62 protein-coding genes, 1 tRNA gene, 1 other RNA gene and 3 pseudogenes (1 of these 67 cut by a window edge) are annotated in these 52696 nt (G+C 66.8%); 41 read left to right on the plus strand and 26 right to left on the minus strand.

Going from position 1 to position 52696, the window contains the following annotated elements:
• From ACQ86G_RS15780 to ACQ86G_RS15835, 12 genes are all read left to right on the plus strand, one after another.
• Positions 1-1893 carry the final stretch of a hemagglutinin repeat-containing protein gene (locus ACQ86G_RS15780; protein ID WP_431256233.1) on the plus strand. The gene continues 7371 nt to the left of window position 1, outside the view, so the window shows 1893 of its 9264 coding nt (coding positions 7372-9264); its start codon lies off the left edge, out of view; its stop codon occupies positions 1891-1893.
• The gene (locus ACQ86G_RS15785) at positions 1890-2720 is read left to right on the plus strand and encodes a hypothetical protein (RefSeq protein ID WP_431256234.1); all 831 of its coding nucleotides are present in this window, start codon (positions 1890-1892) and stop codon (positions 2718-2720) included. Before ACQ86G_RS15780 ends, ACQ86G_RS15785 begins: the two co-directional genes overlap by 4 nt.
• Positions 2721-2726: 6 nt before the next feature.
• Positions 2727-3014 (plus strand): hemagglutinin repeat-containing protein, encoded by a 288-nt coding sequence (locus ACQ86G_RS15790; RefSeq protein ID WP_431256235.1) that lies wholly within the window; start codon positions 2727-2729, stop codon positions 3012-3014.
• A 243-nt stretch (positions 3015-3257) separates the two neighbouring features.
• Positions 3258-3641: a hypothetical protein gene (locus ACQ86G_RS15795; protein WP_431256236.1), complete on the plus strand. Its 384-nt coding sequence runs from the start codon at positions 3258-3260 to the stop codon at positions 3639-3641.
• 17 nt (positions 3642-3658) lie between these two features.
• Entirely contained in the window at positions 3659-3910 is a 252-nt protein-coding gene (locus tag ACQ86G_RS15800) for a hypothetical protein (protein WP_431256237.1), read from the plus strand.
• Positions 3907-4395, plus strand: coding sequence for a hypothetical protein (locus tag ACQ86G_RS15805; RefSeq protein ID WP_431256238.1), 489 nt, complete (start codon positions 3907-3909; stop codon positions 4393-4395). The genes ACQ86G_RS15800 and ACQ86G_RS15805 overlap by 4 nt, the downstream gene beginning before the upstream one ends.
• Positions 4396-4495: 100 nt before the next feature.
• Positions 4496-4975, plus strand: coding sequence for a hypothetical protein (locus ACQ86G_RS15810; protein ID WP_431256239.1), 480 nt, complete (start codon positions 4496-4498; stop codon positions 4973-4975).
• 4 nt (positions 4976-4979) lie between these two features.
• Positions 4980-5408, plus strand: coding sequence for a hypothetical protein (locus ACQ86G_RS15815; protein ID WP_431256240.1), 429 nt, complete (start codon positions 4980-4982; stop codon positions 5406-5408).
• Positions 5408-5677 carry a hypothetical protein gene (locus tag ACQ86G_RS15820; RefSeq protein ID WP_431256241.1) on the plus strand — a complete coding sequence of 90 codons (270 nt, stop codon included), beginning with the start codon at positions 5408-5410 and terminating at the stop codon, positions 5675-5677. The genes ACQ86G_RS15815 and ACQ86G_RS15820 overlap by 1 nt, the downstream gene beginning before the upstream one ends.
• Position 5678: 1 nt before the next feature.
• Positions 5679-5834 (plus strand): hypothetical protein, encoded by a 156-nt coding sequence (locus tag ACQ86G_RS15825; protein ID WP_431256242.1) that lies wholly within the window; start codon positions 5679-5681, stop codon positions 5832-5834.
• A gap of 45 nt (positions 5835-5879) precedes the next feature.
• Positions 5880-6194, plus strand: a complete 315-nt coding sequence (locus ACQ86G_RS15830; RefSeq protein ID WP_431256243.1) for a hypothetical protein — start codon at positions 5880-5882, stop codon at positions 6192-6194.
• A gap of 9 nt (positions 6195-6203) precedes the next feature.
• On the plus strand, positions 6204-6881 hold the full coding sequence (locus ACQ86G_RS15835) for a glutathione S-transferase family protein (protein WP_431256244.1): 678 nt from the start codon (positions 6204-6206) through the stop codon (positions 6879-6881).
• Positions 6882-6914: 33 nt separating this feature from the next.
• Here ACQ86G_RS15835 and ACQ86G_RS15840 read toward each other — a convergent pair whose 3' ends face one another.
• Both ACQ86G_RS15840 and ACQ86G_RS15845 read right to left on the minus strand, forming a co-directional pair.
• Positions 6915-7127, minus strand: coding sequence for a DUF4287 domain-containing protein (locus ACQ86G_RS15840; protein WP_431256245.1), 213 nt, complete (start codon positions 7125-7127; stop codon positions 6915-6917).
• A 114-nt stretch (positions 7128-7241) separates the two neighbouring features.
• On the minus strand, positions 7242-8558 hold the full coding sequence (locus tag ACQ86G_RS15845; RefSeq protein ID WP_431256246.1) for an Nramp family divalent metal transporter: 1317 nt from the start codon (positions 8556-8558) through the stop codon (positions 7242-7244).
• A gap of 115 nt (positions 8559-8673) precedes the next feature.
• On the opposite strand from ACQ86G_RS15845, the gene ACQ86G_RS15850 reads away from it, so the two are divergent.
• The 3 genes from ACQ86G_RS15850 to ACQ86G_RS15860 all read left to right on the plus strand — a co-directional run bounded on the left by ACQ86G_RS15850 (position 8674) and on the right by ACQ86G_RS15860 (position 11690).
• A complete protein-coding gene (locus tag ACQ86G_RS15850; RefSeq protein ID WP_431256247.1) occupies positions 8674-9600 on the plus strand; it encodes an AAA domain-containing protein in 927 nt (308 codons plus the stop codon).
• A complete protein-coding gene (locus ACQ86G_RS15855; RefSeq protein WP_431256248.1) occupies positions 9597-10574 on the plus strand; it encodes an AAA domain-containing protein in 978 nt (325 codons plus the stop codon). Before ACQ86G_RS15850 ends, ACQ86G_RS15855 begins: the two co-directional genes overlap by 4 nt.
• A 90-nt stretch (positions 10575-10664) precedes the next feature.
• Positions 10665-11690 (plus strand): DUF4253 domain-containing protein, encoded by a 1026-nt coding sequence (locus ACQ86G_RS15860; protein WP_431256249.1) that lies wholly within the window; start codon positions 10665-10667, stop codon positions 11688-11690.
• 84 nt (positions 11691-11774) lie between these two features.
• Here ACQ86G_RS15860 and rpoZ read toward each other — a convergent pair whose 3' ends face one another.
• Complete coding sequence (gene rpoZ, locus ACQ86G_RS15865; RefSeq protein WP_058936171.1) at positions 11775-11978, minus strand: DNA-directed RNA polymerase subunit omega; 204 nt, start codon at positions 11976-11978, stop codon at positions 11775-11777.
• 22 nt (positions 11979-12000) lie between these two features.
• A complete protein-coding gene (gene gmk / locus ACQ86G_RS15870) occupies positions 12001-12636 on the minus strand; it encodes a guanylate kinase (protein WP_431256250.1) in 636 nt (211 codons plus the stop codon).
• 130 nt (positions 12637-12766) lie between these two features.
• Here gmk and ACQ86G_RS15875 point away from each other — a divergent pair, with 130 nt between their 5' ends.
• From ACQ86G_RS15875 to ACQ86G_RS15885, 3 genes are all read left to right on the plus strand, one after another.
• Positions 12767-13405, plus strand: coding sequence for a DUF7146 domain-containing protein (locus ACQ86G_RS15875; RefSeq protein ID WP_431256251.1), 639 nt, complete (start codon positions 12767-12769; stop codon positions 13403-13405).
• Positions 13402-13971: a 3'-5' exoribonuclease domain-containing protein gene (locus ACQ86G_RS15880; protein WP_431256252.1), complete on the plus strand. Its 570-nt coding sequence runs from the start codon at positions 13402-13404 to the stop codon at positions 13969-13971. The genes ACQ86G_RS15875 and ACQ86G_RS15880 overlap by 4 nt, the downstream gene beginning before the upstream one ends.
• Before the next feature lie 72 nt (positions 13972-14043).
• Positions 14044-14835, plus strand: coding sequence for a radical SAM protein (locus ACQ86G_RS15885; RefSeq protein WP_431256253.1), 792 nt, complete (start codon positions 14044-14046; stop codon positions 14833-14835).
• Between the two features lie 12 nt (positions 14836-14847).
• Here ACQ86G_RS15885 and ACQ86G_RS15890 read toward each other — a convergent pair whose 3' ends face one another.
• On the minus strand, positions 14848-15765 hold the full coding sequence (locus ACQ86G_RS15890) for a YicC/YloC family endoribonuclease (protein ID WP_431256254.1): 918 nt from the start codon (positions 15763-15765) through the stop codon (positions 14848-14850).
• A 31-nt stretch (positions 15766-15796) separates the two neighbouring features.
• Here ACQ86G_RS15890 and ACQ86G_RS15895 point away from each other — a divergent pair.
• The 5 genes and pseudogenes from ACQ86G_RS15895 to hemW all read left to right on the plus strand — a co-directional run bounded on the left by ACQ86G_RS15895 (position 15797) and on the right by hemW (position 20265).
• Positions 15797-16764, plus strand: a pseudogene (locus ACQ86G_RS15895) (serine/threonine protein kinase).
• Positions 16761-17660, plus strand: coding sequence for a PP2C family protein-serine/threonine phosphatase (locus ACQ86G_RS15900; RefSeq protein ID WP_067275106.1), 900 nt, complete (start codon positions 16761-16763; stop codon positions 17658-17660). Before ACQ86G_RS15895 ends, ACQ86G_RS15900 begins: the two are co-directional and overlap by 4 nt.
• A 20-nt stretch (positions 17661-17680) precedes the next feature.
• Complete coding sequence (gene rph / locus ACQ86G_RS15905; protein ID WP_088403679.1) at positions 17681-18415, plus strand: ribonuclease PH; 735 nt, start codon at positions 17681-17683, stop codon at positions 18413-18415.
• A gap of 49 nt (positions 18416-18464) precedes the next feature.
• Complete coding sequence (rdgB, locus tag ACQ86G_RS15910; protein WP_431256255.1) at positions 18465-19070, plus strand: RdgB/HAM1 family non-canonical purine NTP pyrophosphatase; 606 nt, start codon at positions 18465-18467, stop codon at positions 19068-19070.
• Between the two features lie 10 nt (positions 19071-19080).
• Complete coding sequence (gene hemW / locus ACQ86G_RS15915; protein ID WP_431261416.1) at positions 19081-20265, plus strand: radical SAM family heme chaperone HemW; 1185 nt, start codon at positions 19081-19083, stop codon at positions 20263-20265.
• 14 nt (positions 20266-20279) lie between these two features.
• Here the strand turns inward: hemW and ACQ86G_RS15920 are convergent, their stop codons facing one another.
• The gene (locus tag ACQ86G_RS15920) at positions 20280-21248 is read right to left on the minus strand and encodes a LysR substrate-binding domain-containing protein (protein ID WP_431256256.1); all 969 of its coding nucleotides are present in this window, start codon (positions 21246-21248) and stop codon (positions 20280-20282) included.
• A gap of 184 nt (positions 21249-21432) precedes the next feature.
• On the opposite strand from ACQ86G_RS15920, the gene ACQ86G_RS15925 reads away from it, so the two are divergent.
• Together ACQ86G_RS15925 and ACQ86G_RS15930 are read left to right on the plus strand one after the other, a co-directional pair.
• Positions 21433-21825: a hypothetical protein gene (locus ACQ86G_RS15925; protein ID WP_431256257.1), complete on the plus strand. Its 393-nt coding sequence runs from the start codon at positions 21433-21435 to the stop codon at positions 21823-21825.
• A complete protein-coding gene (locus tag ACQ86G_RS15930; RefSeq protein WP_431256258.1) occupies positions 21822-22238 on the plus strand; it encodes a nuclear transport factor 2 family protein in 417 nt (138 codons plus the stop codon). Before ACQ86G_RS15925 ends, ACQ86G_RS15930 begins: the two co-directional genes overlap by 4 nt.
• A 14-nt stretch (positions 22239-22252) precedes the next feature.
• Here the strand turns inward: ACQ86G_RS15930 and ACQ86G_RS15935 are convergent, their stop codons facing one another.
• The 3 genes from ACQ86G_RS15935 to ACQ86G_RS15945 all read right to left on the minus strand — a co-directional run bounded on the left by ACQ86G_RS15935 (position 22253) and on the right by ACQ86G_RS15945 (position 25053).
• Entirely contained in the window at positions 22253-23368 is a 1116-nt protein-coding gene (locus ACQ86G_RS15935) for a protein-glutamate methylesterase/protein-glutamine glutaminase (protein ID WP_431256259.1), read from the minus strand.
• A gap of 86 nt (positions 23369-23454) precedes the next feature.
• The gene (cheD, locus tag ACQ86G_RS15940) at positions 23455-24126 is read right to left on the minus strand and encodes a chemoreceptor glutamine deamidase CheD (RefSeq protein WP_088403685.1); all 672 of its coding nucleotides are present in this window, start codon (positions 24124-24126) and stop codon (positions 23455-23457) included.
• 57 nt (positions 24127-24183) lie between these two features.
• The gene (locus tag ACQ86G_RS15945; RefSeq protein WP_431256260.1) at positions 24184-25053 is read right to left on the minus strand and encodes a CheR family methyltransferase; all 870 of its coding nucleotides are present in this window, start codon (positions 25051-25053) and stop codon (positions 24184-24186) included.
• Positions 25054-25236: 183 nt separating this feature from the next.
• Between ACQ86G_RS15945 and ACQ86G_RS15950 the strand changes: the two genes are divergently transcribed.
• From ACQ86G_RS15950 to ACQ86G_RS15965, 4 genes are all read left to right on the plus strand, one after another.
• Positions 25237-25956 (plus strand): GGDEF domain-containing protein, encoded by a 720-nt coding sequence (locus ACQ86G_RS15950; protein ID WP_431256261.1) that lies wholly within the window; start codon positions 25237-25239, stop codon positions 25954-25956.
• Positions 25953-26765, plus strand: a complete 813-nt coding sequence (locus ACQ86G_RS15955) for a MinD/ParA family protein (protein WP_431256262.1) — start codon at positions 25953-25955, stop codon at positions 26763-26765. Before ACQ86G_RS15950 ends, ACQ86G_RS15955 begins: the two co-directional genes overlap by 4 nt.
• 14 nt (positions 26766-26779) lie before the next feature.
• Positions 26780-27271 carry a group II truncated hemoglobin gene (locus tag ACQ86G_RS15960; protein WP_431261417.1) on the plus strand — a complete coding sequence of 164 codons (492 nt, stop codon included), beginning with the start codon at positions 26780-26782 and terminating at the stop codon, positions 27269-27271.
• 152 nt (positions 27272-27423) lie between these two features.
• Positions 27424-27807, plus strand: a complete 384-nt coding sequence (locus ACQ86G_RS15965; protein WP_431256263.1) for a hypothetical protein — start codon at positions 27424-27426, stop codon at positions 27805-27807.
• Between the two features lie 112 nt (positions 27808-27919).
• Here the strand turns inward: ACQ86G_RS15965 and ACQ86G_RS15970 are convergent, their stop codons facing one another.
• Genes ACQ86G_RS15970 through radC form a run of 3 tightly spaced genes read right to left on the minus strand, consistent with a single transcriptional unit; the run spans position 27920 to position 30057 of the window.
• Positions 27920-28696 carry a hypothetical protein gene (locus ACQ86G_RS15970; protein WP_431256264.1) on the minus strand — a complete coding sequence of 259 codons (777 nt, stop codon included), beginning with the start codon at positions 28694-28696 and terminating at the stop codon, positions 27920-27922.
• A gap of 57 nt (positions 28697-28753) precedes the next feature.
• Positions 28754-29392: a Smr/MutS family protein gene (locus tag ACQ86G_RS15975; protein ID WP_431256265.1), complete on the minus strand. Its 639-nt coding sequence runs from the start codon at positions 29390-29392 to the stop codon at positions 28754-28756.
• On the minus strand, positions 29389-30057 hold the full coding sequence (gene radC, locus ACQ86G_RS15980) for a RadC family protein (RefSeq protein ID WP_431261418.1): 669 nt from the start codon (positions 30055-30057) through the stop codon (positions 29389-29391). Before radC ends, ACQ86G_RS15975 begins: the two co-directional genes overlap by 4 nt.
• A 127-nt stretch (positions 30058-30184) precedes the next feature.
• Between radC and ACQ86G_RS15985 the strand changes: the two genes are divergently transcribed.
• From ACQ86G_RS15985 to ACQ86G_RS16000, 4 genes are all read left to right on the plus strand, one after another.
• Positions 30185-30631 (plus strand): FKBP-type peptidyl-prolyl cis-trans isomerase, encoded by a 447-nt coding sequence (locus tag ACQ86G_RS15985; protein WP_067275053.1) that lies wholly within the window; start codon positions 30185-30187, stop codon positions 30629-30631.
• The gene (gene ispH / locus ACQ86G_RS15990; RefSeq protein WP_297524374.1) at positions 30631-31611 is read left to right on the plus strand and encodes a 4-hydroxy-3-methylbut-2-enyl diphosphate reductase; all 981 of its coding nucleotides are present in this window, start codon (positions 30631-30633) and stop codon (positions 31609-31611) included. Before ACQ86G_RS15985 ends, ispH begins: the two co-directional genes overlap by 1 nt.
• Before the next feature lie 120 nt (positions 31612-31731).
• Positions 31732-33027: a serine--tRNA ligase gene (gene serS, locus ACQ86G_RS15995; protein ID WP_431256266.1), complete on the plus strand. Its 1296-nt coding sequence runs from the start codon at positions 31732-31734 to the stop codon at positions 33025-33027.
• A 152-nt stretch (positions 33028-33179) separates the two neighbouring features.
• Positions 33180-33266: transfer RNA gene (locus tag ACQ86G_RS16000), tRNA-Ser, on the plus strand.
• Between the two features lie 154 nt (positions 33267-33420).
• Here the strand turns inward: ACQ86G_RS16000 and ACQ86G_RS16005 are convergent.
• Positions 33421-33834 (minus strand): response regulator, encoded by a 414-nt coding sequence (locus ACQ86G_RS16005; protein ID WP_431256267.1) that lies wholly within the window; start codon positions 33832-33834, stop codon positions 33421-33423.
• Between the two features lie 203 nt (positions 33835-34037).
• Between ACQ86G_RS16005 and ACQ86G_RS16010 the strand changes: the two genes are divergently transcribed.
• Positions 34038-34847 carry a substrate-binding periplasmic protein gene (locus tag ACQ86G_RS16010; RefSeq protein ID WP_431256268.1) on the plus strand — a complete coding sequence of 270 codons (810 nt, stop codon included), beginning with the start codon at positions 34038-34040 and terminating at the stop codon, positions 34845-34847.
• 49 nt (positions 34848-34896) lie between these two features.
• Here ACQ86G_RS16010 and ACQ86G_RS16015 read toward each other — a convergent pair.
• Positions 34897-35699: pseudogene (locus ACQ86G_RS16015) on the minus strand (AraC family transcriptional regulator).
• Between the two features lie 87 nt (positions 35700-35786).
• Between ACQ86G_RS16015 and ACQ86G_RS16020 the strand changes: the two are divergent.
• The 4 genes from ACQ86G_RS16020 to ACQ86G_RS16035 all read left to right on the plus strand — a co-directional run bounded on the left by ACQ86G_RS16020 (position 35787) and on the right by ACQ86G_RS16035 (position 39077).
• Positions 35787-36038, plus strand: a complete 252-nt coding sequence (locus tag ACQ86G_RS16020; RefSeq protein ID WP_431256269.1) for a hypothetical protein — start codon at positions 35787-35789, stop codon at positions 36036-36038.
• A gap of 113 nt (positions 36039-36151) precedes the next feature.
• Positions 36152-37540 (plus strand): FAD-containing oxidoreductase, encoded by a 1389-nt coding sequence (locus ACQ86G_RS16025; RefSeq protein WP_431261419.1) that lies wholly within the window; start codon positions 36152-36154, stop codon positions 37538-37540.
• Positions 37541-37726: 186 nt separating this feature from the next.
• A complete protein-coding gene (locus ACQ86G_RS16030; protein WP_431256270.1) occupies positions 37727-38491 on the plus strand; it encodes a glycosyltransferase in 765 nt (254 codons plus the stop codon).
• Between the two features lie 163 nt (positions 38492-38654).
• Complete coding sequence (locus ACQ86G_RS16035; RefSeq protein ID WP_431256271.1) at positions 38655-39077, plus strand: hypothetical protein; 423 nt, start codon at positions 38655-38657, stop codon at positions 39075-39077.
• 162 nt (positions 39078-39239) lie between these two features.
• On the opposite strand, the gene ACQ86G_RS16040 is transcribed toward ACQ86G_RS16035, so the two are convergent.
• The 4 genes and pseudogenes from ACQ86G_RS16040 to ACQ86G_RS16055 all read right to left on the minus strand — a co-directional run bounded on the left by ACQ86G_RS16040 (position 39240) and on the right by ACQ86G_RS16055 (position 44754).
• Positions 39240-40154 (minus strand): DMT family transporter, encoded by a 915-nt coding sequence (locus ACQ86G_RS16040; protein ID WP_431256272.1) that lies wholly within the window; start codon positions 40152-40154, stop codon positions 39240-39242.
• A gap of 226 nt (positions 40155-40380) precedes the next feature.
• Positions 40381-41889: pseudogene (locus ACQ86G_RS16045) on the minus strand (efflux transporter outer membrane subunit); the annotation flags it as partial.
• Complete coding sequence (locus ACQ86G_RS16050) at positions 41879-43522, minus strand: DHA2 family efflux MFS transporter permease subunit (RefSeq protein WP_431256273.1); 1644 nt, start codon at positions 43520-43522, stop codon at positions 41879-41881. The gene ACQ86G_RS16050 and the pseudogene ACQ86G_RS16045, both read right to left, overlap by 11 nt.
• Complete coding sequence (locus ACQ86G_RS16055; RefSeq protein ID WP_431256274.1) at positions 43519-44754, minus strand: HlyD family secretion protein; 1236 nt, start codon at positions 44752-44754, stop codon at positions 43519-43521. The genes ACQ86G_RS16050 and ACQ86G_RS16055 overlap by 4 nt, the downstream gene beginning before the upstream one ends.
• Before the next feature lie 206 nt (positions 44755-44960).
• Between ACQ86G_RS16055 and ACQ86G_RS16060 the strand changes: the two genes are divergently transcribed.
• Complete coding sequence (locus ACQ86G_RS16060) at positions 44961-45464, plus strand: winged helix-turn-helix transcriptional regulator (RefSeq protein WP_431256275.1); 504 nt, start codon at positions 44961-44963, stop codon at positions 45462-45464.
• A gap of 19 nt (positions 45465-45483) precedes the next feature.
• On the opposite strand, the gene ACQ86G_RS16065 is transcribed toward ACQ86G_RS16060, so the two are convergent.
• From ACQ86G_RS16065 to ACQ86G_RS16080, 4 genes are all read right to left on the minus strand, one after another.
• Complete coding sequence (locus tag ACQ86G_RS16065) at positions 45484-46113, minus strand: LysE family translocator (protein ID WP_431256276.1); 630 nt, start codon at positions 46111-46113, stop codon at positions 45484-45486.
• 140 nt (positions 46114-46253) lie between these two features.
• On the minus strand, positions 46254-47060 hold the full coding sequence (locus tag ACQ86G_RS16070) for an AraC family transcriptional regulator (protein ID WP_431256277.1): 807 nt from the start codon (positions 47058-47060) through the stop codon (positions 46254-46256).
• A gap of 281 nt (positions 47061-47341) precedes the next feature.
• Positions 47342-47782, minus strand: a complete 441-nt coding sequence (locus tag ACQ86G_RS16075; RefSeq protein ID WP_431256278.1) for a DUF1810 domain-containing protein — start codon at positions 47780-47782, stop codon at positions 47342-47344.
• Between the two features lie 12 nt (positions 47783-47794).
• Positions 47795-48988: an FAD-dependent oxidoreductase gene (locus ACQ86G_RS16080; protein WP_431256279.1), complete on the minus strand. Its 1194-nt coding sequence runs from the start codon at positions 48986-48988 to the stop codon at positions 47795-47797.
• Positions 48989-49505: 517 nt separating this feature from the next.
• On the opposite strand from ACQ86G_RS16080, the gene ACQ86G_RS16085 reads away from it, so the two are divergent.
• Together ACQ86G_RS16085 and ACQ86G_RS16090 are read left to right on the plus strand one after the other, a co-directional pair.
• Positions 49506-50147, plus strand: coding sequence for a GAF domain-containing protein (locus ACQ86G_RS16085; RefSeq protein WP_431256280.1), 642 nt, complete (start codon positions 49506-49508; stop codon positions 50145-50147).
• Between the two features lie 8 nt (positions 50148-50155).
• The gene (locus tag ACQ86G_RS16090; RefSeq protein WP_431256281.1) at positions 50156-50776 is read left to right on the plus strand and encodes a sensor histidine kinase; all 621 of its coding nucleotides are present in this window, start codon (positions 50156-50158) and stop codon (positions 50774-50776) included.
• Positions 50777-50818: 42 nt separating this feature from the next.
• Here the strand turns inward: ACQ86G_RS16090 and ACQ86G_RS16095 are convergent, their stop codons facing one another.
• The 4 genes from ACQ86G_RS16095 to ffs form a co-directional block, all read right to left on the minus strand.
• Positions 50819-51157: a response regulator gene (locus tag ACQ86G_RS16095; RefSeq protein ID WP_431256282.1), complete on the minus strand. Its 339-nt coding sequence runs from the start codon at positions 51155-51157 to the stop codon at positions 50819-50821.
• 128 nt (positions 51158-51285) lie between these two features.
• On the minus strand, positions 51286-51666 hold the full coding sequence (locus ACQ86G_RS16100; RefSeq protein ID WP_431256283.1) for a response regulator: 381 nt from the start codon (positions 51664-51666) through the stop codon (positions 51286-51288).
• Positions 51632-52306 (minus strand): DUF6538 domain-containing protein, encoded by a 675-nt coding sequence (locus ACQ86G_RS16105; protein WP_431256284.1) that lies wholly within the window; start codon positions 52304-52306, stop codon positions 51632-51634. The genes ACQ86G_RS16100 and ACQ86G_RS16105 overlap by 35 nt, the downstream gene beginning before the upstream one ends.
• A gap of 100 nt (positions 52307-52406) precedes the next feature.
• An RNA gene (ffs, locus tag ACQ86G_RS16110) (signal recognition particle sRNA small type) lies at positions 52407-52504 on the minus strand.
• Positions 52505-52696: the final 192 nt, after the last annotated feature.

Consider the following 52696-nt stretch of genomic DNA (forward strand, 5'->3'; position numbering starts at 1 on the left):
CAGAAGGAACTGACGGGGCAGGACGCCGCGACGACGGTGGCCGGCTTGAACCGGGACGTCACCAGCGAGAAGGACAACAGTGGCGCGCTGAAGAAGAGCTGGGACGGCCAGGCGCTGATGAGCGAAGTGCAGACGCAGATGCAGATCACGCAGCAGGCGTTGCCGCGGATCGCCAATGAGATCGGCACGCAGATGGACCGCAAGTTCAAGGAGCTTGAGAAGAGCGATCCGGTGGAGGCGGCCAAGTACGCGGAGGGCGGGGTGTACCGCGTGGCGGCGCATGCGGCGCTGGGCGCGCTCGGCGGCGGATTGGCTGGAGGTGTCGGCGCGGGCGCGTCGGCGAAGGCCGTGACAGCGATCGACGACGCGGTCAAGGGACTGGGCCTATCGGAGGAAGCGCACCAACTCGTCATCGCCGCGGCGGGCACGGCAGTCGGCGCGGTCGTCGGCGGCGGGGACGGCGCGGCGATGGCAGGGAATCAGGTGGTGAACAACTATCTGAATCACAAGCGCTCAAACCCGATGCGACTTTCAGAAAAGGAACAGTACGAAGTGGCGGCTGAGGCTTGCGGCAAGGGTGACCAGAGTGCTTGCAAGCGGCAATCCGATCTCGCATTACTCTCCCGACAGCGCGACTTGGCGCTTCAGCAGGCATGTGATTCGTCCGGAACTGCGCCGAAATGCGATTTTCTGAAAAAGGACGCTGCAACCAAAGGCAACGACGTCTTCAATGACAACGGTTTTGTCTATGCCGTGAGTCCAGAAATGGGGCTAGTTCGTCGACTGAATCCCCAATTTGCCAAACCGACATATTCTCCCGGACAGGCAGTTCATGAATGGCAAGCTGGCGTTGGCACTCCCGCCTTGACTGTAACAACTGGCGCGGTTGGACTGGTTGTGCGCGGTGTGTTAGTGGCTGAAGGGGGCTATCAGATGGGGACTGGTGCCATGCAAATGCGGGACGGCGACACCTCAGGCGGCGCATGGACATTCATCAGTGGCGCTTTAAACGCCGGTGGCGCTATCGGCGGCGAGCTTGGCCTTGCAACAAGGGGCACGAGTTCGATCGCAAAGTCGGAAGCTAATGCCTGGGGATCTGGTAATGGTGAAACTTCTCCTGCAAACCTAGTGCCGCCAAGTCTCGTGTTGAGAGGAAATGGCGGCGTGCCAGTTTCCTCGATGATCGAGTCGAACACGACAACTCGCTTGAGTGGCGGAGTCACCTTGTCGGATGGTCGTACCCTGCCGGCGGGGACAACAGTGACGACCTCGGGAGATTCACTGTTGGCTGCTCTTCCCGATGGAAGTTTCATTCACGGTCAACGGTCCGTGCTCGAAACGCTCAGCGCAAAAATTGATAACGTGTTAGATTTTCACGAGAAGGAAATCCCCACCTTTCAAGCATCCACAAGGTATACGTTTGGTGAATATGCCGACCGTGTTAAGACTGGCGCGTCGCTCGAATCAAGTGCCGCAACCTTTGTTAAAGATGATGCCGGGAAGGGCTTTATCGCCTTGTTCAATGGCAAGTGGGGAAATGATCAAGGTATTGATCTTCCTTACGCGGTGATGGAAAACGGCAAGCCTCAATTGATTCTTGGTGAAGCGAAGGCTGGAGACTCATCATTAAGCTCGCTCGGTGAAAATAAAGCTGTGACCTTAGATAAAAATCTGGCTCAGATTCGTCGCGATATTCAGGGGAGCGCGCTGGACGGTGCCACAAAGGAAGCATTGCTTGATCAGATTGACAACCGTACCTATAAGGTTGAGTTGTATGTGTCTGAGAAAAATTCGGCCAAAACTCCTAGTCGTGTCGATTCGTCGCTTGTTGATAGAATGAATCAGCCCGTCACCCGCGTTGTGGTGTTTCCTCGCAAAAAGGTGAAAAAATGACCTTCAATAATCGAGAGTTGTGGTATTCGAAAATTCGGCAAGATATTTCGCAAGAAGGCGGTGTTTTGGGAGCGGCGAGGGCAATTGAAGAGCGTGGAGGGCCATTTGCGACATGGGATAAATTGGCTTCGCCAGAGGGGCCGTGCCAGCGGTATTTCTCATCAGGTATTTATGTGTCTCTTCTTGATCCATCCAATGAAGTTGCCAGGAAATATCTGAAATGGGCTGTTGAATCGTCGTCGCGTGCGCTCCACGATGATCGATTTTCTGTTGCTTCCGAAAATCGATCAAGGGGATGGATGAATCGTCCAGGGTTTCCCGGGAACCTCGGGGAGGTTCGGGCAGTTAATGTGCTGGCCTCCGCAATGCTGAACATGGGACCGATTGATGCCGCAGCTCTTGTTCAAAGCTCTCTTGAAATTTCTCAATCTGCCTTGGCATACAAGGGAAAGTCGTGGAATGATCAATTGGTGCAAGGGCGATATTTATATGCGGTTCGGTTATCAATGCTCGCCGGGGCGTGGGATAAGGCGCAAGAGTTGATTGCGGTAAAGCGACAATTTGACGCGCTTTCACGGCATTTTGAGTTGCTGAAAGTCATTTTGGAGATTTTGCCTTGCCCGAGTATGGTTGTTAACAAAGCTTCGGTCTTGGTGGACTATTCGAAGATGATTAATCATCCTGAGGCGGGCCATGTTATCGATGCTGACACTGCATGGCCTGAATATTGTTTGCGGCTTGAGTTGGCGTTGATTGGGCAACGCGTAAGCTCTAGTGGAGAGAATTTTCCCGATTGGCCGAAAGTGCTGGAGCAAGTGGTTGGCTGATTTTTGGTGAATGTCAGCCTGGTAGCGAACGCCGGGCGCGACGTCGCGCTGCGGGGCGCCACGGTGGTGGCGGACTCGGACGTGCTGATGCGCGCGGCGCGCAATCTCACGATCGGCAATGCGGAGAACACGCAGGAGGGCAGCAGCAGCTCGAGCAGCAAGAAGAGCGGCGGTCGGGATGGACCTGACGGCGACGGCGGCGCAGATCGACAACGCGCAGGGCGATGTGAATGGCGTCGGCACGCGCTGTGCAACTGCTCGCTGGTCAGACGACGTCGTTGGTCGAGAAGATAACGCTTAAGACTAAAAACAGCCTGTTCAAGAAGATGGTCACGACGATGTACAGCAAGGAGGGGCGGGCGCTGGCGGTGGGGGACCTCGTCCACGGGCGCGGCGGCGGGGCAGGACGCCCGCGCGGAGGGCTCGGCAGCTAAATCATCTTCGCGCACGCTCGCTGAGAGTTAAGAGGCAGATATCTTGGGTGGTTTCGCCGCCGGAGGTCGCTGTTGGACCTCCTATCCGTTGGGGAAATAATCCATGGAACTCTTCTTGCACTGCCATGAACGTGTCGATCAAGGCGTTGGCAAAGGTCTGAGTCGATTAATTGATGTTGTCGATCGCTCGGGCAACCTTGTAGAAAGGTTTGAAATGATGTGCGCCGCGATTGATAGCGACGTCAGGAGCTCCGTGATATTGGATTGGATTAGGAAGGTCGAGTCGGGAGAAGAAGATCATGTCGAAGTCGATGGCAATGGCTGGGTTATAACCCTGTCTCGTAACGATGTCTCTTTCGAAGGCTTGTATGGACAGGGAGAAGGAGGGAATGTGTCATTCGACCAATTCTGCTTTGCCGTGAAGACATTCTTGCTGTTCCTTGCGAATTCGGGTTCCGATCCTATTAAAGTGCCTCTCATGGATTGATCGCCTCTGGGGATGTCATGATTGGTGCATTAATTGATATCATGAATCGACATGGGATATTTGGATGGGGAGAGATATTGTTCTCTTTGCACGAGCCTGATTGTCAATCCGATTGGATTGGCCGAGCGGCCGTGATTGAGTATTCCGATGCTTTCATGATAGGGCTGGGTTCGGGGGCGCCGGAATTCATGGATGTTGTGAAGATATCGCTGAACTGTCCGGAATCGCGGCGTGAAATTTCTGAGATCGTTTCTCGGATCAGCTGGTGAACGAAGCAAAGGACATGGGCAATCTTCTGTCTGGTCAGTATGGAGGGGCCGTAACTGCGCAAAGTACAGATCAAGGGGCGATCCGCAATCTAAATCCGACAACGATCGGCGCTGCTCAACGTCCTGAAAACTTCCATGACAAGCTGGCCTCTAGTACGGTCGACGCGCTGCTAAACGAGGTCGGCGGACAAGCTGCTGGTGCCGTACTAAAGGTGCTGGGCAGGGCCGGTGGCGCAAGTTATGACGGGGTGATTTCGTTACTGGGTATCGAAACGAAGGGTGCTGTCGCTGGGACATCGACTTCATTGCCTTATGCAAAATTGACTTGGAATTCGGAGGTTGAAATACTTGAGGTCACTCCGAAGGTTTCCTCCGGCTTTCCAACGGAGGCAGATGAGCTTGAGTTCAAGCGTGAAGGACAGTGTTTGAAGGACCGTCTTCAAGCGGAGTTGGGTGCCAGGTCTTGCGTGACCTTGGTGGTCTGATCAGGGAATCAAAGAATCCGTGTGCGCGTGGGACTCGAAGGTGGGAGCACGCTCTTCGAGCTGTGCACAGTCTCTGGCAGAAAACAAGTTTTGGAATCTCATGAGCGCTGATTTCGCCGAGTTCGACCTTCTCGACGAGCGTCCGAATGCGGAGATCGTCATGGCGCTCGCCGATCTTCTTCAGGTGGCGACCGAATGTTTCCTGCCTCAGGATGACTTCTGGGCCGGCTCGCTCGACGCAACGAGAGCTGTCGCTTTTGAAGCGTCCCGTTTTGCTGACGGGGCGCGAGTGTTCGTGCGGCTAACTGGCAACTTCGATCTTCCTCCCGTTGCCGGTCTGGGTCACGCACTCTGCTTGAAGCTACGCACGCCCGTGGTGGTCGGGGATGAAGGCCGTCGCCCACCTGGAGCTGTTCTCGTGTTCTATCCGGAAGGGCGTGTTGAAGAGGGGATCGAGATTCCCTCTGGTGGCGGCGGACACAAGTTCGAACTCTTGGACGAGGTGGATCTGCGTAGGGTGCCCGGTCTGGATGACGCCGCGGGCCCGATGTCCGGTCAGTTCTGCGATCCCACCCTTTGAGCCCGTGTTCAAGTTCTTCGACCAACTCTGTCCTGCCGTCGAGTCCACCGACTACTGGTCTGATGACGCTTTGCATCGCGCGGCGGATGCGCTGGATGATTTCGGTCCGGCGGACTGGAAGGCACTGAGCGAAATCTGGAGCGCGCGCGACGCGGTCTGGCTGCGGGGTTGTGCGGAGGCAATGTCCTCTTCGGCGCGTCCGCTGCGGGTGATAACGCTTCTGCTCGACATGTTTGATCACGAGGACGCGTTGGTGAAACTCGCGTGCTTCGATGCGATCTATCACCTCGTTGAGTCGCACCCGGAACCGCTCGCCAGTTTCACCGAGCCTATCTTCCTGCTTGCGGACCGGGCGGCTACGGTGCCAGGTGTTTCCCGTTTTGGCATCGAGAATCTTCGCGATCGCCTGAACTCTTCCGCTCGAAGGCCTTGATGAACACCATGCTCGCTCTCGCCAGAACCATTGCGAACGCCGCTCTGGTGTTCGAGTTCTCAGAGGACTCGCAAGTCGATCCCGATCTGGCCGTTCAGGCGCTCGAACAGATGGCGCACGACCTTCAGCGCCTGTCGCCTGATGAGCAGCGTGCGCTGAGTGAGGCCTTCAGGAGCCTCTCATCCGGCTACGCGAATACGGCTAATGCTGAATTCGTCGCCAGTCTGGGAGCTTCGTTGGGTCTTGCGAACTCTACTGAGGCTCCCTGAAATGGTCCCGATATCTGAACAGCGGCTCGACTGGTCGGTGCTGCGATACGGCCTGGCGAATCGCACGCAGCTGATTGATCCCGTCGACAAGGACGCGGTAACGGCGTTCGCCGAAACATCGCTTGCTGCCTTGTCGCCGGGCGATGCCGGCTTCTAGGAGATCGCCTCTCTTGCGCTCGATTGTCCGGACTCGCTGAATGAGATGGAACGCGCCGTGTGGGCCATCTCTGAAATCCTTGGTGGGCACGACGAGACGCGCGCGGCACGCAAATGGCGAGCGGCCGAGCTCGACGCATTGCTGCCGGGTCCCTGGGCTTATCCGTTCTACGCGGTCCTGGAGGTTTCTTCGTTCTGGGAACGGTGGGGGAAGGAGTTGCCAGGTCCACTGTGGACGGCAGAGATCTACATTTCCAACGCAACGGGCGAGTACCAGGAATATCTGGACGAGGTGCTCGATCAGTGCCGTGTCTGGTTGCAAGGGGAAATGCTCGAACTGGGATCGCCAGCCCCCGCATAGACTCCCCCGATGCTCACCGTCCACCACCTCAACAACTCCCGCTCGCAGCGGGTCCTGTGGCTGCTTGAAGAACTCGGTCTTCCGTACGAGATCAAGCACTACCAGCGCGACCCGAAGACGATGCTCGCGCCGCCCGAGTTGCGCGCCGTGCACCCGCTCGGCAAGTCCCCGGTGATCAGCGACGACGGCCTCGTGATCGCCGAATCCGGCGCGATCCTCGAATACCTCGTCGACCGCTACGGCGAGGGCCGCTTCAAGCCCGCCGTCGGCACGCCCGACGCGCTGCGCTACCGCTACTGGATGCACTACGCCGAGGGCTCGGCCATGCCGCCGCTGCTGCTCAAGCTGGTCTTCGACCGCATCGAGCGCGCGCCCGTGCCGTTCTTCATCAAGCCGATCGCCAAGGGCATCGCCGCGAAGGCCAAGGCGACCTTCGTGCAGCCGCAGATCGACAACCACATGAACTACCTGGAAGGCGAACTCGGCAAGAGCCCGTGGTTCGCCGGGTCAGAGTTCAGCGCGGCAGACGTGCAGATGAGCTTCCCGCTCGAAGCCGCCGTGCAGCGCGGTGGTGCCGCGGCGCGACAGCCGCGCATCACCGAGTTCCTGAAGCGCATCCACGCGCGGCCCGCTTACCAGCGGGCGCTGGAACGCGGCGGTCCCTACGCGCTCGTGCCGTCCAAGTGATCGAGGCGGCGCGTGGTGTCCACGCGCCCGCCTTCAACCCTGCTTCGCCAGGAACACCGCCACCAGCGCATTCGCATGCCCGTGGCCCATCTCGTGTTCCGTCTTCAGCAGCGCGACCAGCTCCATGTGCTTCATCGGCCCCACCTTCTTCAGCACGCCCATCCAGTGATCGATGGGCTGGCCGTACTTCTTCTCGATGGACGGGAAGTAGGACGCGGGTCCTTTGACTTTCTCTTCGGTGGTCATGACGTGCTCCATGGTTGCAAGGGGAAGGCCGCGGGTCAGTGTCCTGACCTCATCCCCACGACGATCGACCCGCGCCGTTTTCGACACGGTCCTGCGCATCACCTGATGAGCTGATCAACTGAGCAGCGACCACAGCAAGGCCGCGTTCGCCCCGGTCACCAGCGCGAAGAGCCCCCAGCTCAGCACCCGCACCACCGGCCCGTTGGCGAACTCGCCCATCACCGCGCGGTCGCCCGTCAGCCGGATCAGCGGCCACATCGCGAAGGGCAGCTGCAGGCTCAGCACCACCTGGCTCGCGACCAGCAGCTGCCCGACCGCCTTCTCGCCGAACCACAGCAGCCCGAGGAAGGCCGGCACCAGCGCCAGGAAGCGCGTCGCCAGCCGGCGCTGCCAGCACGGGATCTTCAAGCGGAGGAAGCCGTCCATCAAGACCTGACCCGCGATCGTGCCGGTGAAGGTCGAGCTCTGACCCGCCGCCAGCAGCGCCACCCCGAACAGGATGGACGCGATGGAACCGCCCACCAGCGGATCCAGCAGGTGGTACGCGTCCTGGATCTCCGTCACCTCGGTGTGACCGTGCGCGTGGAAGGCCGTCGCCGCGAGGATCAGGATCGCCGCGTTCACCATCAAGGCCAGCGTCAGCGACACCAGCGTGTCGATCGTCGACAGCTTGATGGCGTCGCGCTTGGCCGACGCCGTGCTCCCCACGCGCCGCGTCTGCACGATGGACGAGTGCAGGTAGAGGTTGTGCGGCATCACCGTCGCGCCCAGGATGCCGATGGCCAGCAGCAGCGCCTTCGGGTCCTGCACCGCGACGCCGTTGGGCACGAAGCCCTTCGCCACCGCCGCCCAGTCCGGCCCGATCAGGAACAGCTGCACCGCGTAGCAGACGCCGATCGTCATCACCAGGCCGAGGATGATCGCCTCCACCTGCCGGAAGCCCCGGCCCTTCAGCCCGAGCACGATCACCGTGTCCAGCGCCGCGATGCCGACACCCGCCAGCAGCGACATGCCGAACAGCAGGTGCAGCGCCAGCGCCGTGCCCAGCACCTCGGCCACGTCGCAGGCGACGATGGCGAGCTCGGCCATCACCCACAGCGGCAATCGAACCGCGGGCCGGTAGCGCTCGCGGCAGGCCTGCGCGAGGTCAAGACCCGACACCAGGCCGAGCCGCAGCGACAAGGTCTGCAGCAGCATCGCCGCCAGGCTGGACGCCAGCACCACCCACAGCAGCGCGTGGCCGAAGCGCGAGCCGGCCTCGATGTCCGTGGCCCAGTTGCCCGGGTCCATGTAGCCGACCGAGACCAGCAGTCCCGGACCCGCCACGCGCAGCAGCCGCTTCCACAGCGGTGCGCCCTCGCGGAGATCGATCGAGCCGTGGACCTCGGACGGGCAGAACGGGGCGGTGGCGGTGGTGGGCAGGCCGAGCATGGGGCGGATTCTCTTCGGAGTCGGCGATGCCCTGCAGGAACAGGGATCGGCGCCCGGACCGCTATAGTCCCGCCTCCTTCGCCCTTCCAGCCTCCCCGCTTTCCTGTCGCGACCCATGCCTCTGGCCGACATCCGCGCGGCGATCGACGCCGAGCTGGCCGCGACGCCCGAGTTCTACGATTTCCGCGTGCTCCGCAGCACGGCGGACGGCGCGCTCTGGCGCGTGACGCTCGAGCCCGACTACGTCTACGCCGAGGGCCAGCGGCCGGGGCAGGCGTCGGCCCACACGCTGCTCGACGAGCGGCTCGAGGGCGCGTCCGCCTGGTGGGGCGCGCCGACCAAGGGCAGCGCGGGCGTGCGCGCCGTCGTCGTCGAGGACGACCAGCTCGTGCTGCAGAACGCGAGCGCCCCGCCGCCGGGCGAGGGCCACCTCCTGCGCCTCTATCCACCGCGTTTCCTCAATGCCATTGCCGACGCGTGGCGTGACGACCCCTGGGCGCGCCGCGCCGCCGACTGCTGGCCGGGGCTCTCGATATCGAGACCGCGGGCCGATGCGCCGTCGCTCGACGGCTCGCCGTTCCGCTGGCTGCGGCCGGCGCAGCGCGAGGCACTGAAGCTCGTCGGTTATCACGACGCCTTCCTGTGGGGCCCACCCGGCACCGGCAAGACGACGACGCTCGGCGTGCTGCTCGCCGAGTACCTCGACCGCCGCCCGGGTGCGCGCGTGCTGCTGCTGTCGACGACCAACCACGCCGTCGACCTCGCGACGCTCGCCGTCGACAAGGCGTTGCAGAAGGGGCGGCGCGAGCACCTCAGATCGGCGGTCCAGCGGCTCGGCTCGCGCTTCGATGCCCAGGCCTACGCCGGTCGCGGGCATCTGATCCCGGCATCGGGCCTCCCGTCGCCGCAGGTGCTGGCGCAATGCCGGCTCGCCACGATGACGACGACCCGCGCCGCCTTCACGCTGAAGACGCTGCGCGAGCTTTCCCCGATGGTGAAGCGCCGTTCGACCTTGTCGTCTTCGACGAAGCCAGCCAGGTGAGCCTCGCCCATGCGTTGGCGCTGATGCCGCTCGGTCGCGCGCGGCTCTTCGCCGGCGATCCGCAGCAGCTCTCGCCGGTGCTGCGCAGCGAGGACCGCCTCGCGCGCCAGTGGCTGGGGCGCTCGCCGTTCGCGGCGATGCCACGAGGCGGGCAGAGCGGACAGAGCGGACAGAGCGGACAGAGCGGGCAGGGCGGCACCGCGGTGGCGATGCTCGACGAGCAGTCCCGCATGGCCGCGACGATCGGTGCGCTGGTCAGCGACCTGTTCTACGACGGCGCGCTGCGCGTCGCCGCGGAGGCGCTGGCGTCGCAGGACTGGCAGCAAGCCCGCGCCCGTGCGCTCGGCGACATCCCGGCGGACGTCCACGTGAAGGTGCTCCGCATCACCCGCGAGGGCTTCTGGTCCGCGAAGGACCGCGGCCCGATCCGGCGTGAATCCGCCGATGCGATCGCGGCCCTGATCGCCCAGGCGCTCGCGAGCGGCGACTGGGCGCCGCACGAGTTCATCGTGCTGACGCCGTTCCGCGCGCAGCGGGCGTTGATCCGGCAGCGGCTGGATGCGCTCGGCGTCGACGACGGCGTGAAGGTCAGCACCGTGCACCGCGCGCAGGGCAGCGAGGCGCCGGTGGTCTTCTTCGACCCGGCCGACGGCACGCAGCCCTTCCTGCAGACGGAGGAAGCACGCCGGCTGCTCAACGTCGCGCTGAGCCGCGCGCAGGCGAAGGTGGTGATCTGCCTCTCGTCGGCCGACCTGACCAACGAGGTGCTCGCGCCCATCGTCCACCGGATGCGCCTGGCCGGCGATCCGCGCGAGGCGGTGCCGCTGCTGACGCTGGCGAAGGCGCCGGACTTCCCTTCAACACGCGCGGTCTGCGGGTGGCGGCAGGCCGGCTCTTCGGGGAGGTCGACCGCATCGCGCCGGACGGCGCTCGCTTCTGGATCATCAACGAGAAGAGCGGCAACGAGGTCGTGATCGACGCCGGCTTCTGGCGCGACCGAGTGAGCGGCACGACCGGCACGAACAGCACGTGAGAATACTCATCGGCAACACGCAGAGTGCCCGATGAGTCTCTTCAAGAAAATCTTCGACCGGTTCTCCACGTCGTCCCACGATCTCACGGCGGCTCCCGAGCATGCGGTGCTGATCCGCTTCCGTTGCGGGCGCGCTGATCTCACTGCGCTGACCGCGCTGGAGGACGAACTGACGCGCGCCGTGACCGGCGCGGGCGCCGGCCAGGTGGAGGGGCATGAGGTCGCCGCGGGCGCTGGCGAGGCAACGATCCATGCCTACGGCAAGGACGCCAACGAGCTGTTCCGGTCGATCCGTCCCGTGCTGCTGGCGGCAAGCTGGCTGGACGAGGCGCGGGTCACCCTCCGCTACGGGCCCCCGGAGGACGGCATCGCCGAGAGCGAGGTCGTGGTCCGGCCGCAGAACTTCCCGTTCCCGATCGAGACGATGCCGGGCGACCGCGCGCTCGGGCGCTGGAACGCGTTGCGTGCCACGGACGGCTGCACGCCGGTCATCCTTGGCGATCCGGAGGACCGTGAGCAGCTCTGGGAGGGATGGGACATCGACGCGTCGCCCATCGATGAACTGCTGGCCCACGCGGAAGAGATCGACGCGATGGCCTGGCTGCGCACGCGCGAAGAGACCGCGCGCCTGGTCGAGTTCTCCGGCGGGGTGTGGCCAACGGTCAAGCCGCCGGCTGCGCGGACGTTGCGCCTGCCTTTCTCCGGTACCGGCACGCCGCGCTCGGGGATCGGCGTGGCCATCCTGCCGACGTCGAAGCATTGGGAAGCCGCGGCCTGGCTCAGGTTCGGCGGCTGGAACGACTGCCCGACGCCTCCGGAACACGTGGCCCTCTGGCGCTCATGGGCGGATCGTCATGGCGCCCGAGTGGCTTGCGTCAGGGGCAGCGTCGTGGAGTTCGTCGTCGATCGACCGCCTCGCACGGTGGACGACGCCCTGGCACTCGCCCGCGAGCACTTCCTGTACTGTGAGGATCTGGTCATCCAAGGCCACGGCACGCTGGAAGGGCTGGCGGCCGCGCTGCTCGAGGCGCCGGTCTGGTCCTTCTGGTGGGATTGACGGCGCCAGAAACGACAACGCCCCGCGGAGCGGGGCGTGTCTCGTGCGTTCCCGAGGACCTGCCGGTCCTCGTTCAGCCGGTGGTCAGACCGGCACGCGGCGCAGCATTTCCACGCCGACGTCGCCGTTGGCGACTTCGCGCAGCGCGGTCACGCCGGGCTTGTTCTTCGACTCCAGCTTCGGCGCGTGGCCTTGGCTCAGCATGCGGGCGCGGTACGTCGCGGCGAGCACCAGCTGGAAGCGGTTCGGGATCTTGGTCAGGCAGTCTTCGACAGTGATGCGGGCCATGCTGGTTCCTGAGGAGTCGGGGTTATTCGGTAACGTCGGCGATGAGGTCGAGCGCGCGGAAGACGGTCGACCGGTTGCGGCGTTGGGTCGCGTATTTTAGCCGCTGCGCCTGGACAATCGACTTGAGATCGAAAATTGCCGTCTCGAACACGGCATTGATGACCACGAAATCGAAGTGTTTCGCCTGCGCGACCTCTTCCCGCGCGGTCTTCATCCGCTTGGCGATCACGTCGTCGGCCGTGTCGCCGCGCCGGATCAGGCGCTGCTTCAGCTCCTCCCAGCTCGGCGGCAGGATGAAGATCAGCACCGCGTGCGGGAACAGCTGCTTGATCTGCAGCGCCCCCTGGTAGTCGATCTCCAGCACGACATCGTCGCCGTGCGCCAGCCGGGCCTCGATCGCCGCGCGCGAGGTGCCGTACAGGTTGTCGTGGACCTTCGCCCATTCGAAGAACTCGCCGCGGTCGATCATCCCGCGGAACTCGTCCACCGAGACGAACAGGTACTCGCGGCCATGCTGTTCCTGGCCGCGCGGGTCACGCGAGGTGTGCGACACGGAGACGCTCAGCTTGGCGTCCAGCTCCAGCAGCGCCTTCACGAGGCTGGATTTGCCGGCGCCGCTCGGCGCGGCGACGACGAAAAGATTGCCTGGGTATTCCATGTTCCCATTTTAGGGGACATGCCCACCGACATCCGCTGGGCCGCAGGCATGGTCGTCCGTGGGGGATGTCCCGGGCGGCACGGGAGGGGAAGATCGGTGGATGGTCCCCATCCCCCGCGACCCTGTTTGCATGCCCGTTTCCGGTGAGTCGCCCGACGAGCGGTTTGCGCGGGCGCGGCCGCTGGCCGGGACGCCCGGCCAGGCCTACGTCGAAGGTCGCGGCATCCCGCTGGCCGTCGCGCATGCAGCGGGGTTGCGCTTCGATCCGGACTGGGCCGGGCGCCCCGCGGTGCTCGTGGCGCTGCGTGGCCGCTCGGGCGCGATGGTGTCGGTGCATGGCCGCTACCTCAGCACGCTGCGCGGTCAGGACAAGATGCTGACGATCGGTCCGGGCGGCGGTGTCGTGGACATCCAGGGCGGCTGGCACAGCGGGCACAACGAGCGCGACGGGCCGCTGATCCTCGTCGAGGGCCTGTTCGATGCCTTGTCGCTCGCGGTGTGCGGCCGCGGCGGCGTGGCCACGATCGGTCGCTGGGCCCCGTGGCTGCCCGAGGCCTGCGCCGATCGGCTGGCGTGGCTGGGCTTCGACGCGAACCGGCCCGGCGAGCGCGAGGCTGCCGCATACGCGCAGCGCCTGTCGCGCGTGCGCCGGCTGCCGCCGCCGCCCCGTTGCAAGGACTGGAACACGGCACTGTGCAAGCGGGGTCGCGCCGAGGTCGCGCGCTGGCTGCGCGGTCACCTGGACAGCGCCGATACTGCGTCCTCATGAACGAGAAAACCCGCACCGAGATCTACGTCAGCACCGACGTCGAGGTCGACGGCCCGATCCCCGGCCCGCATTCGATGCTGAGCTTCGGCTCGGCCGCGTACCTCGCGGACAAGACGCTGGTGGCGACCTTCTCCGCGAACCTGGAGACGCTGCCCGACGCGACCGGCCATCCCGACACGATGGCCTGGTGGGCGCAGCAGCCGGACGCCTGGGCCGCCTCACGCACCGACGTGCGTCCGCCGCAGGCCGTGATGGTCGACTATGTCGCCTGGCTGGAGGCACTGCCCGGACAGCCGGTGTTCGTCGGCTATCCCGCGTCCTTCGACTTCATGTTCGTCTACTGGTACCTGATCCGTTTCGCCGGGCGCAGTCCGTTCAGCTTCTCGGCGCTGGACGTCAAGACGATGGCCATGGTGATGCTGCGCCGCGACTACCGCCGCAGCACCAAGAGCGCCATGCCCAAGCGCTGGTTCGACGACCTGCCGCACTCCCACGTCGCGCTTGACGACGCGATCGAGCAGGGCGCACTCTTCTGCAACATGCTCGCGGAGAGTCGACAGCGCTGAGGCCTGAGGCGCATTGATGCGTCAGCGCACCGGCGCCTTGGTGCCGACATCGCGGGTCAGGGAGGAATCACCATGGACCCGCGGCTGCCGGCGACGATGTGCTTTCGCGTGACGCGCTACTGCAATGCGCGCTGCGGCTTCTGCCTGGCACCGCCGGACGGCGTGCATCCGGACGTCGGGCTGTTGAAGCAGCGGGTGGACTGGCTCGTCGCGCACGGCATGCGGACGGTCCACTTCTGCGGCGGGGAGCCGACGATCCATCCGGGCCTTGCCGAATTGCTCGTCCATGCGCGGACGACCGGCTGCCTCACACGACTCACGACCAACGGCATCGCGCTGCCGGATGGGTTGCTCGCCGCGCTGAGCGCGACCGGCACTTCGGTCAAGCTGAGCCTGCACGGCGATCAGGCGCATCACGATGCGATCGTCGGCCGACCGGCCTTCGATCTGGCGAGCGCGCATCTGCGCGAGATGCTCTCGGCGCGCGTTCCGACGTCGGTGCAGACGACCCTCGTCGCGGGCGACGAATGGGTGCTCGACTGGATGGCGGACTACTGCCTCGCGCTTGGCGTAAGGCGGCTGAGTCTCCTGCCGTTCATCCCGCGTGGCAGCGGCCAGCAGACGGAGGATCGCTACGGGCTCACCGCCGCGCAACGCACGCAGCTGCGCGAGCGCGTGCGGCGCAAGCGCCAGGTCTTGCTGGGGCGTCTGGATGTGAGATGGCTCGACTTCGCGTCGCAGCCGCTGCCGGTCGTCGAAGCCGACGGCCGCGTGGTGCTGGAGCGCGCGAGCGAGGCGCTGGACACGGTGATCGCCGTGATTCCAGGGCCTGTGGTGCTGAGGAAGCGGGTGGCCGTCGCCTGACGGCCAGGCCGCTCACTCGATGTTCTGCACCTGTTCCTTCATCTGCTCGATGGCGACCTTCATCTCGACCGAGATGTTGGTCAGCTCGATGGCCGCGGCCTTGGAGCCCAGCGTGTTGGCTTCGCGGTGCAGCTCCTGCATCAGGAAGTCCAGCCGCTTGCCGACCTCGCCGCCCTTCTTGAGCAGGCGGTCGATCTCGTCCAGGTGTGCGCGCAGCCGCGTGAGCTCCTCCGCCACGTCGATGCGCAGCGCATAGGCCGCGGCCTCGTTGACGGCGCGCTCCTGCAGCGACTGCTCGGAGATCGTCTGCGTGGCGCCGGTGGCGCTCAGCGCTTCCTGCCAGCGTTCCAGGAAACGCTCCCGTTGGCGTTGCACCGCGGCCGGGATCAGCGGCTCGGCTTGTGTGGCGAGGTCCCGCAAAGTGGCGACGCGCTGCTTGAGCATCGTTACCAATTTCGCGCCCTCGCGCTCGCGCGCCTCGAGGAATCCCTTGATGCATTGACGCGCCGCGTCGAGCACCGTCTCGTCGTTCGCGGAGGCGCCCGTCGCTCCGGTCTTGCACCAGTTGAGCGCTTCCTGGACGGTCAATCCCTGCGCTTTCGGCAGCCAGGATTGCACCTGCGATTCCAGCCGCGAAAGCCGGTTGAGCTGCTCTGGCTGCGGGTTCGGCCAGGAATTGTCGGTGTCCTTGTGGGTGTTGATCCTCAGTTCGATCTTGCCTCGCTTGACGCTGCCCGAGACAAGCTCGCGCAGGGCCGCCTCGAGCGAGCGCAGCTCGTCGGGCATGCGGAAGCTCAGGTCGAGGAAACGTCCGTTCACCGAGCGCGCCTCCACCGTGACCGCGGGTTGGGTGGCCGGGCTAGGGGTTTCGCCGGAGTTCGCGGGTTGTGCCGTGGCGCTGGCATAACCGGTCATGCTGTAAACTGGCATCAGCTATCGGTAGAACAATCGAACCGCGATTATGTCAAAGCCGAAACCGGCGCCCTTGCCCGCAGGCACGGTGGTGGGGGCTATCAGATCATCAAGAAACTGGCTGCGGGTGGATTCGGCGTCGTTTATCTCGCCGAAGACCCCGACCATCACTTGGTGGCTCTGAAGGAATACCTCCCCTCGTCCCTTGCAGAACGATCTCCCGGAGAACTCACGCCTCGCGTGAAACCGGAGAAACAGCCCCTATACCGCCTGGGGTTGCGCAGCTTTTTTGAAGAAGGCCGTTCACTCGCGCAAATTTCGCATCCGAGCGTCGTCTCGGTGCTGAATTTCCTGCGGGAGAACGAGACCGTCTATATGGTCATGAATTACCTGCAGGGCGATACCTTGCAGGATTTCATCGTGACCGCGCGCGATTTGAAGCGTGACAAGGTGTTCCGCGAATCGACCATCCGGTCGCTCTTCGACGAAATCCTCAAGGGCCTGCGCATCGTGCACCAGCACAAGATGCTGCACCTGGACATCAAGCCGGCCAATATCTTCATCACCAACGACAACAAGGCGGTGCTGCTCGATTTCGGCGCGGCCCGCGAAGTGCTGTCCAAGGAAGGCAACTTCATCCGGCCGATGTACACGCCCGGCTTCGCCGCGCCCGAGATGTACCGCCGCGACGGCTCGCTGGGCCCGTGGACCGACATCTACGCGATCGGCGCCTGCATCTACGCCTGCATGCAGGGCTATCCGCCCAACGACGCGCCGCAGCGCCTGGAGAAGGACCGCCTGGGGCTGTCGCTCTCGCGCCTGCGCAACGTGTATTCCGACAACCTGCTCGAAGTGACCGAGTGGTGCATGTCGCTCGATCCGCTGACCCGTCCGCAGAGCGTCTTCGCGCTGCAGAAGGAACTGTCGCGCGAGACCGAGCGCCGCTACACCAAGCTCAGCTTCAGCGAGCGCCTCAAGCTGCAGCTGGAGAACCTGAAGACCGGGGCGAAGGCGTGAAGTTCTCCGTCTATCAGGTGAGCCGCCGTGGCGGACGGGAGAAGAACGAGGACCGCATGGGGTATTGCTATACCCGCGAGGCCGGTCTCTTCGCCCTCGCCGACGGCATGGGCGGCCATCCGGACGGCGAAGTCGCCGCCCATCTGGCGCTCCAGAACGTCGCGGCGCTGTTCCAGCGCGATGCGCAGCCGGTGATCAAGGAACCTTCGCAGTTCCTGGAGACGGCGGTGCTGCTCGCGCACCAGCAGCTGCTGACCTACGCGCAGCAGCGCGGCATGAACGACACGCCGCGCACGACCATCGTCGTCGGGCTGATGCAACAGGGCCAGATCTGGTGGGCGCACTGCGGCGACTCCCGCATGTACCTGCTGCGCGAGACCGAGCTGATCGCCCGCACCCGCGACCATTCCTACAGCGAGCTGCAGGAGGCGCTGGGCCGCCACGCGACCGGCGCCGAGCGCTTCAACCGCCATGTGCTGTTCACGTGCCTGGGCAGCCCCGGCAAGCCGATGATCGACGTCAACGGCCCGGTGCTGCTGCAGAACGGCGACCGCATGCTGCTGTGCTCGGACGGGCTGTGGAGCTCGGTCAGCGACGTGGACATCCTGCGCCACATGTCGGACAGCCGCTCGGTCGGCGACGCGGTGCCGGAGCTCGTCGAGCAGGCGCTGCGCCAGGCCGGCGCGCGCAGCGACAATGTGACGGCCCTGGCCGTGGAGTGGGAAGGCGAGGGCGATGCCCCGGACTCCATCTCCACGCAGGACCTCGACCAGGAAGGCTTCGCCTCCACGATCCACGGGGCGACCCAGGACGTGCAGCTCGACGAGGCCGAGATCGATTCCGCCGTGCGCGAGATCCAGGACGCGATCCGCAAGGCCGGCAAGAAGCCCCACTGAAGGCATCAAAGGATTTCCTCATGAGTAGCAACGCCAGCCGCCCGCAAGGGCGCGCGGCGGACGCCTTGCGTCCGGTCCGCATCACCCGCCACTACACGCGCCACGCCGAAGGGGCCGTGCTCATCGAGTTCGGCGACACCAAGGTGCTGTGCACCGCGTCGGTCGAAGAGAAGGTGCCGCCGCACAAGCGCGGCAGCGGCGAAGGCTGGGTCACCGCCGAGTACGGCATGCTGCCCCGCGCCACCCACACCCGCAGCGACCGCGAGGCCGCGCGCGGCAAGCAGACCGGCCGCACGCAGGAGATCCAGCGCCTGATCGGCCGCGCGCTGCGCGCGGTGTTCGACCTGTCCAAGCTCGGCGAGCGCACCATCCAGATCGACTGCGACGTGCTGCAGGCCGACGGCGGCACGCGCACCGCGGCGATCACCGGCGCCTACGTGGCCGCGCATGACGCGGTGAGCTGGCTGATCGCGCAGGGCAAGATCGTCGACACGCCGCTGAAGGACGCGGTCGCCGCGATCTCCGTCGGCATCCTGGACGGCCAGGCGCTGCTGGACCTCGAATACGTCGAGGACTCCGCCTGCGACACCGACATGAACGTGGTCATGACCGGTGCGGGACACTTCGTCGAGCTGCAGGGCACGGCCGAAGGCGTCGCGTTCACGCGCGCCGAGGTCGACGTGCTGTTGAACCTCGCCGAGAAGGGCATCCGCGAGCTGCTCGTCGCGCAGCGCGAGGCGCTCGGCCTGAAGTGAAATCCCCGGGGACGAACGTCCCCGTCCTCTCCGTCGATTGGAGCAAGCGATGAAGTTGGTCCTGGCCTCCAACAATGCGAAGAAGCTGAAGGAACTGCAGGCGCTGTTCGAGCCGCTGGGCATCGAACTCGTGACGCAGGGCAGCCTCGGCATCCCGGAGGCGGAAGAGCCTTTCCACACCTTCGTCGAGAACGGCCTGACCAAGGCCCGCCATGCGGCGAAGGCCAGCGGCCTGCCGGCGCTGGCGGACGACTCGGGTCTGGCGGTCGACGCGCTCGGCGGCATGCCGGGCGTGCTGTCGGCGCGCTACGCCACGCTGTTCGGCCACGAGAAGAGCGACGCCGAGAACAACCGCGTGCTGCTCGAGAAGCTCGATGGCATCGATGATCGGCGCGCGCGCTTCGTCTGCGCGCTGGTGGCGGTGCGCTCGGCCGACGACCCGGAACCGCTGATCGCGATGGGCCGCTGGCACGGCGAGATCCTGCACGCGCAGGAAGGCGAGGGCGGCTTCGGCTACGACCCGCTGATGTTCATCCCCGAGCTGGGAAAGAGTGTCGCGGCGCTCGGCGCCGAGGCGAAGAACCGGTTGAGCCATCGCGCGCTCGCGTCGCAAGACCTGCTGCGCCAGATGCGCGAGAGCTGGCACCTTGGCTGACATCATCCGCATGATGCGGCCCGGCACGCTGACGCTGTCGGCGCTGCCGCCGCTGTCGCTGTACGTGCACCTGCCGTGGTGCATCCGCAAGTGCCCATACTGCGATTTCAACTCGCATGAATACCGCGACGGACGCGAGCTCGACGTGGAGACCGCACGCAAGTACCTCGCCGCGCTGCGCTCCGACCTGGAAGCGGCGCTGCCGCTGATCTGGGGACGCTCCGTCGTGTCGATCTTCATCGGCGGCGGCACGCCCAGCCTGTTCGCGCCGGAGCAGATCGCCGAGCTGATCTCCGACCTGCGCGCGCGGCTGCCGCTGGAGCCGGGCTGCGAGATCACGATGGAAGCCAATCCCGGCACCTTCGAGAAGGACCGCTTCGCCGGCTTTGCGCAGGCGGGCGTGACGCGGCTGTCCATCGGCGTCCAGAGCTTCGACGACGCGAAGCTGCATGCGCTCGGCCGCATCCACAGCGGCACGCAGGCGCGCGCGGCGATCGAGGAAGCGGCCCGTTCGTTCGGCACCTTCAACATCGACCTGATGTACGCGCTGCCGGGGCAGACGCTGGCGGAACTCGACCAGGACCTGGACATCGCGCTGGCCTTCGATCCGCCGCACCTGTCGGTCTACCACCTGACGATCGAGCCCAACACGCGCTTCGCGAACGCGCCGCCCGAGCACCTGCCCGATCCCGATCTGGCCAGCGACATGCTGGACCTGATCACCGCGCGCACCGGCGCGAAGGGCATGTCGCGCTACGAGGTCTCGGCCTACGCGCGCGACGGCCATCGCTGCACGCACAACACCAACTACTGGCAGTTCGGCGACTACCTCGGCATCGGCGCCGGCGCGCACACCAAGCTCAGCTTCGCGCACCGGCTGCTGCGCCAGGTGCGCTGGCGCGATCCTGCGACCTTCATGCAGAAGGCCGCCGAGGGTCAGGCCGTGTCCAACGAGAACGAAGTCGCCCGCAACGAGCTGCCCTTCGAGTTCATGCTGAACGCGCTGCGCCTGCGCGAGGGCGTGACGATGCAGAGCTTCCTCGAACGCACGGGCCTGCCGCCGTCGGCGATCGCCAAGGCGATGGAACAGGGCCGCGCGAAGGGCCTGCTCGATCTCGATCCGGCCGTGATCCGCGCGACGCCGCGTGGCTTCGACTTCCTCAGCGATCTGCAGGAACTGTTCCTGAGCGCGTGAACTGAGCCTGCAGCTCAGGTCGCGACCGGCATCTGCGCAGTCTGCGGCGTCACCTTGCCCGTCGCCAGGCAGGTCTTGGCACCGTCCAGCGCGGCGCGCGACTGCGCGGTCTCCTCGTGCAGCCACTCGATGAATGCGCACACGGCGGGCTCCTGGCGCGACTTCGGCCGGTAGACGATGTGGTACCGCTGCGGCTCCTTGAGCATCGCCTGCCGCGGCGCGACGCGCACCAGGCGGCCGTCGAGCAGCGCGTCCGCGGCCAGCAGCTCGCGCGTCAGGCCGACGCCCATGCCTTGCTCGGCTGCCTGCAGCAGGATGCCGAAGTCGTTGAAGATCGCCACGGGCACGACCTGACGCCGCAGTCCGGCCTGCGAGAACCAGTCTTCCCACTGCGCCGCGTCGCCCAGCAGCGGCGCCTGCGCGAGCGCTTCCAGCGGCTCGCCGATCAGCTGGTGCGCCAGCGCCGGCGACGCCACCGGCAGCATCGACAGGTCGAAGAGCGGCTCGCTGTCGAGGCCGGGCCACGGGCCGAGGCCCTGACGCAGTGCGATGTCGAAGTTCTCGCGCTCCAGGTCGACCAGGCGCGGCGAGGCTTCGATCTCGATCGTCACCTCCGGATGCCGCGCGTGCCAGCGGCCCAGACGCGGCAGCAGCCAGCGCTGCGCGAAGGAGGGCAGCACCGTGACGCGCAGGCTGCGCTGCTCGATGCCGTGTGCGGCCGTCGCGGCGCGCAGGCCCTGGTCGAGTTCCTGATACGCGCGTTCCACGCCACGCAGCAGCGCACCGCCCGCCGCGTTGAGCACGACGCGTCGTCCCTGCCGGTCGAAGACGGGGAAGCCGAGCTGCAGCTCCAGGGCGCGGATCTGCTGGCTCACGGCGGAGTGCGTGAGGTTGAGCTCCTCGGACGCGGCGCGCAGGTTCTGGTGCAGCGCGGCAGCCCGGAAGGCGGCCAGGTACTGGAGCGGAAGGCGGGGGATGCGCATGGGCGGGACGTCCTCGTTCAGGGTCCGGAGTGGCGCTGACTGGGTAGCCAGACTGCACAAGGAGGCAAGGATATAGCGTTTGGAGAGCGCTTGTTGGGCATCTAGCATTACCAGCACTGATCCAGAACTCCCCGGATCTCTCCCCGATCTCCCCCGATCTCCCCCGATGAACGAAGGAACGACCATGAACGAGCCCGACATCACCATCTGCTTCCACTCGCCCGGGCGGTCGCCCCGGCTGGCGCCGCGCGTGACCCCGAAGCTGCCGTGCTACGCCTATTCGCCGTGGTCCCGCTTCCCGGTGATCGGCCCGGCGCTGACCGTGCTGATCGCCATCGTCTCGGCGCTGGCGCTGGTCTCGAACGCCAACGCCTTCAACGACATCAACGCCGAGCTGCAGATCGCCGCCCGCGAGCAGCGCCTCGCGAAGGTCGAAGCGCAGCGGGTCGCCCGCGAGCAGGCCGCGCGCCAGGCGACGCTGGTCGCCGCGGCCAACGATCGACAGGCCGCCGTGCCCGCGCGCGCGTTGCCGGTCGTCAACCGGAACAACGAAGAGAAGAAGGGTCGCGCCCAATGAGCAAAACGACGAGCGTTTCGATTTCGCCTGCCGACATCGTTCAAACGCAGCTCGACGCCTACAACGCGCATGACGTCGAGGCGCTGATCGCCACCTACGCGCCCGACGCGCGCCAGTACGAGTATCCCGACCGGCTGATCGCGCAAGGCGCTCCGGCCCTGCGCGAGCGTATGGCCGCGCGCTTCGAGGCCTCGCGTCCTCACGCTCAGCTGCTGCATCGCATCGCAGTCGGCAACACCGTCATCGACCACGAACGCATCGTCAACCAGACGCCGGACGGCCCCGTCGTGCGCGAGCTGATCGCGATCTACGAGGTCGACGCGACCCCGACGGATGGCGAAGGCGGAAACGCAAACGGGCGCATCGTCAGCGCCCGTTTCGTGTTCGGCGAGGAGATTCCCGCCGGGAAGTGACGATCAAACGCGCATCACACGCGGTTCATCGACATGCCCGCCGTGCTGCGCAGGCGCTCGATCAGCCGCGTGGCGATCTGGTGCAGCGGCAGCACCTCGTCGGCAGCGCCGGCGTTGATCGCCTCGCGCGGCATGCCGAAGACGACGCAGGTCGCCTCGTCCTGCACGAGGTTGTAGGAGCCCGCGTCCTTCATCGTCTTCATCGCCTTGGCGCCGTCCGCGCCCATGCCGGTGAGCATGATGCCCAGCGCGTTCTGTCCCACCACGCGCGCGGCGGAGTTGAACAGCACCTCCACCGACGGCTTGTGGCGGTTCACCGCCTCACCGTCCTGGACGCGGGCAATGTAGTTGGCGCCCGAGCGCTCCACGCTGAAGTGCATGCCGCCCGGCGCGATGTAGCCGTGGCCGGGCAGGATCCGCTCGCCGTCCTGCGCTTCCTTCACGCGGATCTTGCACAGGCCGTCCAGCCGCGCCGCATAGCTGCGGGTGAAACCGGCCGGCATGTGCTGCGTGATGCAGACCGCCGGGCAGTCGGCCGGCAGGTTGATCAGCACGTCCTTGGTGGCTTCGGTGCCGCCGGTCGACGCACCGATGAAGATGATCTTCTCGGTCGACAGCCGGCCCAGGCTCGCGATCGGCGAGGCGGGCTTGAGCGGCGGCGTCGCGCCGCCGGCCGGCGCGGGCGCGCCCGGTGCGGCGGCGGGACCCGGGGCGTGCAGGCGCCGGATCTGCGCCTTCGCCGCGATGCGGATCTTGTCCGTGATGTCCTGCGCCAGCGCGCGGATGCCGTCGGCCACACCGATCTTGGGCTTGGCCACGAAGTCCACCGCGCCGAGCTCCAGCGCCTTCAGCGTGACCTCGGCGCCGCGTTCGGTCAGCGTCGACACCATCACGACGGGCATCGGCCGCAGCCGCATCAGGCGCTGCAGGAAGTCCAGGCCGTCCATCTTCGGCATCTCGACGTCGAGCGTGATCACGTCGGGGTTGAGGTTGCGGATCATCTCCCGCGCGACCAGCGGGTCGCTGGCGGCCCCGACGCATTGCATGTCGGGCTGGCGGTTGATGATCTCGGTCAGGATGCTCCGCACCAGCGCGGAATCGTCGACGACGACGACGGTGGTCTTGGCCATGTCTTCTTGCTCCTCGGTACTGCCGGGCCGGCGGCGTCCTTGCTGCCGCGGTGCCGCCCCGATGTGGTCTCAGTGATGCGCCGGTGTCAGAACAGGTCGATCGAACCGCCGGTGCTCGCCACCGGTTGCGCCTGCTGCGCCGCGGTCCTGTCCTGCTGCACCAGCGCGTCGGTGTTGGTCGGCGCCAGGCGCTTGACCATCGCCTTGCCGCTCTTGGGCAGGAAGCACACCTTGCGCGGGTAGACGTCCATCACGTCCTTGGACACGATGGGGATGCGTTCGAGCTTCAGGAAATCGATGACGAAGTTGGTGTTGCGCTCGCCGACGTTGATCGTGTTCATGCCGGCGATGACCGCGCCGCCGCCGAAGATCTTCGCTTCCATGCGGCTCTTGGAGGCGCCGCGCTTCATCATCTCGTTGATCAGCAGTTCCATCGCGAACGAGCCGTAGCGGCCCGAGTCGCCCTGGCCTTCGGGCAGCATGAAGTGGTTCATGCCGCCGATCTGCGCATGGCGGTCCCACAGGCAGGCGGCGATGCACGAGCCCAGCGTGGTCATCACCAGGATGTCGTCGTTGTCGACGAAGTACTCGCCGGGCAGGACTTTGACCGCGGCGTTCTTGAAATGCGCTTCGTAGAAGAAGAACGACGCCTCGCCGTTCTTGCGCGTCACCGACTTGAGCTGGGCCACGCGGGCCGCGCCGGCGCTGGCCAGTGCCGCGCTCTGCTGCATCGCGGAGGAGGCTGAGGGCAGTGTCATGGGGTGTCGCTGAATGAGGGTTCTTCGGATCGTCGTGCGGCGGATCGTTCGTGGCGATCAGCCGACGCGCTCGTAGATCGTCTTGCCGCGCAGGCGGAAGAGATCGCGGGAGTCGGTGAAGTTCTCGGAATGCCCGACGAACAGCAGCCCGCCCGGACGCATCACCTTGTGGATGCGCTCGAGCACCTTGCGCTGCGTCGGGGCGTCGAAATAGATCATGACGTTGCGGCAGAACACGACGTGGAAGGGATCGCCCAGCGACCACGTGGTGTGCATCAGGTTCAGCGGCCGGAAGTCGATCATCTTGGCCAGCTCGGGGCGCACGCGGATGCGGCCCTCGTTGGCGCCGGTGCCGCGCAGGAAGAACTGCTTGAGCCGTTGCGGCGACAGGCCGCGGGATTCGGCCGCGTAGACGCCCCTGCGCGCGGTGTTCAGCACGTTGGTGTCGATGTCGCTGGAGACGATCTGCACGCCGCTGCTCGCGCCCAGCGATTCCTGGCAGGTCATCGCGATGGAGTAGGGCTCCTCGCCGGTGGACGCCGCGCAGCACCAGATGCGGATCGGCTTGCCGGTCAGCGTCTTGAGGTCGTCGGTGAGCGACAGGAAGTGGTGGTCCTCGCGGAAGAACGAGGTCAGGTTGGTGGTCAGGCAGTTGACGAACTCCTGCCACTCCTGGTCGCCCTGGGGGCCCGTGACGCCCTCCAGCCACTGGAGATAGTCGGCGAAACTCTTGTAGCCGGTGTCCCGCAACCGGCGCGACAGCCGGCTGTAGACCATCGCATGCTTGCCGTCGTGCAGCGAGATGCCGGCGTGCTGGTAGATCAGCTGGCGGACGCGTTCGAAGTCGGCTTTGCTGAAGCTGAACTCATGATCGATCGCCTCCACCGGCGACGGGGCCGCGAGCGAGACCGGTTGACCTGGGCGCATGGGCTGTTTGGTTTTCTTCGAAGAGATGATGCCGTAGCACCGGGTGATCGCCATTGTCGACAATAGCTAGTTTGAGTGTGTTTGGTCCATTTGATGTGTGAAAGAGGTGGGGGAACCCCTCTTTTCTGCGCGCTCATTTGGGGGGAAGCCGCTAGACTGCCCTCGAAATTGCCTGATTCGATCTTGGACGCTCCGCAAAGTCTCATTGCAGCCCACAAGCTGCGCCTGGACCTGGCCCTGCAGCTGCTGCAGCAGGCCGGTGCGATGCTGCCCGACGCGGAGCCGTATTCGGAGCCGTGGCTGCAGGGCATCCTCGACGCCTTGTGCGATCTCTCCAGCAAGGACGCGTTGACCGGACTGGTCAACCGCCGCAGCTTCGAGATGGCGCTGGCGCGCGAGGTCGACCGCGTGGCACGGTCCGGGGAGCCGGCGCTGCTGCTGATGCTGGACATCGACCACTTCAAGGCGGTCAACGACCAGCACGGCCACGCGGCCGGCGACCTGGTGATCCGTGCGGTCGCGCAGGCCATCGCGCAGACGGTGCGGCCGATGGACACGGTGGCGCGGATCGGCGGCGAGGAATTCGCCATCATCCTGCCCAACTGCCCGACCTCCTTCGGGGTGACGGTCGCGGAACGCATCCGGCAGCGGGTGCAGGGACTGGCCGTCAGCGCCGGCGGCGGACAGCCGCCGCTGACCTGCACGATCAGCATCGGCGGGGCGTTCGCGCCCCAGTGGGTGCGGTCATCGACACTGATCTGGACGGAACGGGCGGATCGTCAGCTGTACCGTGCCAAGGCCGAAGGCCGCAACCGCGCCTGCCTCGAGAGCCATGTGGACTCGCTGGTGAGCGCCGAGGAAAAGGGCATGTTGTTCGCCGTAACGCAACAGGATAGTGAATGAGCAATACAACAGCTCCTGCTGCACCCCATGCCCGTGGAGGCGCTCGCACCTTGGCCGTCACGAGCGGCAAGGGCGGCGTGGGCAAGACCTTCGTCACCGCCAACCTGGCGGCGGCCCTGGCCGCGCGCGGCGAGCGCGTGCTGGTGCTGGATGCCGACCTCGGCCTGGCCAACCTGGACGTGGTGCTGAACCTGCACCCCAAGCTCACGCTGCACGACGTCTTCACCGACCGCTGCACCCTGGACCAGGCGATCCTGCCGGCGCCGGGCGGCTTCCATGTGCTGCTGGCGGGCTCGGGCATGGTCGAGTACTCACGGCTGACGCCCGACGTGCGCGACAAGCTGCTGCACATCCTCGAGGTCGTGCGGCCGCGTTTCGACTACGTGCTGCTGGACACCGGCGCGGGGATCTCGGACGTGGTGCTGTTCTCGGTGTCGATGGCGCACGACGTGCTGGTGGTCGCGACACCGGAACCGACCTCGCTGACGGACGCGTACGCCACGATCAAGGTGCTCGCCACGCAGCAGGAACGTCGACTGGTGCGCCTGGTCGTCAACCAGGCCAACCGTCCCGGCGAGGGCAAGCTGATCTGCGGCCAGCTGCAGCAGGTGCTGCAGCGCTTCGTGGGGCCGACGCCGGGTCAGACCTTCAAGCTGGAACTGCTCGGCGAGGTCAAGAACGATCCGATGGTCCGGCAGGCCGTGCTCAAGCGGCAGCTGCTGCTGGAACACTACCCCGGCTGCGACGCGGCGCAGGGGATCCGCGGGCTCGCGTCCAAGGTGCTGGAATACTCCGCGGGTCACGCCTGACCCTCCGGGGTCTCCTGCGTCCGTCCTGCGTTCCGCCTCCTCACGCCTGCTGCTTTCCTGATGAACGATTCCACCGAGACCGGTGCGGCCGACGACACGGCCCGCACCGAAGGCACCCCGCCGGTGCCGCTCCTGCCACCCCGTTCGACTGGGTCGGCGGCGAGGATGCCGTGCGGCGTCTTGTCGACCGCTTCTACGACCTGATGGACCTGGAGCCGCGTTTCGCGCAGCTGCGAGCCATCCATCCGACGACGCTGGACGGCTCGCGGGACAAGCTGTTCTGGTTCCTGTGCGGCTGGCTGGGTGGCCCCGACCACTTCGTCGAACGCTTCGGACATCCGCGGCTGCGCGCCCGTCACATGCCTTATCGCATCGGCATCGCCGAGCGCGACCAGTGGATGTCGGCCATGACGCAGGCGATGGCGGAATGCGAGCTCGACGTCGAGTTGCAGCGCCGCCTGGCGGCGTCCTTCGCCAACACGGCGGACTGGATGCGCAACGTCTGAATTGCGGGTGCCCGGCCACGTCCGGGCAACGACTGCAATGACTGGAAATGATGTAAACGGCGCTTCCAGCGTGCATATCTGACACGGGCGCCGGTCGTGTCGGGGGACCGGTGAACACGGCCCGGCCGCCTTCGTCTACCGTTGCATCCATCATGTACACGCTGCTCCACGACGATGAGGTCGGCATCGACGCCAATCCCGACCTGATGCATGTCCGGATCGACGACGGCCGCCTCTGGCTGTCCGACGACGCCCGCGAAGACATCGAGGTCTGCGCCGGCTACTGCCCGGACAGCGACAGTCCCATCCAGATGCTGAACTTCCTGCGCGCGGCCTGCGTGCGGCTGCAGCATGTGGACATGGACGGCGAGGAGGCGGAACACGCCTTCATGTCGTTCTGCGTGCTCAAGGGTCTGGAGCATGCGATCGAGACCCACTGGCAAGGGGCGGAGTCGGTCGGCGAGTTCCGCCCGGAGCGGCTGCTGATGGCCTTCACGACCCCCGTGTCGCCCTACGGCAGCCTGATGCTGCACTGAAGCCGTCGTCGCCCGGAAGGGCGTGGCGCCGAAGTCACGAAGAAGAACGCCGGCCACGCGATGCGCGTGCCGGCGTTTTTTCATTTCAGCCTCTGCGCGAGGGCGACGGGGGTCAGTCCATGCGGAAGGCGAAGTCCTGCTGGAAGCGATGCTCACCCGGACAGACGTAGCGCGCCTTCAGCGTGCCTTCGATGGCATTGGAGAGCGCGCGGCGCGTGCGGACATCCATCGAACCGCCGAGGGCCTGGATCTGCACCGCGACGACGCGGCCGCCCTGCACGTCGGCCATGGCGCGGAACAGCGCTTCGCCGCTCCAGTTCACGGCGGGCATCTCCGGCGCGGCCATCTGCGTGCAGATGGCGCCAGGCTGCGGAAGGGTGGTCGTCGGCGGCGTCCTGGCCGGGGTCACGTCCTGCTTCGCCCCGACTTCCGTCACCGGGAACGATTCGTTCTTCCGGCCATCGGAGATCCCCACCGTGGCGATGACCGGCTCCCGCGTCGGGACGATCTCCACGGGCGGAATCGGAACCTCGATGACGCGCGGCATCGGGATCGTCGGCTCGGGGATACGCAGGGGTTCGGCCGGTTTGGGCTTGTTCTCGGGCTCGTCGATCGTCTTGACCTGGATGAGCGGCGGCGCCTCCGTGGCATGGCGCTGGAAGCCCTTGACCAGGGCGCCCACCATCAGCAGGTGGACGAGGCCGACCAGGAAGAACCCGGTGGCGCGGGCGTTGGGAGCGTGGATCGACATGCGTGTTCCCTCCCCATCGAAACGATGGCTGCGTGGTTGCGAAGACTCGATTTGTTGAGAACGGTTCTCGACTACGCCGGCATGTCCGCAGACTAGCGACGCGGGCAGGGCGATGCAATCGCGTGTTCCGGAAAACAACGCGCTTCAGGGGAGGGGAAAGCCCGTGTGGGCGGGAGGCGGGGCGTGCGGCGACGCTCAGCTGTTGAGCAGGACCATCAGCGCGCCGCTGCCGCCATCGCTGGCGCGGGCCTGGACGAAGGCCAGGACTTCCTGCTTCTGCACGAGCCAGCGGCGCACGCGCGCCTTGAGCACGGGCTCGCGTCCGGGGGAGCCATTGCCCTTGCCGTGCACGACGCGCACGCAGCGCAGGCCGCGCCGGGCGCTGTCGTGGATGAAGAGGCCCAGCGCCTCGCGCGCCTGATCACGACGCAGGCCGTGCAGGTCGATCTGCGCTTGAAGCGCCCAGTGGCCGCGTCTGAGCTTGCGCACCGACTCCGCCGAGACCTCCGGCCGGCGGAAGGACAGCGTCTCGTCCGTCTCCAGCAGCGAATCGACGTCGAAATCGTCCGACAGCGCCTGCTTCCAGGCCATCTGCTCGTCGAGCTCGCGCTGGCGCGGCTCCGGTTCGGGGCGGCCCGCGTTGAGGATCACGCGGTTGGTCGCGGGCAGCGGCACGACCTTGCCGACGGTGCGCTCGAAGATGCGGGCCTCCTCGTCGCGCAGGCGCGCCAGCGCGGCCTCGCGCTCACGGCGCTCTTCCTCCGCGCGTTGACGGAGCTTCAGTTCTCGGTGCAGCGTCTGCAGGTCTTGCAGGCTGCGCAGTCGGTCGTTCACAGCAGGCCCAGGTCGGTCATCGATGCAGGCTGGCCCGCCCCGACGATGAAATGGTCCAGGACCTTCACGTCGATCAGCGCCAGCGACTCGATCATCGCGCGGGTCAGTTGGACGTCCTGCGGCGACGGATCGGTGCGGCCCGTGGGGTGGTTGTGAACCAGGATCACCGCGGCGGCGTCCAGGATCAGCGCGCGTTTCACCACCTCCCGGGGATATGCAATGGTATGGGAAAGGGTGCCGTGGAACAGCGTCTCCAGGGCGATCAGCCGATGCTGGGTGTCCAGGAACATCACGGCGAAGCACTCGGCGCGCCTGGCGTCGTACTCGAGCCGCAGGTAGTCGCGGACGTGCTGCGCGGACTCGAAGATCGGTCCGTCGCCCAGCGATTCCCGGAATGCGCGCCGGGCGATTTCCATCACCGCCAGGACGGTGGCGCGCTTGGCCAGCCCCAGTCCCTTGACCCCGGCCAGGGCGGGGCGGGGGTTGCGCAGCAGGCGCCTGAACCCCCCGCAATGGTCCAGCACGTCGCGCGCGAGGTTCAGGACCGGCCGGCCCGGCAAGCCCGTGCGGAGCAGGACGGCCAGCAGCTCGGCGTCGGAGAGTGCGGCGGCGCCCTGCGCGTCCAGCTTCTCCCGGGGGCGGGCCTCGGGCGGCAGCCCGGCCATTCCCGAAGGAACGCGCGGCTTGGACGGGGCGATCGGGGCGGCGAGAACGGTCATGGCGGAACTCGGAGGAAGGATCATGGCGCTCCAGCCTAAAATCACGCTTCGATTCCCAAAATCCCCCTGACTAGTGACCCTCGTTCAACCAGGATCCTTCCTGACCCTGCATTACCGGCTGAGCGGGCCGGACGGCCAGGACCTGATCAACACTTTCGCCGACAAGCTGCCGGCCACGCTGACGCTGGGCGCCGGCGAACTGGCGCCCGCGATCGAGGCGCGCCTCGTCGGCCTGGCCGAAGGCACGCACACCCGCGTCGAGCTGGCGCCGGGCGAGGCTTTCGGCGAGCGCAATCCCGAGCTGCTGCAGCGCGTGAAGCGCGCGCTGATGCGCCAGCTGGGCGATCCGGACGAGGAATACCACGTCGGCGACGTCGTGCAGTTCCCGACGCCGGACGGCCAGGGCCAGTACGCCGGCGTGGTGCGCGAGCTGGGCGAGGACTGGTTGCTGTTCGACTTCAACCACCCGTTGGCGGGACAGCCCGTCAGCTTCGAGGTGCAGCTGATCGGGGTGCTGTGATGACGGCCATGGACGTGAACATGAAGGACATCGTGCTGGCGGAGCCGCGTGGCTTCTGCGCCGGCGTGGACCGCGCGATCGAGATCGTCGAACGCGCGCTGAAGAAGTTCGGCGCGCCGATCTACGTACGCCACGAGATCGTGCACAACACCTACGTCGTCAACGACCTGAAGGCCAAGGGGGCGATCTTCATCGAGGACCTGGCCGAGGTGCCCCCGGGCGCGACGCTGGTGTTCTCGGCCCACGGCGTCAGCCAGGCGGTGCGCAAGGAAGCGCAGGAACGCGGCTTCCAGATCTTCGACGCGACCTGTCCGCTGGTGACCAAGGTGCACGTCGAGGTCGCCAAGCTGCACCGCGAGGGCTACGAATTCATCATGATCGGCCACAAGGGGCACCCGGAGGTCGAGGGCACGATGGGCCAGCTCAGCGACGGGATCTACCTCGTCGAGGAGGCCTCGGACGTGCCGCATGTGCGGGTCAAGGATCCGAGCCGGCTGGCGGTGGTCACGCAGACGACGCTGAGCGTCGATGACGCGGCCGAGATCCTGCGCGCGGTGAAGAAGCACTTCCCCGAAGTCCGCGAGCCGAAGAAGCAGGACATCTGCTACGCCACGCAGAACCGCCAGGACGCCGTGAAGGTGATGGCGCCGCAGGTGGACGTGGTGGTGGTGGTCGGCAGCCCGACCAGTTCCAACAGCAACCGCCTGCGCGAGCTGGCCGAGCGCCTGGGCACGCCGGCCTACATGGTCGACGCCGCCGAGGACGTGCAGGCCGAATGGCTGGACGGTCGCTCGAAGGTGGGCCTCACCGCGGGGGCTTCCGCGCCCGACGTGCTGGTGCAGGCCGTGATCTCGCGCCTGCGCGAACTGGGCGCGACGACGGTGCGCACGCTGCCGGGCGTCGAGGAGCACGTGCGCTTCCCGCTGCCGATGGGGCTGGGCGACAAGTCGATGGCCGAGGTCACCAGCGGCCGATCTTGATCGTCGCGGCGACCCTCTTAGGAGGGGCGCCCGCCGAGCCTCCGCTGATCGATACCCCCATGCCATCGCCGACGCCCCCTGAAGTGGGCCGCCGTCGGCGCAGAACACGAAAGACACACCATGCTGGACATCACCCTGCTGCGCAAGGATCTGGACGCCGCCATCGAGCGCCTCCAACAGCGCAAGAATCCCCAACCGTTCCTGGACGTCGAGCGCTTCAAGACGCTGGAGACCGACCGCAAGCAGGTGCAGATCCGCACCGAGGAGCTGCAGGCCAGGCGCAACCAGCTGTCCAAGCAGGTCGGCATGCTGAAGGGCAAGGGCGAGGACGCCAGTGCGGTGATGGCCGAGGTCGCCGGCATCGCCGACGAACTGAAGGCCGGCGCCGAGAAGCTGGACGTGATCCAGGTCGAGCTCAACACGATGCTGATGAGCGTCCCCAACCTGCCCGACGCCAGCGTGCCGGCCGGCGCGGACGAGACCGACAACGTCGAGGTGCGCCGCTGGGGCCAGCCGCGCGAGTTCGATTTCGCGGTCAAGGACCACGTCGACCTCGGCGCTCCGCTGGGCCTGGACTTCGAACTCGGCGCCAAGCTGTCGGGTTCGCGCTTCGCCTTCCTGAAGGGCCCGGTCGCGCGCCTGCACCGCGCGCTCGCGCAGTTCATGCTCGACATGCAGACGCAGGATCACGGCTACACCGAGTGCTACACGCCCTACATCGTCAACCGCGAGATCCTTGAAGGCACGGGCCAGTTGCCCAAGTTCAAGGAGGACATGTTCTGGGTGCTGCGCGGCGGCGACGACGAGCAGGCCGAGCAGTATCTGATCTCGACCTCGGAGATCTCGTTGACCAACTCGGTCCGCGAGAGCGTCCTGACGGTCGACGAACTCCCGGTCAAGCTGACGGCGCACAGCCCGTGCTTCCGCTCGGAGGCGGGCTCCGCCGGTCGCGACACGCGCGGCATGATCCGCCAGCACCAGTTCGACAAGGTCGAGATGGTCCGCATCGAGCAGCCCGAGCACAGCATGGCCGCGCTGGAGGAGATGACCGGCCACGCCGAAGCCGTGCTGCAGAAGCTCGGCCTGCCGTACCGCACGGTGCTGCTGTGCGCGGGCGACATGGGCTTCGGCGCGGTCAAGACCTATGACCTGGAGGTCTGGCTGCCGGCGCAGAACACCTACCGCGAGATCAGCTCCTGCTCGAACATGGGCGCCTTCCAGGCTCGCCGCATGCAGGCGCGTTTCAAGACCGCGCAAGGCAAGAACGAACTGGTGCACACGCTGAATGGCTCCGGGCTGGCGGTGGGACGCACGCTGGTCGCGGTGCTGGAGAACTACCAGCAGGCCGACGGCAGCATCACCGTGCCGGAAGCGCTGCGTCCGTACCTGGGCGGCAAGGACGTGCTGAAGGCCTGAGCGCAGCCGGACGGCGCGCGGGGGGATGGAGGAACAAGTGTTGCGTCGGGGCGGCATTCGCCCAAAAACGGAGCGCTTGTTGCGGAGGCCTCAAAAACCTCGCTATACTCTTAGGCTTAGTCGCTAACAACCACAGCGATCACCGAATTCCCGGAGAGGTGGCAGAGTGGTTGAATGTACCTGACTCGAAATCAGGCGGACGGAAACGTCTCGGGGGTTCGAATCCCCCCTCTCCTCCAAAAAAGCTTGCTCGATCAAGCACTTAGAAAACCCGCCCAGAGCGGGTTTTCTTTTTCCGCGCGGTGTGCGGGAGTTTTCACCCGCGTCGTTTCCGCATATCGGAATTGCCGCGGCGGGAATCTGTTTCCGGTTCGCCACCGAAGTGACGCCGCGTCAGCGCATATGCAGCGAACTCAGGCTCATCGGCTGGCTGGCCGCCAGTCGCGGCGCCTCGGCCAGCACGTTCAGGTCGGCGAGGAACTGCTCGAACTCACGTCCCTTGTCGTAGAAGGCGTTGGCGCCGTTGCGCACGCACAGCGGGCCGTAGACCTCCGCGTCGCGGTTGCTGAGGACCAGGATGGTCCCGCCGAATCCGGCCAGGCGCAGCTTGCGCAGGACCTCCAGCCCGGAACCGGAGGCCAGCGCGAGGTCCAGCACCACGACGTGGGGTCGCGTCAGTCCGACGGTGCACAAGGCCTCCGCCTCGGTGGCGGCGAGGCCGACGACCGACAGGAAGGGCTGTTCCTTCAGGGCCGCCAACAGATGTTTGCGGACCAGCGGGGAGTCTTCGACAAGAACGACTTTCATGTATCAATTTTGCGCTTTTAAAATTGACAAAACCATGTGGATAACCGAACGATTGCGGTACCACGTGACTTTCTCTGGACCCTGGCGGTCATCGGCCCTCATCCGGGGGAGTCGCCGGGTCGAGCGTCCACGGCGCCTTGTGGCGCCCGGGAGGCGGGCGCACACTGGGTCGAACCCGCACCGTGATGGCTCTCAACGAGGCAATGACTCCATCCGGCCCGTCCGACGATCGAGGCCCCCGCCGCCGCTCCATCGTGGGCGGCCTGGCACTCGCCTGGGGGACCTCCGCGTGGGGAGGCGCCCGACCCCGCGTCCTGCGCGTGCTGGCCGAGTCCTGGCCGCCTTACCTCGTGCCTGGCGCCGACGGCAGCATGCGCGGGCTCGACGCGGAACTGCTCCAGGTGATCGCTGCGCAGGCGGGTTACGAGCTGAGCTGGATCCGCGGCTCGGCGCAATGGCGCAAACGGCGCTATCGCGAGCTGCTCAACGACCAGTTCGACGTCATCTTCTCGGCGACACCGGTGCCCGGTCGCGAGCAGGCCGTCATGTACACCCGCACCTACCGGAATGAAGCCTTCATGGTCGCGGCGACCGATCCGCGCGATCCACGTCTCGTCGGACTCCAGGGTTTCGAACAGGTGCTGCAGCGGCGCATTCCGTTGCTGCATGTGGACGCGCTCAGCCTTGGCAACGACTTCGAGGAGTGGCGACCGCGTCTGGCCGAAGCAGGTCTGTTGCTGCCGTATCAGACGACGCGTCAGGGCGTCGACATGCTGCGGCTGGGCCGGGCGGCGTTGATCCTCGGCGACGACCTGGACGTCCATGCCCAGGCGCGCGCGTCGGGCGTACGGCTGCTGCGGCAGCCCTTCGGCCACAGCGTGCAGCCGGTCTGCCTGATGCTGAGCCGTCGCCGGCTCGACGATCGCGATCTGGCCCGCATCGACCAGGCGATCCAGGTGCTGGAGCAGCGCGGCGCGCTGGCCGCCATCCGGCGGCGTCACGGCGCCACCTGACCCGGGTTCCGCGGATCCCGCGCCGACGGCCTCCGCGGCCTCCGTGGTCTCAGGTGTCGACGCCGTACTTTCCCGGCGTCACGCCGAAGGTCCGCTTGAACAGCGCGATGAAGGCGCTCACGTTGTCGTAGCCCAGCTCCAGCGCGATCGCCGTCACCGGCTTGCCCGCGGCGAGCAGTTCCAGCCCGCGCAGCAGCCGCACGCGCTGGCGCCATTCGGTGAAGCTGAAGCCGGTCTCCTCGGTGAAACGCCGCGTCAACGTGCGCGGCGCGATGCCGGCCCAGTCGGCCCAGTCGTCGAGCCGGCGTTCATCGTCCGGCCGGGCCGTCAGCGCGCGGGCGATCCTGAGCAACCGTTCATCCGAAGGCAGGGTCAGTCCCAGCGCCACCGGCGCCGCCGCCGCGATCTCGTCGAGGATCACGCCGGCCACGCGCGTCTGCACGGCGTCGAGCGCCGTGGCCGTCTCCGGCCACCCCGCAGCGCGTGTCACCGCCTCGCGCAGCAGGCCGGACACCGCCACGATCCGCGGCGCCATGGGCAACGCTTCACTTCCCCGGGGCTGACATAGACGCTCCAGCCCGCGAAGGGGCCATGCGAACGCAGCCCATGCGGGATGTCCGGCGGAATCCACAACGCGTGCGTGGCGGGCACGACCCAGCGGCCGTCGCTCACCTCGACCGTGAGCAGTCCCTGCTTCGCGCCGAGCAGCTGACCGCTCGCGTGCCGATGTCGACGCGTCGAACGGCCGTCGGCGGAGGTCTGCTCGACCGCGCGCAGCAGCAGCGTTTCGGCACGGGCGGCGGTCTCGAAGGATTTCCCGCCTCGGGGCGCAGTGACTCGTCGTGGCGTCATCGGACTATCTTATGTCCTGGATGACGTACTCAGGCCAATCGTTGCTGCCTACGATGCCTCCATCCTTTCACCACCAGGAGCAGACGCATGAAGGCCCAAGACCTGTTGCCCGACGGGCAGAACCAGATCGAACGCAATGGCACCGTGATCCGCAAGGGCACCGTCGGTGCATTCCTCGTCAATGCGAAGGCCTGGGGCGATCCGGCCGTCGAGGCCGGCCGCCGCGCCGAGGCGGAACGCGACATCGTGCAAGCGCTGCCGGCGCTGCGCGAGCTCGGGTTGTTCGATGTCCTCGATGTCCGCGACGAACGGCTGCGCGCGCTGCTCGAGGCGCACTGACGCGCACTGACACGCATTGGCGCCGGCGCGCGCGGAGGGCGTGCGCATTGACGTGTCGCCCGACGATGGCAGACTCCGCGACGATCCCCTTCCAGGAGCGTCGCCGTGAGTGAATCCCCCAGTCCAACGACGCCTTCGATGCCATCGTCATCGGGGCCGGCCAGGCCGGCCCCGCGCTGGCCGAGCGCATGTCGCAGGCCGGCTGGCGCGTGGCCGTCATCGAACGCTCGCGTGTCGGCGGCACCTGCGTCAACACCGGCTGCATCCCGACCAAGGCGATGGTCGCCAGCGCCCATGCCGCCTGGGTCGTCCGCGAGGCCGCGCGCTGGGGCGTGCGGACGCCGGAGCAGGTCGGCGTCGACCTGCCGGCCGTCGTCGCGCGCAAGGCGCGCATCTCCGGCCAGTCACGCGAGAACGTCGAGAAGTGGTTGCGTGGCATGCCCAAGGTCGAGCTGATCATGGGCCACGCGCGCTTCGAGGATCCTCACACGGTCAGCGTCGACGGGCGTCGTCTGCGCGCCGACCGCTTCTTCATCAACGTCGGCGGCCGCCCCGCGCAGCCGGGCGTCGAGGGCCTGGACACCGTGCCCTGGCTGACCAACGCGTCGATCATGAAGCTCGAGGAACTGCCGCGGCATCTCGTCGTCGTGGGCGGCAGCTACATCGGGCTGGAGTTCGCGCAGATGTTCCGGCGCTTCGGCTCCGAGGTGACCGTCGTGCAGCGCGGTCTGCGGCTGGTGCCGCGCGAGGACGCCGATGTCTCGGAGGCCCTGCGCGGCATCCTCGAACGCGAAGGCCTCACCATCCGCACCGGCGCCGAATGCGTGAAGCTGGCGCCGGCGGAGGAGGGCGTCGCCGTGCAGGTGAACTGCCAGACCGGCGAACCCGAGGTCCGCGGCAGCCACGTGCTGATCGCCACGGGCCGCAGGCCCAACACCGACGACCTGGGGCTGGACCGCGCCGGCGTGCACGTGGACGAACGCGGCCACATCGTCGTCGATGACCAGCTGCGCAGCAGCGTGCCGCACATCTGGGCGCTCGGCGACTGCAACGGCCGCGGCGCGTTCACGCACACCTCGTGGAACGACTTCGAGGTCACGGCGGCCAACCTCCTCGACGGCGCCGATCGCGGCGTCGGCGACCGCGTCGTGACCTACGCGCTGTACACCGATCCGCCGCTGGCGCGCATCGGCCTCGGCGAGCAGGAGGTGCGCGCCAGCGGCCGTCCCGCGTTGATCGGCACGCGGCCGATGGCGCGCGTCGGCCGGGCGATCGAGAAGGGCGAGACCGAAGGCTTCATCAAGATCCTCGTCGACGCCGGATCGAAGGCGATCCTCGGCGCGATGGTGCTGGGCGTCGACGGCGACGAGGCGGTGCAATCGCTGCTCGACGTCATCGCGTCGAAGCGGCCGTACACCGATGTCACCGCCGGCGGCGTGCGCATCCACCCGACGGTGAGCGAACTGCTCCCGACCGTGCTGCAGTCGTTGAAGCCCTTGTGACCCGCGGGTGATGCCCCAGCCGGCCCGCCGGCGCGCGGCGTGAGAGGCCCGCGGCCCGGCGGGTACGGGCCTTGCCATGCGGTCTTCACCGCATGGAGCGGTTTCAAGAGGCACGAGATGGACCGCCCTGCACAACGACGCCCCGGCGCGACGCCGACGCTCTCTGCCGTGACGACAGGGAACCCCGTGCCCTCGCTGCACATCGTCGAGATCGTCGGCGCCGTGCCGTCGGATGAAGCACCCGATGAGGCGTGCCCGCTCGCCACGGCGTCCGATCGGCTCGGCGCGACGCGCCTCGTGGAGCGACTCGTGGAGCGGCAGGGCAAGGGCGGGAATGTCCGCTTCACCGTCGTCTGTCCCGCTGACGGACCGTACGCGGAACGCTTGCGCGATCTCGGCGCCGACACCGTCGTCGTGGCGATGCCCGACGATCCGCCGTGGCACGCGATCCAGGTGCTCATCGGGCTCATCCGCAACAAGCAGGCGGCGGTGCTGCATGCGCATCTGCCGAATGCGCATCGGTTGGCGGGACTGGCCGGCGGCATCACGCGTACGCCAGTGCTTGCCACGGTTCAGGGCGTGCAGCTCGACATGCCCGATCTGGAGGTGCATCGCCTGATCGCGAGCCAACTCAGCGTCGTCACGGAGGCGAGCTATTTCCATGCGCTGGGGCTGGGGCTCTCGCCTGATCGCATCAGCCTCGACCCCTTCAACGCGGAGGACGATGGCGAAGAAGCGGCGCAGAGCCTCGATGCCATCGGGCAACGGCTGCGACAGCTCGCTGCGCCGACGGAGTCGCGCGGCGCCGCGCAGGCGCGTTCGCTCGCTCAGCCGCTGGCGCAGGAAATCATCGTGCCATCCGCCACTGCGTCGACACCGCCGGTCGCGATCGTCGCCGTGCTCGATGAACTCGAGCCTTCGCCCGCCCGGGCCTCGGGATTCAAGGCCTGATCGACCATGCCCCGGCGCACCACGTCGGAACAGCGCGGGCATCGGGATTGCCACACTTTCCTTGCAAGGGTGCCGCGACGGTTCGCGATGCGATAGGACGCAATGCGAACCGAGCGGTGGCCCCCGGCAAGACCTTCAATCCACAGCTTCCAGGAGATCCACCATGAACCCCCGTTCCAAGATCACCACCGTGGCAATGGCGATTGCGCTGGCTTCCGGCGTCGGCTTCCTTCATGCGCAAGGCCAGGGCGGCAGCTCCGGCTCCGTGGGCGCGCGCGATCAGACCAACGATCCGCTGTCCAACAACAACGACCAAGGCAAGGCGCCGCCTGCGACCCCGGCGGCCAATCCGAGCACGGGGCAGCCCGCGACCACGAACGACTGGCAGAACAGCCAGCCCGCCACCAGCAGCCAGAACAACGGCAACAACCAGACGACGGAACAGCGTCAGGACCCGAACGTCCGCTCGCAGACCGATCCGATGCCGATGAGCGCCCCGGCTGCCGGTTCGTCGACGGACACGTCGACGATGAGCAACGACAGCACGACCGACAGCACGCTGCCGGCGCGTGCCGACCGCAACTGATCCCGCTGTCATCACCGAGGAAGGCGGCCCGCGTGGCCGCCTTTTTCGTGGGCCGGAATTCGTGGGCCGAAATTGATGGGCCGAAATTCGTGGACCGGAATTGCCGGCTTCGCGTCGTACGTCCGACGGCAGCGCGATTGCCGCGTGACGTCGCGGACGCCGTCAACGCGTCCTGCGTGCCAGCCAGACGCCGATCGCGACCAGCGCCATGCCGGCCATCGCGAGGTGCGTCAGCGTCTCGCCGAACAGCGCCCATGCGATCAGCGCGGTCGTCGGCGGCGTCAGGTAGAAGAGGCTGGCGACGTTGACCGCGCTGCCGCGACGGATCAGCACGTTCAGCAGACTGACCGCGCCGAGCGACAGCACGAGCACCAGCCACGCCAGCGCGAAGACGAACTGTCCGGTCCAGTGCACCTGCATCGTCTCGGTCATCGCGGCGAGCGCGGCCGTGACGATCAGGCTCGGCACGAACTGGATGATCGAGCCGGTGCGCAGGTCGAAGGAAGGACAGAACTTCTTCTGGTAGAGCGTGCCGGCGGTAATGCCGATCAGCGCGATGACGGCAGGCAACAGCATCGTGATCAACGCGCCGCCGGGAACCGCCGCGATCTTCTGCGCGACGACGAGTCCGACGCCGAGAAATCCGACGCCCAGCCCCAGCCACTGCATCGGCGCGATGCGTTCGCCGAGGAAGGCGCGCGCGCCGAGCGCCGTGACCAGCGGCTGCAGGCCGACGACCAGCGCGGTGATGCCGGCCGGCAGACCGTGTGCAATCGCGGTGAAGACGCCGCCGAGGTAGACGCCGTGCACCAGCAGGCCCGTGACCGCGATGTGCCCGCAGGCGGCCCTCGAGCGCGGCCAGGGCGCGCGCAGGACCAGCACCACGGGCAGCATCAGCGCGATGACCGCGGCGTAGCGCCACGCGAGGAAGGTCAGCGGCTCCGCATCGGGCAGCCCGAACTTCGCGCCGATGAAGCCGGTGCTCCAGACGGCGACGAAGAGCAGGGGCAGCAGACCGCCCGCGCCGTGAGCAGGCGGGGCGGGAAGCTTGGGCGACGAGGCTGGCGGCAGGCTCATAGGGCCCCGATGCTAACGAGGCGCGCCCGTCGGTCGGGCGCCTAGCGCGCCAAGCCCTGTGCGGCGGCGGGCGACAGCAGCGCCGTCGTGGGCGAAGGGGGACGGGTCTCGTCGTCGGTGCTTGCTCGGCCGGGGTGGGCGTCGAGGCGGACGTCGGTGCATCCCAGCCACCGCCGAAGGCCCGGAACGCCGACACCGCCGCCCGCGCATGGTTCGCGTCCAGCTGTGCGAGCTGATCGCGCGCGGCGAGCAGCAGCCGGTCCTCCTGCAGCACTTCGATCAGGCTGGCCGCGCCACCCTTGTAGGCGTCCTCGGCGGCATCGCGCGCGACCTGATGGGCGCGGACCTCCTGCGCGAGGTCGCCGCGCTGCAGTTCCAGCTCGGACAACGAGACGACCGCGTTCTCGACGTCCTCGGCGGCGCGCAGCATGCGCTGGCGCACCTGTGCGAGCGCCTCGGCCCGCGCGCCGCGCGCCTGGGCGACTTCGGCGTCGACGCGGCCGAAATCGAACAACCGCCAGTGCAGCCCCAGCAGCGCCTGCGGCTGGAACGCGTCCGGGCTGAACAGCCCGCCGTGCAGGCTCGATGTGCCGAGCACGCCGCCCAGCGTCAGGCGCGGGTAGTACTCGGCCGTCGCGACGCCGATGCGTGCCTGGCTCGCGTCGAGCTGGCGCTCGGCGGCGATGACGTCGGGGCGGCGGCGCATCAGCGTGGCGGGCGTCAGGTCACCGGGCAGCGATGGGACGCGATAGGTCGAAGTCTGGGAGACCTCCGGACTCTGGCTGGCATGCGGGGTCTGTGCAGACCGCGATGACTGCGGCGGCCGCGGAGGCGCGAGCAGCTTCGCGGCATAGGTGCCGGCCTGTTCGCCCATCAGCACGTCGAGGCGGTGCTGCTGTTGCGCGAGCTCGGTCCGCAGCGGCGGCAGTGTGCCGCGCGCCTGCAGTTGCAGCGCCTGCGCCTCGGCTACTTCGCGCTGCGCGGCCAGGCCGCCGTTGAAGCGATCCTGGATCAGTTGCAGCAATTGCGACTGGGTGCGCAGATGGGCCTCGGCCACCTCGATGCGGGCCTGCGCGCCGCGCACGCGGAAGTAGGCGTCGGCGGCCTCGGCGGCGACGCTCACGCGAGCGCCCAGTCGGGCGGCCTCGGCGGCCTGCCATTCGGCGACAGCCGCGGCTTCGCCCTGGCGAAGGCCTCCGGCGAGGTCCGCTTCCCAGCTCGCGCCCACGCCCAGCGTCTGCAGCGTCTGGTGGCGGTCGTAGCCGGGGAAGCCGCGCGCCAGCGAGCCTTCGGGGCTCTTCAGCGCTTGGCGTTGCGTGAGCAGCTGTCCTTGCACCGCGCCCTGCGGAAGGCGCAGCGCGCCGGCGCCTTGTGCCGCGGCGCGCGCCTGCTCGACGCGGGCCAGTGCGACCGCGAGGTCCAGGTTCTGATCGAGCGCGCGCTGCACGATCGCGGTCAACGCGGGATCGTTGAAGTCCTGCCACCAGGTGCCGAGCGTGGCGGGCGCGGCGCCGTCCTGGTGCTGCGCGATCAGTGCCTGACCGGCGAAGCGCTCATCGAGCGCGCGGGGACGTTCGCCCGGGCCGGGCATCTGGGCGCAGGCGGCGAGGACGGCGGCGAGCGCGAGCGGCGCGAGCCGCATCAGCGGACGGAGGGCAGCGGACTGCAGGGGCGACATGGCGGATCTCCCAGGGGATCGAAGGGTTCGAGGGATTCGGATCGGATCAATGCGCATCGGCGGAGGGCGCGGCCGGCGGCGCGATCTTGCGAAGCATCGGCACGAACACCAGCGCGACGATGAAGCAGACCATCACGATCAGGAAGGCGTCGGCGAAGGTCATCGTCAGCGCCTCGCGGTAGGTGAGCGACCAGAGCTGGCGCAGTGCGGCGGTGGCGGCGTCGCCCGACGGCATCGAGGCCGACAGCGACGATCCCACCGAGGCCAGCATCTGGTTCATGGACTCGTTGCTGGTGTTGAGGTGCTCGGCCAGACGCTGGAAGTGCAGGTTGGTGCGGTCGTTGAGGATGGTCGCGCAGGCGGCGATGCCGATGGCGCCGCCGAGGTTGCGCATCAGGTTGAACAGCCCCGACGCCAGCTTCAGCCGCGCCGGCGGCAGCGCGCCGAGCGCCAGCGTCACCACCGGCGGCACGCAGAGCTGCTGGCCCATGCCGCGCAGCGCCTGCGGCAGCAGCAGCTGGTGCGAGCCCCAGTCATGCGTGATCGGCGCGAACTCCCACATCGAGATCGCGAAGAGCGAGAGCCCGGCGAAGAGGATCCAGCGCAGGTCGAAGCGGCCGGCGAGGAAGGCATACAGCGGGATCGACAGGACCTGGAACACGCCGGTCGAGAACACGGCCAGGCCGATGTCGAGCGCGCTGTAGCCGCGCACGCGGCCGAGGAACAGGGGCGTCAGGTAGATGGTGGCGAAGATGCCGATGCCGGTGATGAACGAGAACAGGCTCCCCAGCGCGAAGTTGCGCTCCCTGAGCGCGCGCAGGTCGACGATGGGATGCGCGTGGGTCAGGCTGCGGGCGATGAACGCGATGCCCGTCACGCCGGCGATCCAGGCGGTGGCGACGATGGTCGAGTCGCTGAACCAGTTCCAGCGCGGACCTTCCTCCAGCGTGTATTCCAGGCAGCCCAGGAATACCGCGAGCAGCACCATCGACAGGTAGTCCGCCCCCTTGAGCAGCGAGAGGTTGGGCCTGTCCACGCGGACCATCAGCGGCACGACGACGGTGACGAGCAGGCCCGGCAGCAGGTTGATGTAGAAGAGCCACTGCCAGGACAGCACGTCGGTGATGTAGCCGCCGACGACGGGACCGAGCGTCGGCGCCAGCGACGCGATCGCGCCGATCGTCGAGGCCGCGATCACGCGCTGCTTGCCGTTGAAGTACATGAACGCGGTGGTGAAGACCATCGGGATCATGGAGCCGCCCATGAAACCCTGCAGCGCGCGGAACGCGATCATGCTCTGGATGTTCCAGGCCAGGCCGCACAGCAGGCTGGTCAGCGTGAAGCCCAGCGCCGAGACCGCGAACAGCCAGCGCGTGGACATCACGCTCGCGAGCCAGCCCGAGAGCGGGATCACGATGATCTCGGCGATCAGGTAGCTGGTCTGCACCCAGGTCGTGTCGTCCGCGCCGGCCGAGAGGCCGCCGCCGATGTCGCGCAGCGAGGCGGACACGATCTGGATGTCCAGCAACGCGATGAACATGCCCACGCACATCGTCGCGAAGGCCAGCACCTTGTCGCGGGTGGTCAGCTGGTCGATGGGGATGACGATGTCGGACCAGAACGGCGGGCGCTGGCGTGGCGTCGGCGTCGGGGGCACCCCCGCGTCCGCCGTGGCGAGGGCGGTGCTCATTGCACGCTCGCCGTGGTCGTTGCGGTCCTCGTGCCGTCGGTGGCGGCGCTGTTGGTGCCGCTGTTGGCTGCGTCGTTGGCGGCATTGTTGGCGGCGTTGTTGGCGCCGGCGCCGGCGTGGTTGGTGTCGACCTCGACGACCACGGACAGGCCCGGGCGCAGCCGGCCGAGGAGATCGTCGGCCGGGTCGAGCCGGATGCGCACCGGCACCCGCTGGACGATCTTGGTGAAGTTGCCGGTGGCGTTCTCGGCGGGCAGCACGCTGAACTGGGCGCCGGTGGCGGGCGAGAGGCTGCCGAGCGTGCCGTGCAGCACGACGCCGGGCCAGGCGTCGGCGCGGATGCTCACCGGCTGGCCGGCGGTCATGCGCGCGAGCTGGTCCTCCTTGAAGTTGGCGTCGACCCACAGGCCCTGGGCGGGGACCACCGCCAGCAGCGGCGTGCCGGCGCCGACATAGGTGCCGAGCCGCGCCTTGCGGTTGCCGATGTAGCCGTCGCGCGGCGCGCGCAGTTCGGTGTAGCCGAGGTTCAGCCGGGCGATGTCGCGCTCGGCGCGGGCCTGGTCCAGCGCGGCCTGCGCCTGGCGCTTCTGCGTGGCGATGACGTCGAGCTGGCGCTCCGCGGCCTGCTGCTCGGCACGCGCGCGGGCGGAGCCGGCCTGCGCGGTCTTGAAGCTCGCCTCGGCGCGCTGGCTGCTTTCGACCGACACCGCCGCGCGGCCGACCAGGTCCTTGTAGCGCGCGAAGTCGTCGCGGGCGCGCTGCTCTTCGGCGGAGGCCGCATCGATGCCGGCGCGGGCCTTCGCGATCACGGCCTGCTGCAGCGCGGCGGCGGCGCCCAGGTTGGCGATCGCGGCGTCCTGGGCCTCGACGGCGGCGATGGCGCGTTGCAGCGCGGCCTGGTAGTCGCGGGCGTCGATGCGGGCGAGCAGGTCGCCGGCGTGGACGAACTGGTTGTCGACGACCGGCAGCTCGGTGATGTAGCCGGTGACCTTGGCGCCGATCACGGTCACGTCGCCGCCGACGTAGGCGTCGTCGGTCTCTTCATGGAAGCGGCCCACGGTCCACCAGTGCGCGCCGTAGGCGCCGATCCCGAGCATGACAGTCGTCAGCACCGCCCATTTCAGCGAAGCGCGCCCGAGGGAGCGACGCGGCGGCGTCGCCGCGGGCGCGGCGGAGGGCGCGGTGGTGGTGGGTGTGGCCGTGGTGGCAGCGGCTGGCGTTGAAGCGGTCATGGAAGGACTCCGGCATCGTGGACCCGCCGGTCGGCGAGCGATGGAGCGGACTATAGGAATGTCACTTTCATCATGGAAGTCACTGGGCGTGGAATGCACTGTTCCTGTTTCGTCAACTAACTTGCATGATGAAAGTCAGTGAGAATCACGGGACCGCCGTCGTGCCGATCAGACGCGGCGGCTTCGTCACTCACCAGGAGACCCCGATGCGCCGCACCAGCTTCGAAGACATGGCCTGCCCGGTGGCGAGGGCGACGGACATGCTGGGCGACAGCTGGAGCGTGCTGATCCTGCGCGAGGTGTTTTACGGGCACCACCGCTTCGACGAGTTCACGGCCGAGCTGGGCATCGCGTCCAACACGCTGACGCGCCGGTTGGCGGAGCTGGTGGAGCGGGAGCTGCTGGAAAAGCGCCTCTACAGCGACAAGCCGCCGCGCTACGAATACGTGCTGACGCCCAAGGGCCGCGACCTGCGGCCGGTGATGCTGGCGTTGCTGACCTGGGGCAACCAGCATGCGCCGTTGAAGAACAAGCCGGTGCGGCTGATCGACACGGAGACCGGCGAGCCGGTGGAGCTCAAGCTCATCGACGCCCGCACTGGCAGGGCGATCGGGCCGCAGCACAAGGTGGAGCGGCGCTCGGGGCAACCGAAGAAAGTGGAGCTGTTCGACTTCGACGGCATGACGCCGGCCGCGGGCGCGGCCGACTAGGACCGTTTGTCCCCGAGTCTCAGCGCTGGACCAGCGCGAGCTTCATGCCCAGGCCCACGAACGCGGCCGCGAAGCCGCGTCGCATCCAGCGGAGCACGCGCGGTCGCGTGAGCACGCGATCCCGCATCGCAGCGGCGAAGACGCCGTAGATCGCGAACACCGCGAAGGTCATCGCCATGAAGACGAGGGAAAGCTCGACCATCAGCGGCGTCGGGTGGGGCTCGTCGCGGGCGATGAACTGCGGCAGGAAGGCGAGGAAGAAGATCGAGAGCTTCGGATTGAGCAGGTTCACCAGGGCGGCGTGGGTGACGACCTCGCGGGCGGAGCGCGGCGGTCCGTCGGCTTCCACGGCAAGCGGGCCGCGCTCCTTCAGCGACATCCACGCCATGTAGAGCAGGTAGACGACGCCGACGTATTTCACCGCGTCGAAGGCGAGCGCGCTGGCGTGCAGCAGCGCGGCCAGGCCGGTGATGGCGGCGAGCATGTGCGGGACGATCCCGATCGTGCAGCCAAGGGCGGCGTGGATGGCGGCCCGCGCGCCGCTCGACAGGCCGGCGGCGAGCGTCACCAGCGCGCCGGTGCCGGGCGAGGCAACGACGATCAGCGAGGTGATCAGGAACTCGGGGTTCGAGAGCGAAGTAAAGGGCACGACGGACCTCGGGGCGGTGATGGCGGAGAGGCCATGGTCGAGGCACGCGGCGGTCGCGTCTTGGATGAAATTGCAGCCTGGCGCCATGGGTCGGGCGAGGGCGGCCAACCCGCAGTCAACCCGCGGTCAACCCGGCGGACTCAGCGGACGGCGGCGGCGTACGCGCCCGGCGCGATGCCGAAGCAGCGGACGAAGTGGCGCGTCAGATGGCTCTGGTCGAAGAAGCCGCTGGCGGCGGCGGTGTCGGCCAGCGGGGTGCCGCGCGCGATCAGGCGACGCGCGTGCTGCAGGCGGCGCTGCACGAGGTAGGCATGCGGAGGCAGGCCGGTGGCGCGCGTGAAGCCGCGCAGGAACTGGAAGCGGCTCAGGCCGGCCTCGTGCGCGAGGTCCGCCAGGCTGACGGGCGCGGTGAGATCGTCGTCGAGGCGCGAGCGGGCGAACGCGATGCTTGCCGGGATCGCGGGAAGGTCCGCCGCGCGCGGTTGGAGCAGCGACTGCAGCAGCAGGATCAGCGCGCCGTCGACGTGGAGCGTGTCGGTGGTATCGGCCGGCGTGGCCGCCATCGCGCGGAAGAGCGCTTCGAAGCGACCGGCGATGCGGTCGTCGTGCAGCGTGGGGAGGTGGAACTCGACGTCCCCGGCGTTGCTGCCTTCAGCGATGTCGGCCACAAGGCCGCCGACCACGTCGGGCGAGAGGTACAGCATCCGCCACGCGCGGCCGTGGTCGCCGAGAGGCAGGCCGTCATGGACTTCGCCCGGGTTGACGGTGATGACGTCGCCGGCGACCGACTGGACCATGCCGCGGCCGCTGGCGGTCTTCTGAGCGCCGCGATCGATGCGGCCGATGCCGAATTCGTCGTGGATGTGGCGCGGGAAGGCCTTCGCGCTGTCGGCGCTGACGATGTCGATGCCCGGGAGCAGGCAGGGCAGGCGGGTGAAGGCGGGCATGGCGCGGCGCGGAGGATGACGCGACTCTAGCAAGGCCCGGCCACGCATCATCCCGCGTCCCCAACGCCCTCACTGGTTTCTGCGCCCATGCCGACCTCGCTTCGTCTCGCCAACATCGTGCAGCTCGTGCTCTTCGGGCTGATGCTCATCGCCAATGCGGTGCTGGCGATGTCGGCGGAGGGGAGCTCGTCGGTGTGATGACCTTGGTGCCGGCGTTCCCGTCGGATGATGGGGCGAAGACGCCGACGGCGGCCCCGACGCCCTGAAGACGCGCTCGCCGGCTAGGCGAGCAGATCCAGCGTGCGCGGATCCGGCTGGCCGCCGAAGTAGCGATCCAGCGCCTCGATGAACACGGCGTCGTCGCCCGACGCCTTCGCGAAGAGCGTCAGCGACGAGCGGAACTTCATCGCGTCCACGACGCCCAGGATCTGCTCGGCGGTCTTGTTGCGATGGGTGTTCATCAACGCCACGCATTCGCGCAGGCGCAGGCCGAGAACCTCGTGGTCGAGATAGGCGATCGCCTCGTCCAGCGACTCGATCCCGTAGAACTGCGCCGTGCTGCTCACGCCCAATCCGCGGAGCTGCGGGAAGAAGTACCACATCCAGTGGCTGAGCTTGCGTCCGCGTTTCAGTTCGGCCAGGACGTCGCCGACCTGAGGAGCTTGAGCATCGAGGAAGCGATGGAGGTCGTACGGCGAGGGCATGGCGTTGGCGACCTCCATGGCGCGGTGAGTTCAGGTGTGCGGCTCGATCGTTGGAGGCGTTGCGCTCGACTGCCCCGGCGAGAACAGCGCCACGACGCTCCGCGGAGCATCTTCGCCGAAGAACTGCTGGTGATTCCGCGCCGTCTGTTCAGCGTACTGCCGGCTGCGTGGGAACAACTCGCGCTCGTAGGCCGCCAACGCCGCGTCAACGTCGCCAGGATGATCCAGCAGGGCCAGCGCCAGTTCGGCGCCGTCCAGGAGGGCGAGATTCGCGCCTTCGCCCGCGAACGGCGACATCAGGTGGGCCGCGTCGCCGACGAGCGTGACGCCCGGGACCCGATCCCATCGGTGATCGACGGGAAGCGCATGAATGGGCCGGACGATGGGGGGCGTGTCGCTATCGGTGATCAAGGCCCGCAGTTCCGGCGCCCAGCCTTCGAATTCCTCTGCCAGGCGGCTCAGGGCCGTCGACGGGGAAGTGAAGTCGATCGCGCCGATCCAGGCCTCGGGTCTGTTGAGCGCGACGTAGGTGCTGAGCGTGTCATCCGCATAGCGATGCGCCAGGATCCCCTTGCCGGGCTCGACGGCCATCAAGGTGCCGCTGCCGATGGCATCGGCGCTCGCCCGGTGCTGCCCGTTGCCGTCGAGCAGCCGGGTCTCCACGAACGTCGTGCCGACGTAGATCGGCTTCGCCGATGACACCAGCGGACGAACCTTCGACCAGGCGCCGTCGGCGCCCACCAGGAGATCCGTCGTCACGGTCGAGTCGTCCGAGAAGTGCAGCCGATGCTGCCCCTCGGAAAGAGGCTCGACCTGCACGAGCTTGGCGCCCCAGCGAATGGCACCGGCTGGCAGGGACTCGATCAGCAACCGGCGCAACGCACCGCGATCGACTTCCGGCTTGGCGGTCTCGGGCGAGCCGGGCTTGTCGAAGAGGACTCGGCCGGCCCGGTCGACGACCCGCTTGGCGTCCTCGCCCGGCAGCGTGAGGGCGAGAAATTCGTCGTGGAGGCCCGCAGCCTTCAGACCGATCTGGCCGTTGTACTCGTGGATGTCGAGCAGGCCGCCTTGCGATCGGGCCTGGGGCGACACCTCGGCTTCGAAGACCGTCGCGGCGATGCCGTTGACGTGCAGGACTCGGGCGAGCGTCAAGCCGCCGAGTCCGGCGCCGATGATGGCGATGCGGAGGTGCTTGAAGGAGGGGCTGTGGCGGGAGGAGGTCATGGCGCGTTCCTATGTCCGCGAGCCAGCGCGGGAAGACGCGCTCGCTCGCAAAGTCCGACAGGTGTCGGGGGAACCGCTGGCCAACCTTGCTTGCGATGCTCGGTGACTTGTGCGCGGCTGTGAGACTCGTCGTGCGAGCGCCAGCCGTTTTTCGCGATCGTGAGCCTCAAGTATTGCACGCCGCTGTGACGCGGTTCAACGGTGCATGGGAGGCGCCGACGCGCACAAACGAAAAACCGCCACGAAGGCGATTTCATTCTGGGTATGAGGTTGACGAGCCTTACGTGTACGAACCAGCGGGCCTCTGAACGAGACGAGCATTTCAAGGCTGAAGGCAACGCCTGCTCGGCGCGACCCCAGCGATGTCCGTCGAGGGCTGGCAGGTCTGAGACCGTGGGGCCGGAGCATCGTAGAGGTGGTTGAATCCTGAAAAGCTAACATCGCAGCATGTTGGCGTCGGCGGCTGAGTACCTCGGGCCGCGATTGATGAGCCGTTCTGGGACTAGTGGTCAACGCGATGACAGACTTCCTTCTTCACGAAATCGACGCCACCGGCTTGTTGTCAAGCAGGCCTAGCCGCGCGCCAAACTGGCAGCGAGAAGCTGAAGCCCTGAGCACTTTGGCAGAGGTGTTCGCGAACACACCACAGAAGCTGGCGCAGACGCTGGCTGACACCGCGCTAGCGCTCACAGGTGCACAGGCCGCTGGAATCAGCCTTGAGGAGACTGACTCCACGCCACAGATCTTCCGGTGGGTCGCCACCGCTGGCACTTACTCCTGCTACTTGAACGGCACAATGCCACGCGATTTCAGCCCCTGCGGCGAAGTCGTCCGGCGCAACTCGGCGGTGCTGATGCGGCATATGAGTAAGCTGTACGAATACGTCAGCCAGCTCCACGAGCCGCCCCATGAGGTCCTGCTAGTGCCCTTCCAGCATCGCGGTACTCCAGTAGGCACAGTCTGGGTTGTCAGCCACGACGATCAGCGCGGTTTCGATGGCGAGGATCTTCGCGTTGTTCAGAACCTAACTCGCTTCGCAGGTGCTGCGGTGGAAAGCGTGGACCTGGTGAAGCAGCTAACCGAGCTTGACGCCCGCAAGGACCGCTTCATGGCGCTGTTGGCGCATGAAATGCGCACCCCCTTTCGGCCATCAGCCTAGCCACTCAGGTGATCAAGCGGACCGGCGACGACGCGGGTCGACGCAGCAACATGGTCGCTTCTCTAGAGCGGCAAGTAGGCCAGTTGACGTCTCTGGTACGCGACATGACCGATGTATCGGCCGTTCGTAGCGGCAAGCTGTCGCTCAACAAAATCGTCGTATCCATGCACGAGATTGTCGCCAGTGCCTTGGAGGCATGCGATGAGCAACTCAGAGCCAAAAACCACCGCCTGGAGGTGCACCTGTCCGACAGCGATCCTCTTCTAGTTCATGGCGATGCAGTGCGTTTGACCCAGGTGCTAGTGAACTTGGTCAGCAACGCTGTGAAATACACGCCGACCGGAGGGACCATTGAGGTCCAAGCAACACGTCGCGGACATCACGTTGACCTTTGCGTAGTGGATTCGGGAGTCGGCATTGATCCGTCCGACATCAGCAAGATTTTCGACATGTACATGCAGGTGGAGATGGACAAGCGACCGATTGACAGCGGCCTGGGTATTGGCCTTGCGCTCGTCAAACAACTAGTCGAAATGCATCAAGGCAAGGTCACCGTGTCCAGTGACGGCCTTGGTAAGGGAAGCGTCTTCAGGTTGACCCTTCCGGCATACATCTCAGGAGTTGAATGAGGGTTGCCGCGCTTGTCTGAACGACTTGCGAGGCCAAGCAGGCTAGTAATGCAGCAGTACTGCTGAAAGACTATTGAGATTTAGCGGCTTGAGAAAGAAGTGTTCAAAGAGCGCTTGTTCTTGTTTTGGCAAGGGGACGCCGCTCATGGCGTTGATACGCGGCGCGGGTCCGTGAAGCGCGCGAATGGCTCGTGCCAGCTCGCACCCACTCATCCCTGGAAGATGGATATCAGTAAGAACGACTTCCGCACCTTCGAGTTGATACGAAGCCAGCCCGGCCTCTGCGTCATGGACGCCCACCACTTCAAATCCACATAGATTGAGGTACTGGACAAGACTGGAGAGCGAGTCTTCGTGGTCCTCCACGACAAGTACACGCACGGTGATCCCTTAGGGACCGCAAGCTCAGCGTGTCACGAGCGGCTTTGGATGCCCCCGGCGCTGCACGGAGGTTAGATCGCGTTTGGGGCAATCGGGCCTCCCGTGTAAGACGAGATTCAGCGTAGCGGTCAGCTCCACCGAGAACGGGCATCGGCCAGGGCTGCTCGAAGTTGCCCTTCTTCCATCGGCTTGAAGAGCGTCCGGTCAAATGGGGTTGGTTCATAGGCCGTCACGTCACCGACGCGGGGATGTGCGGTTACGGCAATCATCCAAACGCCCGCACCCAAGCGGTTCCGAATGAGCGCGGCAAGGGACATCCCGCTTCCATGCCGTGAGTACGGTTCGATGACAACAACGTCGGGCGCCTGCGCATCGATTCGTTCAAGGGCTTCGTCCGGGGTCATCACGGATTCGGCATGCCAGCCCTCCAAGGTGAGCCACGCCGCCAACGCTTCGCCAGCGTCGGGAAAGTCGTCAAAGACTAGAACGCTCCATGCCCGTCCACACATGGCGGCAAATTTTGCTCAAGGCGGCATGAACCAGGGAATTCGGGTTTGCGCGATGCGTGAGCCGCAAACGCTCGTAGGTGCGCCGCCTTGCCTTCAGGCGCGTCTTCACCAGTTCGCGCACCAGCACCCGGTAAAGCGGATCAGCCTCGCTAACTTCCCAATGGAGCCACCGCAGCCAAGCAGGCAGCACGTTGTCCACGGGTGTAGAGCTGCCGGACGCATTGGCGTCCCGGAGCTTCGCCTTCTCGATTCCGAGGGCAAGGGCCTGATTCTCCATTTGCTGAGCTGAGAGACCCTCAAGGCGCTGGGACTCGTCGGACTCCAGCATGCGCGCATACATGAGGTCGCACGCTTCCTTGATCAGGGCGGGGGAGAGCTTGACCGAGGGCAGGGGGCGCTGGCTGGCCTCTTTGGCCTCCCGCTGCTGGTCGAACCGCTTCACCCATTCGGCGCGCAGTGCGGTCGCCCTAGAGTTCGCCAAACGGAGGTCTGCGGTCTCAAGGGAGCAGCGATGTGCCCACTGGCCTGCGTAGAGGTGCTTGAGGTCGCTCGGTGCTTTGATGCCCCAGTGCCAGGACGTGCTACCGGGCCGCTTTTGGACCCCCGTGGCTCGCTTCATGTCTTCGCTCACGTTCGTCATGAGCGGACCCTGAAGTTACACACCATCGGTACACAGTCGGATGCTTGGAACCCCGATAAACACTGGGATCCCGCATGAACACTGGGGAAAAGGAAAGAAGGTTGACGAGCCTTACCCTCGGCACTGGTCACAACGGTTAGGGCTGCTTGGTTCCCCATCTGACCCGGTTGGCCGCGCTTCCATGCGAGGAGGCCCGTCATTTCGCATTCTATCCGAGCTTTCGAGGGGCTCCGGCCAAGTCGCCCCGACCGCAGCCGGTGCGCTCCTCGGCGTGCGACCCGCGTCCGAACAACGCCGGCCCAGCGTCGACTCAAGCCCAGCGCCTGTGGTTAAATCCGATCCGGACCTCGCGGGCGTCAGCCCTCCGGTGCCATCGCCGATTTACCAACT

It is taken from the genome of Roseateles chitinivorans (genome assembly GCF_050632145.1).
Taxonomy (GTDB): Bacteria; Pseudomonadota; Gammaproteobacteria; order Burkholderiales; family Burkholderiaceae_C; genus Roseateles; species Roseateles chitinivorans_B.

Excerpts from the sequence above, each read along its gene's own strand:
- ACQ86G_RS15860 (WP_431256249.1), top strand. The coding sequence starts at position 10,665 with ATGAGTCTCTTCAAGAAAATCTTCGACCGGTTCTCCACGTCGTCCCAC.
- ACQ86G_RS16040 (WP_431256272.1), bottom strand. The coding sequence starts at position 40,154 with ATGAGCCTGCCGCCAGCCTCGTCGCCCAAGCTTCCCGCCCCGCCTGCT.
- radC (WP_431261418.1), bottom strand. The coding sequence starts at position 30,057 with ATGGCCGGGCTGCCGCCCGAGGCCCGCCCCCGGGAGAAGCTGGACGCG.
- ACQ86G_RS15830 (WP_431256243.1), top strand. The coding sequence starts at position 5,880 with ATGGAACGCGCCGTGTGGGCCATCTCTGAAATCCTTGGTGGGCACGAC.
- ACQ86G_RS15925 (WP_431256257.1), top strand. The coding sequence starts at position 21,433 with ATGAACGAGCCCGACATCACCATCTGCTTCCACTCGCCCGGGCGGTCG.
- ACQ86G_RS15820 (WP_431256241.1), top strand. The coding sequence starts at position 5,408 with ATGAACACCATGCTCGCTCTCGCCAGAACCATTGCGAACGCCGCTCTG.
- ACQ86G_RS15800 (WP_431256237.1), top strand. The coding sequence starts at position 3,659 with ATGATTGGTGCATTAATTGATATCATGAATCGACATGGGATATTTGGA.
- ACQ86G_RS15785 (WP_431256234.1), top strand. The coding sequence starts at position 1,890 with ATGACCTTCAATAATCGAGAGTTGTGGTATTCGAAAATTCGGCAAGAT.
- ACQ86G_RS15835 (WP_431256244.1), top strand. The coding sequence starts at position 6,204 with ATGCTCACCGTCCACCACCTCAACAACTCCCGCTCGCAGCGGGTCCTG.
- ACQ86G_RS16080 (WP_431256279.1), bottom strand. The coding sequence starts at position 48,988 with ATGACCTCCTCCCGCCACAGCCCCTCCTTCAAGCACCTCCGCATCGCC.
- ACQ86G_RS16060 (WP_431256275.1), top strand. The coding sequence starts at position 44,961 with ATGCGCCGCACCAGCTTCGAAGACATGGCCTGCCCGGTGGCGAGGGCG.
- ACQ86G_RS15880 (WP_431256252.1), top strand. The coding sequence starts at position 13,402 with ATGAACGAGAAAACCCGCACCGAGATCTACGTCAGCACCGACGTCGAG.
- ACQ86G_RS16055 (WP_431256274.1), bottom strand. The coding sequence starts at position 44,754 with ATGACCGCTTCAACGCCAGCCGCTGCCACCACGGCCACACCCACCACC.
- ACQ86G_RS15885 (WP_431256253.1), top strand. The coding sequence starts at position 14,044 with ATGGACCCGCGGCTGCCGGCGACGATGTGCTTTCGCGTGACGCGCTAC.
- ACQ86G_RS16105 (WP_431256284.1), bottom strand. The coding sequence starts at position 52,306 with ATGACGAACGTGAGCGAAGACATGAAGCGAGCCACGGGGGTCCAAAAG.
- ACQ86G_RS15935 (WP_431256259.1), bottom strand. The coding sequence starts at position 23,368 with ATGGCCAAGACCACCGTCGTCGTCGTCGACGATTCCGCGCTGGTGCGG.
- ACQ86G_RS15810 (WP_431256239.1), top strand. The coding sequence starts at position 4,496 with ATGAGCGCTGATTTCGCCGAGTTCGACCTTCTCGACGAGCGTCCGAAT.
- ACQ86G_RS16075 (WP_431256278.1), bottom strand. The coding sequence starts at position 47,782 with ATGGAGGTCGCCAACGCCATGCCCTCGCCGTACGACCTCCATCGCTTC.
- ACQ86G_RS16010 (WP_431256268.1), top strand. The coding sequence starts at position 34,038 with ATGACTCCATCCGGCCCGTCCGACGATCGAGGCCCCCGCCGCCGCTCC.
- ACQ86G_RS16100 (WP_431256283.1), bottom strand. The coding sequence starts at position 51,666 with ATGTGTGGACGGGCATGGAGCGTTCTAGTCTTTGACGACTTTCCCGAC.
- ACQ86G_RS15945 (WP_431256260.1), bottom strand. The coding sequence starts at position 25,053 with ATGCGCCCAGGTCAACCGGTCTCGCTCGCGGCCCCGTCGCCGGTGGAG.
- serS (WP_431256266.1), top strand. The coding sequence starts at position 31,732 with ATGCTGGACATCACCCTGCTGCGCAAGGATCTGGACGCCGCCATCGAG.
- ACQ86G_RS16085 (WP_431256280.1), top strand. The coding sequence starts at position 49,506 with ATGACAGACTTCCTTCTTCACGAAATCGACGCCACCGGCTTGTTGTCA.
- ACQ86G_RS15850 (WP_431256247.1), top strand. The coding sequence starts at position 8,674 with ATGCCTCTGGCCGACATCCGCGCGGCGATCGACGCCGAGCTGGCCGCG.
- ACQ86G_RS16050 (WP_431256273.1), bottom strand. The coding sequence starts at position 43,522 with ATGAGCACCGCCCTCGCCACGGCGGACGCGGGGGTGCCCCCGACGCCG.
- ACQ86G_RS15795 (WP_431256236.1), top strand. The coding sequence starts at position 3,258 with ATGGAACTCTTCTTGCACTGCCATGAACGTGTCGATCAAGGCGTTGGC.
- ACQ86G_RS15890 (WP_431256254.1), bottom strand. The coding sequence starts at position 15,765 with ATGCCAGTTTACAGCATGACCGGTTATGCCAGCGCCACGGCACAACCC.
- ACQ86G_RS15920 (WP_431256256.1), bottom strand. The coding sequence starts at position 21,248 with ATGCGCATCCCCCGCCTTCCGCTCCAGTACCTGGCCGCCTTCCGGGCT.
- ACQ86G_RS15930 (WP_431256258.1), top strand. The coding sequence starts at position 21,822 with ATGAGCAAAACGACGAGCGTTTCGATTTCGCCTGCCGACATCGTTCAA.
- ACQ86G_RS15955 (WP_431256262.1), top strand. The coding sequence starts at position 25,953 with ATGAGCAATACAACAGCTCCTGCTGCACCCCATGCCCGTGGAGGCGCT.
- ACQ86G_RS15825 (WP_431256242.1), top strand. The coding sequence starts at position 5,679 with ATGGTCCCGATATCTGAACAGCGGCTCGACTGGTCGGTGCTGCGATAC.
- ACQ86G_RS15965 (WP_431256263.1), top strand. The coding sequence starts at position 27,424 with ATGTACACGCTGCTCCACGACGATGAGGTCGGCATCGACGCCAATCCC.
- ACQ86G_RS15840 (WP_431256245.1), bottom strand. The coding sequence starts at position 7,127 with ATGACCACCGAAGAGAAAGTCAAAGGACCCGCGTCCTACTTCCCGTCC.
- cheD (WP_088403685.1), bottom strand. The coding sequence starts at position 24,126 with ATGACACTGCCCTCAGCCTCCTCCGCGATGCAGCAGAGCGCGGCACTG.
- ispH (WP_297524374.1), top strand. The coding sequence starts at position 30,631 with ATGACGGCCATGGACGTGAACATGAAGGACATCGTGCTGGCGGAGCCG.
- ACQ86G_RS16035 (WP_431256271.1), top strand. The coding sequence starts at position 38,655 with ATGAACCCCCGTTCCAAGATCACCACCGTGGCAATGGCGATTGCGCTG.
- hemW (WP_431261416.1), top strand. The coding sequence starts at position 19,081 with ATGATGCGGCCCGGCACGCTGACGCTGTCGGCGCTGCCGCCGCTGTCG.
- rdgB (WP_431256255.1), top strand. The coding sequence starts at position 18,465 with ATGAAGTTGGTCCTGGCCTCCAACAATGCGAAGAAGCTGAAGGAACTG.
- ACQ86G_RS16070 (WP_431256277.1), bottom strand. The coding sequence starts at position 47,060 with ATGCCCGCCTTCACCCGCCTGCCCTGCCTGCTCCCGGGCATCGACATC.
- rph (WP_088403679.1), top strand. The coding sequence starts at position 17,681 with ATGAGTAGCAACGCCAGCCGCCCGCAAGGGCGCGCGGCGGACGCCTTG.
- ACQ86G_RS16005 (WP_431256267.1), bottom strand. The coding sequence starts at position 33,834 with ATGAAAGTCGTTCTTGTCGAAGACTCCCCGCTGGTCCGCAAACATCTG.
- ACQ86G_RS16020 (WP_431256269.1), top strand. The coding sequence starts at position 35,787 with ATGAAGGCCCAAGACCTGTTGCCCGACGGGCAGAACCAGATCGAACGC.
- gmk (WP_431256250.1), bottom strand. The coding sequence starts at position 12,636 with ATGGAATACCCAGGCAATCTTTTCGTCGTCGCCGCGCCGAGCGGCGCC.
- ACQ86G_RS15875 (WP_431256251.1), top strand. The coding sequence starts at position 12,767 with ATGCCCGTTTCCGGTGAGTCGCCCGACGAGCGGTTTGCGCGGGCGCGG.
- rpoZ (WP_058936171.1), bottom strand. The coding sequence starts at position 11,978 with ATGGCCCGCATCACTGTCGAAGACTGCCTGACCAAGATCCCGAACCGC.
- ACQ86G_RS15845 (WP_431256246.1), bottom strand. The coding sequence starts at position 8,558 with ATGCTCGGCCTGCCCACCACCGCCACCGCCCCGTTCTGCCCGTCCGAG.